The organism is Marinobacter sp., from assembly GCF_046484525.1.
In the GTDB taxonomy this organism is placed as follows: domain Bacteria; phylum Pseudomonadota; class Gammaproteobacteria; order Pseudomonadales; family Oleiphilaceae; genus Marinobacter.
Genome location: NZ_JAWOIS010000019.1, coordinates 1 through 57671, shown reverse-complemented (window position 1 = coordinate 57671; position 57671 = coordinate 1). Strand labels below are relative to the sequence as shown.

Here is a 57671-nt window from a genome sequence, read left to right as displayed (position 1 = left end):
CCGGCGGCTGGATTTCGGGGATTTGCGGGGGGATTTACGGGGAGTCTTTGATTTTGCCATGGCGCGATTATAGCGAAGGGATACCCCGGTGAGGCAGGCCCGCTGTGTGTTATTTCTGTAATCTGCCCGTTATGATAGGGCTTCAAAAATCAACGAGTTCAGGGAATGCGAGGAGAACACCGTGAGCGAGACGTCCGGCAATACGCTGATTCAGGCACTGCAGAATCCGGCGCTGTATGACCACCCTGTCCGGGATTTCCAGGTGATCGAAACTCACATTTCCCAGGTCATTCTCACCGGCGACTACGCCTACAAGATCAAGAAGCCCATGGACTTCGGCTTCCTCGATTTCTCCACCCTGGAGCGGCGCAAGCACTTCTGCGAGGAAGAACTCCGGCTCAACCGCCGGCTGGCCAGCAAGCTCTATCTGGAAGTACTTCCTATCACCGGCACCCCGGCACGGCCGGTTATCGGCGGAGACGGAGCACCTTTCGAGTACGCGATCCGGATGCGCCAGTTCGACCAGGACAAGCTGTTCGATCGCCTGCAGGAACGTGGTCAGCTGACACCGGAACTGCTCACCAGCGTGGCCCGGCAGGCGGCTGAATTCCACGAACAGTTACCTCCCATTGCGGAGGACAAACCATTGGGCACTCCGGAAGCGGTTTACTCTGCCATGCAGGAGAATTTCGACCAGATCCGCCCACTGATCGACGACAAAGCCCTGCTGGACCAGCTGGACAACCTCGAAGCCTGGACCCGGACCACCTTTGAACGGCACCGGGACCTGATCGCCCGGCGCCACGACAACGGCTACGTTCGTGAGTGCCATGGCGACCTTCACCTCGCCAACATCACCGTGTTCGAGGACGAGGTCACCGTGTTCGACTGCATCGAGTTCAACGAGCCGTTCCGCTGGATCGACGTTATCAACGACCTGGCTTTCCTGCTGATGGATCTGGAATCCCGCGATGAACCGGCGCTTGCCAACCGGGTACTGAACACCTACCTGGAATATCGGGGCGACTTCGAAGCTCTGCCGCTGCTGCCCCTGTACAAGGCCTATCGCGCCATGGTCCGGGCCAAGATTGCCCTGTTCACCCTGGGCAACCCGGATCTGGGCGAGGAAGAAAAGGCTGAGCTGATGCAGCGCTATCGGGGCTACGCGCAACTGGCCGAGGATTACAGCACCATTCCAAACCGGTACATGCTAGCCACCACCGGCCTGTCAGCCAGCGGTAAAAGCTGCGTCAGTGCAGCCATGGCGGGGGAACTGGGGCTGATCCGGCTGCGCTCCGACGTCGAGCGCAAGCGTCTGCATGGTCTCGGGCCGCTGGCCGACAGCAAGTCCGACACAGGAGAAGGCCTTTACACGCCGGAGGCCACAACCCGGACCTACCAGCGCCTGGCCGACCTCTCAGGCCAACTCCTGGCCGCCGGCATTCCGGTGGTGGTTGATGCCGCCTCCCTGAAGCAGAGTGAGCGGGACCTGTTTGCCGCTGTGGCCGAAGAGCAGGCCGTGCCATTTGCCCTGTTGCATTGCGAAGCCCCCGAGGACCTGCGCCGGCAGTGGATCCGGAGCCGTTCCGGGGATGCGTCCGAGGCCACCGAGGAACTGCTGGATGCCCAACAAAGCTGGTTCGAGCCGCTGACGACGATGGAGAAGGCCCACACTATTCACCTGCACACCGGTCAGGAGCACGTGGCCGAGGCGGTGGCGGACCGCATCCGCCAGCATTTCGGTCTGCAGAGTCACTGAAGGAGCAGCGAAGGTTTTCCATGTCAGAAAGTACCAATCCCTGGCAATCGGTCTGCCCCACCGCAGACCTGCAGCCGGGCAAGTTCATCGAGTTCCGGCTGACTGTCAAGGCGCAGGAGCCGGCAGGGATGCCCCTCACCGGCTTCCTGTTTCTCGATAACGGTCAGCCTCGGGCCTATCTGAACCAGTGCCCGCACCTTGGCATCGAGCTTAACTGGATGCCCGGCCGGTTCATGGATTCGGACAACCTCTTCCTCCAGTGTTCCACCCATGGCGCCCTGTTCAAGACCGGCACCGGCGAGTGCATCGCCGGTCCCTGCCAGGGCGATGCCCTGACCGCGCTCGAGCTGCGGGAAGAGGACGGCCAGTGGCAGATCAGGCTTCCAGACTGACCGGAATGGTACCGCTCAGTGCCAGACTGCACGAAGGATCACCTTCAGGATTCACCAGCGCGGCCCGATAGGCGACCACTTCGACGCCGGCGGCAACCGCCTCCCGGAGCAGCCGGCCGTAGGTCGGATCAATGTGGTCGGCAGGCCGCACTTCGTCGATGCCGGTGTGATTGACCACGAAGAACAGGACCCCGCGCTCGCCCCGCGCCACCTGCCCCATCAACTCGCGCAGATGTTTCTGGCCACGGGTAGTGATGGCATCGGGGAAATATCCGGCCCCGTCCTCGTCCAGGGTTACGTTCTTCACTTCCACCCAGGCATCTGGCCGGCTGGCATGACCGGACAGCAGCAGGTCGATACGGCTTTTCTCCCCGCCGTACTTCACTTCCGATCGACATTCGGCATACCCGGCCAGCTCCAACACCACGCCAGCTTCAATCGCATGCCTGGCCTGGGCATTGGGTCTGGCGGTATTCACGCAGGCCAACTCTCGGGGCCGGGTCTCCACCAGCTCCCAGGTATACTTCAGCTTGCGCTTGGGATTGTTACTCTCGCTGAGCCAGACCCTGGCGTTTTCCGGCTGGCAGCCGCGCATGGAACCGGTATTGGGGCAGTGGGCCGTGACTTCGGTGCCGTCGGGCAACCGTATGTCCGCAAGGAAGCGCTTGTAGCGGCGAATAAGCCGGCCTTCGACCAAAGGTTCAGAAAACTTCATGTCATCTCCGCAAAAGTCAGTGTCACAAGGCTGGCACCCCCGTAACTAATCTGCTATTTTCCGCAAATTCCCGATTCAGGACGAATGCTTCATCCAGGGTACAATCGCACAGCCTTCTGGCTGGCACGATGGGAAGCAAAGCGTTCTTGTGAAGTACAAACAAGAGGCCGGGTACCATGGCAAATACTGCAGAACAGTCACGCGAACGTTTTACCAACTTCACCCCCTATGAAATGAAGAAGGGTGAAGAGTACATGAGTGCCGAGATGTTGCAGCACTTCAAGGATCTGCTCCTGCAATGGAAACAGGAGCTGATGGAAGAAGTGGACCGCACCATGCACCACATGCAGGAAGACGCAGCAAATTACGCGGATCCCAGTGATCGCGCAACCCAGGAGGAAGAGTTCAGCCTGGAACTGCGTACCCGTGATCGTGAGCGCAAGCTGATCAAGAAGATCGACCAGACCATCGACCGGATCGACAAGGACGACTACGGTTTCTGCGATCAGTGTGGTGTCGAGATCGGTATCCGTCGCCTTGAGGCTCGCCCCACCGCCACCCTGTGCATCGACTGTAAGACGCTCGCCGAGATCCGTGAGCGCCAGACGGGCATCTGATCCCGACAATAGCTGTCTGCCGGTAACCGCAAGGTGACCGGCAGACTGACTTTCCCATGGCCAATCCACGCTACCGGGGCCGTTTCGCACCCTCCCCAACGGGCCCACTGCATTTCGGCTCCCTCGTTACCGCTGTCGCCAGCTATGTCGAAGCCCGGGTCCACCGCGGCCAGTGGCTGATTCGCATTGAAGACCTGGACCCGCTCCGGGAACCTCCGGAGGCGACCGGCCAGATTCTCCGAAGCCTGGAAGCCCACGGCCTGTTTCCGGACGAGCCAATCCGGTTCCAGTCCCGACGCCATGACGCCTACCAGGATGCCATCAACCGGCTGCTGGCAACCGGACACGCCTATCGCTGCCCTTGCTCCCGCAAGGAGCTTCAGGCCAATGGCGGCCGGCACCCGCATCACTGCAGGGAAGCCAGGCTCCAACCGGGCGTCCGTCCCTTTGCCGTCAGGTTTTCCCTGCACGACGAGCAGTGCCATTGGCAGGATGAGCTGCTTGGCCCGCGACACCAGGTAGTGCAGGCAGAACTCGACGACCCGGTCATCCTGCGCAAGGAGGGCTTCTACGCCTACCAGTTGGCCGTGGTGGTGGATGATATCGACCAGGCAATCACCGACGTAGTCCGGGGCTCGGACCTGCTCGACATGACCGCCCAGCAACAACAGATCTTTCGGGCCCTGGGTGCCGAGCCACCCCGGTGGCTGCACATACCGGTGATCCTCAACGAACAGGGCCAGAAGCTCAGCAAACAGTCCCACGCGCCCGCGCTTGACGACAATCGGGCATCCGAGAACCTGTTCCGCGCACTGGACGCCCTCGGCCAGGAACCACCGGCGTCACTGCAGGCATCAACTCCGGATGAGATCCTGGCCTGGGCCTTCCGGCACTGGCGCCGGCAGGCAATCCACCTGACAGCCCGCTAACAGGCATGGTATAAAGCCCTTCTTACACTTCAGTGCGGACCTTGAGCCTGATGTACATCTACCGTCTGGTCTTTCTGCTGGTTCTGGCCATATACATTTTTTCTCCCAACATCCTGGATTGGTGGACTGCGCCGGGCAACGTCTGGTACAGCCCCTACGTCATCTGGGCGGGACTGATCGCCATCGGGTTCTGGCTTGAATGGCGACGGGATCCCAATGAGTTTTAGTGCCACCGGCCTGGTGTTGGCCAGCCTGGTTTACCTGCTCCTGCTTTTCGGTGTGGCCTGGATTACCGAACAGGGCATGCTGCCCAAACAGTGGGTACGGCATCCCCTGGTCTACACCCTGAGCCTTGGCGTCTATGCCGGTATCTGGGCGGTCTATGCAGCCATCGGCATGGCCGCTGAAACCGGTTACGGCTTTCTGGCCTATTACCTCGGCATCAGTGGCGCCTTCCTGCTGGCACCGGTGTTGCTCAATCCGATCATGCGCATCGCCAGGGCCTACCAGCTGACCTCCCTGGCCGACCTATTTGCCTACCGTTACCGGAGCCAGTGGGCCGGAACCCTGGTGACCCTCTGTTCCGGCGCGGCCATTCTGGCCCTGCTGAGCATGCAGATCCAGGCAGTGGCAGTCTCAGCCAGCATCCTCGCCCCGGACAGTTCGCCCAAGGCAATGAGCCTGTTGTTTTGCCTGATCGTGCTGCTGTTTGCCATCCTGTTCGGCGCCCGCCGCAACCAGAATTCGGAAAACCACCAGGGGCTGGTGCTGGCCATCGCCTTCGACTCCCTGGTAAAAGTGGGCGCACTCCTGACCCTTGGCGGCGTGATCCTGTTTCAGGTTTTTGAAGGCATGGAGGGTCTCGATACCTGGCTGGCTGCCAACAAGGCCGCCACCGGAACCATGACCCTGGCCATAAACGACGGCAGCTGGCGCGCCCTGATGCTGATGTCGTTCGCGGGCGCCCTGGTACTTCCCCACATGTACCACATGACGTTCAGCGAGAGCCCGTCACCCAAATCCCTGGCCAAGGCCAGCTGGGGCCTGCCCCTTTACCTCCTGCTCCTGGCGCTGCCAGTTCCCGTGATTCTCTGGGGTGGCCAGGTTCTGGGGGTGGGTATCGAGCCGAATTTCTACGCCATTGGTGTCGCCCAGGCCCTGGACAGCCCGCTGCTGTCGTTGCTTATGTATATTGCCGGTCTGTCCGCCGCCAGCGGCCTGATGATTGTCAGTACCCTGGCGCTGGCGGGTATGGTCCTCAACCACGTGGTGCTGCCGGTCAAGACACCCCGGGACCAGGCGGACATCTACCGCTGGCTGCAATGGGTCAAGCGTCTGCTGATCGCGGTCATCATCTTCTTTGCCCTACTGTTTCATGAAACCGTGGGCCAGGAGCTGGACCTGGCCATCCTGGGCGCCATTTCGCTATCGGGGATGCTCCAACTGCTGCCCGGCGCTCTTGGCGTCATCTACTGGCCAGAGGGTAACCGGCGCGGTTTGATTGCCGGCCTTGTTACCGGACTGATCATCTGGCTGGCAACCCTGGTTCTGCCCTTCTCCCACACCATCAACCCTCTGGCCTGGTTCAACGTTCCGCTGGTTCCGGATTACAGCAACTGGCACATCTTCACGTTTATCAGCATCACCGCGAATGTCACCGTCTTTGGCCTGTTTTCCATTCTCAGCGCCAGCTCGGCCGAGGAAACCAGTGCCGCCCAGGCCTGCTCCATGGGCGCGCTGTCGCGGCCCCAGCGGCGTGAACTGCTGGCCGGTTCCTCCACCGAATTCATCCGCCAGCTCGCGGATCCTCTGGGCTATGGCGTGGCCAGACGGGAAGTGGAAAGGGCTCTGGCACAGCTGAAACTGCCCAATATTGAATATCGCCCCTACCAGCTCCGACGCTTGCGCGATCAGGTGGAGATCAACCTTTCCGGCCTGCTCGGCCCGTCTGTGGCCCGGGACATGGTGCACCGCCACCTGGGCTTCAAGCCCCTGGCCAGGGGCAATACCGGCCAGGACATCCGCTATGTGGAACGCGCACTCGGGGACTACCAGAACCGGCTGACCGGCCTGGCCGGCGAACTGGACAACCTGCGCCGGCATTACCGCCAGACTCTGCAGAATCTCCCGATCCCTGCCTGTTCCGTCGGTGAGGATGGCGAGATCCTGATGTGGAATCACGCAATGGAAGAGCTGACCGGCATCACCGCCGACGACGTGGTGGGAGCCCGACTGATGGCCCTGCCGGAGCATTGGCACCTGTTGCTGGAGGATTTCAACCGGGGTAAGGAACTGCACCGTTACAAGCATCGCCTGGACCTGCGCGGCAAGCCGCACTGGCTGAACCTGCACAAGGCGGCGCTGAGCGGGCCGGATCACCCTGAGGGCGGCAGCATCATCCTGGTGGAAGATCAGACCGAAACGCGGTTGCTGGAAGACGAACTGATGCACAGCGAGCGGCTTGCCTCGGTGGGCCGACTGGCCGCCGGGGTCGCCCACGAAATTGGCAATCCGGTCACCGGGATCTCCTCGCTGGCCCAAAACCTGAAACTGGAAACCGATAACCCGGACATCCTGGACACAGCTGAACAGATCCAGCAACAGACCAGACGAATTTCCGCCATCCTGCAGTCGCTAATGAACTTCGCCCGGACGGGCAACCATGCCCATGCCAATCGCTATGAACCGGTATCCATTCATCGCTGTGTGGAGGAGTCCGTCAATCTACTGTCGTTGAGCGACAAGGGTATGGGCATCCACTATCTGAACGAGGTGCCTGAGGATCTGCTGGTGCTCGGCGATGAACAGCGCCTGGTACAGGTGTTCGTCAACGTGCTCGCCAACGCGAGGGATGCCTCACCCGAGGGTGGTACCATCAGGGTCAGTGGAAACGGCGACAGCTACTCCGCTATTATCGAGGTCATTGATGAAGGCTCGGGTATCCCGGAAGACCAGCTCGACCATATTTTCGAGCCCTTTTACACCACCAAGGCCCCCAACAAGGGCACAGGCCTTGGCTTGTCCCTGGTGTACAGCATCGTCGAAGAACACTACGGCAACATCCAGGTCGAGAGTCCGGCGAATACCGGGACCGGCACCTGTGTGCGCCTGAGGCTCCCGGCGTACTGGGCCGAAGCCGACGATACCTCTTCCAGCCAGAACGAAAGGTCCTGAAACAGTTATGCCCCGCATTCTGATTGTAGAAGATGAAGACATCATTCGTTCCGCCGTGCGCAAACTGCTGCAGCATGCCGGCTATGAAGTGGCCGACGCCAGGTCGGTGGAGGAAGCCGAGCAAAACCATGAACCGGATCAGTTTGACCTGATCATCTCCGACCTGCGCCTGCCCGGTGCGGCCGGCACCGAGCTGATCAACCGTGCGCCCAACACGCCGGTGCTTATCATGACCAGCTATGCCAGCCTGCGCTCGGCAGTCGACTCCATGAAAATGGGTGCCGTCGAATACATCGCCAAGCCCTTTGACCATGATGAAATGCTCGCAGCGGTCGAGAATATCCTGGCGCGCCAGGGGCCTGCCGATGCCGACTCCGAAAACGGTAAGGGCGCAGGTGACAAACCCCAGGAAAGCGACCCGGCCAACATCATGTTTGGCCAGTGCGAGGCCATGCAAAAGGTGTTCACCCTGATCCGCAAGGTAGCACCGACGGAAACCACGGTACTGATCCAGGGGGAGTCAGGAACCGGTAAGGAGCTTGCCGCCCGCGCCTTGCACCTGCTCAGCCCCCGGGCATCAAAACCACTGATCTCGGTGAACTGCGCAGCCATTCCTGAGAGCCTGATCGAATCAGAACTGTTCGGCCACGAAAAAGGCGCCTTTACCGGTGCCGTATCTGCGCGTACCGGTCTGATTGAGGCAGCCGACGGCGGCAGCCTGTTTCTGGATGAGATCGGCGAGTTGCCGGCCGAGGCCCAGGCCCGGCTGCTACGGGTCCTGCAGGAAAACGAGATCCGCAAGGTCGGCTCCACCCAGAGCCGCAAGGTCAACGTGCGCATGATCGCGGCAACCCACCGTAACCTGAAGGCGATGACCCGTACCGGCGAGTTCCGGGAAGACCTCTACTACCGGCTGAACGTGATGCAGATCCGGATCCCGCCCCTGCGCGAGCGCCGGAGTGACATCCTTGGCCTGGCACGAAAGTTCCTCAAGCGTCAGGGCGAGAAAATGGGCAAGCCGAACCTCAATCTCAGCCCAGAAGCCATGCGAGTCCTGGAGCGGCACCGCTGGCCGGGCAACGTCCGGGAACTGGAGAACGCTATAGAGCGGGCCACCATCCTGTGTGACGAGGACGTGATTACACCATTCCTGCTCGACCTGGATAGCGAAGGGGGCGACGAGCACATCCCCGAGACCCTGGTGGAGGGCAACAACGAACAGCCCCCTTCGCGGGATGCGGACTCCGCCAGCGACCTGTCCCTGGAGGATTACTTCCAGCATTTCGTCCTGGAGAACCAGGACCGGATGAGCGAGACGGAGCTGGCCCAGAAGCTGGGTATCAGCCGGAAGTCACTGTGGGAAAGACGCCAGCGGCTGGGGATACCGCGCAAGAAAACCAGCAACTGATCGGGGCCATTGGCCCTTTTCCATGTCGGCCCGGACCAAAGGGTGAATTCGAACTCAGTTGTTACCCCATGTTCCCCACGGTAACACTCCGCTCGGAACAACTGTGATCCCAGTAACACTTATCGGGAGTACGGGGTAACACCTATTTCCTTCAAAACCGTAACATACTGTTAATACAAGATTTTCAAAAACTGGCACGCGCTCTGCTATCTATAAAGCGCACAACAACAAAAACAAGAAGTGGCAAACGCAGCGTCAAAACAAATACAAAAAGCTGCAGGAAGACGTTCGGTGACAAAAACAAAAACGGAACGTGAGCGAACTGAGTGTTTTGGGTACTTTGCTTTTTAGTGGTCCCACGGCACGTGTGAGTTGTAGATGTAGAGAAGAATCGCCTTCCAGACGACACCGCATCTGCTGACAGACTCGCCCGATGTCCCTGACCGCTCTGTGTATTCAAAGCTTTCCGTTTGCACTGCTGAGATCCTCCGTACTTGGAGGCACACAGTGGGGTACAAAAACGAAGAAAAATCCCGGCAACAATAAAAACAATGCAGATCGTCAACGCTTTCAGGGCGGATTCGTGCAAACGGATCCGCCTTTTGATTATCTGGCGTGTGCAAATCCTGCCCAAACCGTTAAACTCTCGGTTTTTGCTCACCGCAAATACGGATTTCAATGCCTAAACGACTTGTCGACAGAATAAAATCTTTCATCCCCGGCGGACGGAAAAAGCCTCGCACCTACCAGCGGCGGGAGATCCCGCGGGACCAGCACAATGTTTCGCGTTCCGTGATCAGCGAGCCGGCCAAGAAAGTCCTGCATCGTCTGAACAAATCCGGCTACGAGGCCTACCTGGTCGGCGGCGGCGTTCGCGACATCCTGCTCGACGGCAAGCCAAAAGATTTCGACATTGCCACCAATGCCACCCCGGAAGAAGTCCACGACCTGTTCCGCAACTCTCGCCTGATCGGTCGCCGTTTCCGCATTGTCCACGTGGTGTTCGGCCGGGAGATCATTGAAGTCACCACCTTCCGCGGCAATGCCAACGACGCGGATGAGGACAGCACGGACGATGATCGCAGGACCAGCGAGCACGGCCTGCTGCTGCGCGACAACGTATACGGAAGCCAGGAAGAAGACGCGCTGCGACGGGATTTCACGGTTAACGCCCTGTATTATTGCATCCGCGACTTCACCGTGATCGACTTTGCCAATGGCATCGAGGACCTGCGTAACCGGCAGATCCGCCTGATCGGCGACCCGGAAACCCGTTACCGGGAAGACCCTGTGCGCATGCTCCGGGCCATCCGCTTTGCCGCCAAGCTGGATTTCGAGATTGAACCGGAAACCGAGGCGCCGATCCGCGAACTCGCTCCTCTGCTCAGCCATATCCCGCCAGCGCGCCTGTTTGACGAGGTATTGAAGCTGTTTTCCGCGGGCCATGGCGAAAAAACCTACGACCTGCTCAACGAGTACAACCTGCTGGCACCGCTGTTCCCGGAAACAGTGAAGGCCATCGAGGCCGGCGAGCCGGATGACCTGATCCGCCAGGCCCTGAGCAACACCGACGCGCGGATCGCACAGGGCAAGTCCGTCACCCCCTATTTCATGTTTGCAGCCATGCTCTGGCCCGCCCTTCAGGTCGAATGGCTCCGCCGCCAGGATAACGGCGACCCGGTACAACCAGCTCTCCACGGCGCCATAGGCAAGGTCATCGGCCGCCAGGTGCAGGCCACCTCCATACCCAAGCGCTTCTCCGGTCCCATGAAGGAAATCTGGGAACTGCAGATGCGCCTGCCACGCCGCCAGGGCAAACGGGCCTTTGGCACCATGGCCCACCCCCGCTTCCGGGCAGCCTACGACTTCCTGCTGGTTCGGGAAGCGGCCGGCGAGATCGAACCGGGACTGGGGCAATGGTGGACGGAGTTCCAGCAGGCGGATGAACGGGGCCAGGAACGCATGCTGTCTCAACTGGGCAGCGACGCTCCAAAGAAACGCCGTCGCCGTCGCAAGCCGGTGAAGCGCCAGGCCGCGCAATGACCACTGAAGTGTTCATCGGACTGGGCAGCAATATGGAGAACCCCGCTGCCCAGCTGGCCAGGGCAGTCGCCGAACTCGCGGCACTGCCACAAACCACACTGGTCGCCCAATCCCCCTTCTATGCCAGCCGACCAGCAGGCCCTCAGGATCAGCCGGACTTCGTCAATGGCGCCGTGTGGCTCAGAACGGATCTGACACCCCATGCCCTCCTGGATCACCTGCAGGCCATTGAGCAGGACCACGGGCGGGAGCGCCTGCGCCACTGGGGGCCACGAACCCTGGACCTGGATATTCTGGTGTTCGGGCAGGAAACGCTGGACGACGAACGGCTTGTGGTACCCCACCGCGAGCTGGCCAACCGGGATTTTGCCCTCCAGCCACTACTGGATCTCAATCCCGACCTGACCCTGCCGGACGGCCGCACAGTGGCTGAGCTCAGACAAACCTGCCCGGACAACGGCCTTCGCAAACTGCCACCGATCCCGCGAGAGCCCTTCGCTCCGGAGTGAAAGCCGGGCACCCCCGATTCCCGACGCTCCGTGATACTATTGCCTCAGGCATACCCCCGGATTACCCTTAGCACCTGAATGCCGGAACCACGGCGCAGTCCACGCCCATCCACCCAAAAGGCTAGGATTCTATGGCTGTTACCATCAATACCCTGCGGGAATACAAGCAGAACGGCGAGGCTTTCTCTGCCCTGACCTCCTATGATGCGACCTTTGCCCAGATCGTCAGCGAAGCCGGCGTTGATGTCATCCTGATCGGCGACTCCCTGGGCATGGTGCTTCAGGGCAATGACAGCACCCTGCCGGTCACCATGGATCAGATGGTGTACCACACCAACTGCGTGGCCAAGGGAAACCGCGGCTCGCTGATCATGGCCGACATGCCATTCATGTCGTACGGCACGGTGGAGGCGGCCCTGGAGAATGCCGCGGAGCTGATGCGTGCCGGGGCGCACATGGTCAAGCTGGAAGGCACGGACTGGATGAAGGACACCATCAGCGCCCTGAGTGAACGAGGTGTCCCCGTCTGCGCCCATCTGGGTCTGACTCCCCAGTTCGTCAATAAGTTCGGTGGGTACAAGGTACAGGGCCGCGATGAAAAGGCCGCAGAAATGATGATCGAGCACGCCTGTGAACTGGAGGAGGCGGGTGCGGATATCATTCTGCTTGAATGCGTCCCCGCTCCGCTGGCAGCCCGCATCACCCAGGCCGTCAAGGCGCCGGTGATCGGCATTGGCGCCGGCTCTGAAACCGACGGCCAGGTGCTGGTGGTACACGATATGCTGGGGCTGACTCCCGGCCGCAAGCCGCGTTTTGTGAAAAACTTCCTGGCCGAGTCCGACTCCGTTCAGGAGGCTCTTGCTGATTACGTTCAGCAGGTTCGTGACCGTACTTTCCCGTCTGAGGAGCATACGTTCAAGGCATGAGAACAATCCATTCGCTCAAAGAACTTCGCACCATCCTGCGCGGGTACCGCCGGCAGGATAAAACCATCGGGCTGGTCCCCACCATGGGGAACCTCCATGAGGGTCATATATCCCTGGTGCGCAAAGCGGCCGAGTCTGCAGACGTGGTGGTGACCACCATCTTCGTCAACCCGATGCAGTTCGGAGCGAACGAGGACCTGGACAAGTATCCACGTACCCTCGCCGAAGACCAGGAAAAGCTCGAAGCAGCCGGCAACACCCTGGTATTCGCACCGCCGGTGGAAGAGATCTACCCCGAAGGCCTGGCCCAGCAGACCAAGGTGATCGTGCCGGAAGTCAGTGACGGCCATTGTGGTGCCAGCCGTTCCGGGCACTTCGAGGGCGTTGCCACCGTGGCAACCATACTGTTCAACATAGTGCAACCGGATCTTGCGGTCTTTGGCGAGAAGGATTTCCAGCAACTCGCCGTGATCCGCAAGATGACCCGCGACCTGTTCATGCCCGTGGAAATCATCGGCGCCCCCACCGTCCGGGAAGACGACGGAGTGGCTAAAAGCTCCCGCAACGGCTATCTCTCCGAAGAGGAGCGCAAGATTGCACCCGTCGTGTTCCGGACGCTGGAAGCCACTGCGGAAAAACTCGCCAATGGCCGTACTGACTTCCACACGCTGGAAGGCGAAGCCGGACAGTCACTGAGCGCTGCCGGCTTGCGACCGGATTATTTCAACATCGTGAACAGTCTCACGCTCAAGCCGGCCTCGCCGGACGACCATGAACTGACTATCCTGGTGGCCGCCTTCCTGGGCACCACCCGGTTGATCGACAACCTGTCGGTGACCCGCTGACTCTCATACAAGAAAAAGGATCCCCTGATGCCCGAACACCCGGCAGTACTGACCTCGAAACCCGAATGGCAGGCACTGAACGAGCGGCGGGACAAGCTGCGAAGCATAAGCATGCGGGAACTCTTCGCGCAGGATCTGGATCGGGCCAACCGGTACTTCATCGAAGGCGCCGGCCTGAGCCTGGACTTCTCCAAGAACCTGGTCACGGACGAGACCCTGACGGAACTGATGGCCCTGGCCCGCAGCTGTCGCCTGGAAGAGCGGCGCAATCAGCTTCTCAGCGGCGGCAAGCTCAACATCACGGAAAACCGGCCTGCCCTGCATACGGCGCTGCGCCATCCGGGGAATGAATCCATCCTGATCGATGGCGTGGATGTGGTTGCCGAGGTGCAACAGACCCTGGACCGCATGGAAGCCTTTGTCGACGGAGTTCTGGATGCATCGAGGACCGGTTTCACTGGCAAGGTCTTCACGGATGTGGTCAGTATCGGGATCGGCGGCTCCTACCTTGGCCCCAAGCTGGTGGGAGAATCGCTGAAGCCCTTCTGGCAAGGCAGCATGCGGTGCCATTACGTTGCCAATATCGACGGTACCGACATCTGCGAAACGCTCCGCCAGGTGAATCCGGAAACCGCCCTGTTCCTGATCCAGTCCAAGTCCTTCCGCACCCAGGAAACTCTGGAGAACAGCAAGGTGGCGCGGCAGTGGTTCCTGGACAATGGCGGTGACGAAGCTTCCATCGCCCGGCATTTCATGGCGGTAACCGCCAACGTTCCGGCGGCCGAGGACTTCGGGATTGATGCTGACAATGTTTTCCCCATGTGGGACTGGGTCGGTGGCCGCTATTCCCTCTGGTCAGCCATCGGCCTGCCCGTGGCCCTCACCGTCGGCATGGACAACTTCCGGGCCCTGCTGGCCGGGGCCCACGCCATGGACCGCCATTTCCGGGAAACACCGTTGGAGCGCAACCTGCCCGTGGTCATGGGCCTGCTCAGTGTCTGGTACAACAATTTCTGGGATGCCGAAACCCACGCCATACTGCCCTACGACCATTATCTGCGCAGCCTTCCGGACCACCTGCAGCAGCTTGACATGGAGAGTAATGGCAAGAGCGTGACCGAGGCGGGGCAGCCCGTGGATTACCAGACCGGCCCGGTGCTCTGGGGCGGAGTTGGCTCCAACGGTCAGCACGCCTATCACCAATTGATCCACCAGGGTACCCGACTGATTCCCGCGGACTTCATCATTCCCCTGAAGACCCACAATCCGGTGGCGACCCATCATGCGGACCTGTTTGCCAATTGCCTCAGTCAATCCCGGGCGATGATGGCCGGCAAGACCCTGGCCGAAGCCCGGGCAGAACTCGCTGGTGAGGGCCTGGACGAGGAAACCGTTGAAGCCCTCGCGCCTCACAAGGTGATTCCCGGTAATAAACCGAGCAACACACTGATCATGGAGACGGTCACGCCGGAAACGGTGGGGGCACTGATCGCACTCTATGAGCATCGAACCTTTGTTCAGGGCGTGATCTGGGATGTTGATTCGTTTGACCAGTGGGGCGTGGAGCTTGGCAAACAGCTAGGCAAGGGTATTCTGGCAAAGCTACTCAGCCAGGATGCCATCAGCACTGCCGGTGATAGCTCTACCGACCAGCTGATCCGCAAGTTCCGCTCAGCCAACGGTCTCTGAGATCTTCCGTCCCTGCCACACGAAATCCACCGGCCAGAGCTTCTGGCCGGTGTCATACGACCTCCAGAGCTCCCGGTAACTCTTGCCGCAGACAGGGTGCACCGCATCCGCCGCAATATCTGCCAGCGGGCGCAGCACGAAGGCATTCTTCATAATTTCGCCCCGGGGCAATTCAACGCCATCAACGATGCCGGTGCGGTCGCCGTAGGTCAGGATATCCAGGTCCAGGGTCCGGGCACTGAATTTCGGCACATCGCGCCGGCGACCGTTCTCGGCCTCCAACTGCTTGAAGCGCCGGGACAGCTCACCAACACCGAGGTCTGTATCCACCCCCACCACCAGGTTCAGAAAGGGGGAGCCGTCAAAACCGACCGATTCGCTCTCGTACACCGGGGAAATCTGCAGGTTACCGAACCAGTCCGCCAGTGCATCCAGTGCCGCAGTCACGTAACGTTCCCGATCGATATTGGTACCGATGCTGATGTAGACCCTGGCTGTTGCCGTCATTGTTTGCTTCCCCGTTCGATTCGCACACCCACTGACCGGGCCGCCGGTACCGCACCGGGCTTGCGCAGGGTCAGCGTCAGCTGCCCTACCCCGAACTCCTTTATCAAAAGATCCGCCAATACTTCTGCGGCGCGTTCCAGTAGCTGTGGTTTCAGCTCCTGCAGGCACCGGGTCACCCGCTCACTGACCGCCGCGTAATCCAGAGCATCGGCAACATCGTCGGACAGCCCTGGCCCGCGGTTATCCCAGGCCATGTCGAGATCGACCAGGATCTGCTGCGTCACATCCCGTTCCCAGTCATAAACGCCGATGACGGTTTCTACCGCCAGACCTTCGATCAGGACACTGTCTGCCAAGGGGATCTCCCGGAGTCTTCCACTCTTTGCTGATTGAAATGCACACAACCACCGGATACTGTGATCGGGCTGGCCAGTGGCAAACGGGCCGGCATTTTCGCACAGATTGCACCGACTCGTCTCCGCCTCCGGACTGACACCATGGATCTGACCAGCCCAGCCGTCGCCACCGTTGCACTTTGCACCTTTGCCTACCTGTTCGGCTCGGTTCTGTTTGCGCTGCCGGTGTGCCGGCTCTGGAAACTGCCCGATCCGAGGGCCCTTGGATCAGGCAATCCCGGCGCCACTAATGTGTATCGTAACGGCGGCTGGGCTCCGGCGCTGGTCACCCTTGCCCTCGATGCATTCAAGGGCTGGTTGCCTGTGTGGATTGCCCACGTTGCCGGGTTCTCAGCGATGGTGCAGGCGGTGGTTGCCCTGTGCGCGGTCACCGGCCACATGATCCCCCTGTTCTACCGGTTCAAGGGCGGCAAAGGAGTCGCCACCGCCCTGGGCGCGGGCCTGGCACTGGCACCGGTCACAACCCTGATCATGGCGGCGATTTGGGCTGGCGTGATGTGGCGCTGGCGTATCTCGGCTCTGGCCTCGCTGGTGGCGATCGCCTTCGGCCCGCTGATCAGCGCCCTGATCGAGCCGGAAACCCTGCCCCTGTTCGGGCTGCTGACCATCCTGATCGTGGTGCGGCACCGCAATAACCTGATCCGGCTCGCCCAGGGGCGCGAAGCCGGTTTCTGACCGCTTTCTCAGTCCACCAACCCGTTGGCGCGGGCTTCGTTGATTGGTGGCAGGGTATTCATGGGCCATCTGGGAACGGCCACGATGCGCTCGCCATCCCGCTGACCCGCCCGCATTCGCTGGGCCCCGGCATAGGCAATCATGGCGCCGTTATCGGTACAGAACTCCGGGCGGGCGTAGAACACATAGGCATGGAGTTTATGCGCCATTTTCTCGAGGCGGGCCCTCAGGCGCTTGTTGGCACTGACACCACCGGCAATCACCAGGCGCCTGCAACCAGTCTGCTCCAGCGCTCGCCGGCATTTGATGGTCAGGGTATCAACCACTGCAGTCTCGAATGCCAGGGCGATGTCGGCCTTCACCTGCTCGGAAAATTCACCAGCATCCATGGCTGCGTTCACCGTATTGAGGGTATAGGTCTTGAGCCCGCTGAAACTGAAATCCAGGCCCGGCCGATCCGTCATCGGGCGAGGGAATCGGTAACGGTCAGGTACCCCTTTCTCCGCCAGAGCGGCGACGCGGGGGCCACCCGGGTAATCCAGACCCAGCATCTTGGCGGTCTTGTCAAAGGCCTCGCCGGCGGCATCATCCACCGATTCACCCAGCATCTCGTACTCACCGATACCATCGACCCGGACCAATTGGGTGTGGCCACCGGACACCAGCAACGCCACAAACGGGAACGCCGGCGGGTTATCCTCCAGCATCGGTGCCAGCAGGTGCCCTTCCATGTGATGGACACCCAGTACCGGTACACCCAGGGCAAAACCCAGAGCATGGGCCACCGAGCCACCCACCATCAGCGCGCCCACCAGTCCTGGGCCGGCGGTATAGGCAATGCCATCGATATCCTTGCGGGTGCACCCGGCTTCCGCGATCAGCTGATCACACAGGGGCAGCAGCTTGCGCACATGGTCCCGGGATGCCAGTTCCGGCACGACACCACCGTAGTCAGCATGCATGTCGATCTGACTGAACAGAGCGTGGGCCAGCAAGCCCTTTTCAGTGTCAAACAGAGCCACGCCGGTTTCGTCACAGGAGGTTTCAATACCGAGGATTAGCATAGAATGGGGCCGCGTCAGGTTGCCGTGAATGAGAACGGAGCGCATTTTAGCAGAAACCCGAAACCGGAAGGCAGTTTCATCGAACAAACATTGACCTTGCCATCGTCCAGGCGCTATTATTGCCGCCCTAAATTATGCACTGGTCGAGTTTTAGCCAATCTGACCAGGTATCGAGCCGCACAGGCATGGCCGTGCGGAGCAAATGGAAACCGAATCTATCAGGTAGGTGATTTTCGAATGCCAGCTGTTAAAGTGAAAGAGAATGAACCGTTTGACGTAGCACTGCGTCGCTTCAAGCGCTCCTGCGAAAAGGCCGGTGTACTGTCTGAAGTGCGTCGTCGTGAGCACTACGAGAAGCCGACCGCTGTTCGCAAGCGCAAAGCAGCCGCTGCCGTTAAGCGTCATCTCAAGAAGCTTCAGCGGGAACAGCGCAAGTTCGAGCGTCTGTACTAAGCTACAACCAGACGCCGCTTGACTGCAAAGCACTGATTGCCTGTCAGCAACAGGCTGCACAGAGCGATTCAAAATGCCGCCGAGGCCTGGCTTCGGCGGCATTTTTGGCTATGGCCAACACCTGAAGTACCGGCACTGACGAGCCGGCAGACCTGGAGTCTCCATGAGTGGACTGATCCCTCAACGCTTCGTTGAAGACCTGCTGGACCGCATTGACCTTGCGGAACTGATCGGGTCCCGGATCACCCTCAAGAAAGCTGGCGCCAACTACAAGGCCTGCTGTCCCTTCCACGATGAAAAAACACCATCCTTCAACGTGCGACCGGACAAGGGTTTCTATCACTGCTTCGGCTGTGGCGCCCATGGCGATGCCATCAGTTTTGTGCGGGAATTCGAAGGCCTGGGCTTTACCGAGGCTGTGGAAGAACTCGCCAGGCGGGCCGGGCTGGAAGTGCCCTACGACCTGGCTGCGCGCCAGGAAATGCAGCAGGCCCGGACCCTGACCGACGCGCTCGACTTTACCAACCAGTTCTACCGTAACGCCCTGCGTAGTCCGGCCGGCAACTATGCCCTGGACTACCTCAAGCAGCGCGGTCTGGATGACGTGATCATGGAACGCTACCAACTGGGCTACGCCCCCGGTACCGGGACGGCACTTTACGACGCGGCGGCACAGGACCTGAAAGGCCCCTTGATCGAGACCGGCACGGTATCGGACCGTTACGGGCGGCCAAGAGACCTTTTCCGCAACCGGGTGATGTTCCCGATCCGCAATACCCGGGGCCGGACCGTAGCTTTTGGTGGGCGGACCCTGGGGGATGACAAGGCCAAGTACATCAACTCTCCGGAGTCGGATGTTTTTCACAAGAGCCGGGAAATCTACGGGCTGTTCGAGGCCCGCCAGGCCATCCGCCAGCTGGACAAGCTCCTGGTGGTGGAAGGCTACATGGACGTCATCGCCCTGGCCCAGTACGGCATCGATTACGCCGTTGCCACACTTGGCACCGCCACCAACCAGGACAGCCTGCAGGCACTGCTGAAACAGGTACGGCACGTGGTGTTCTGCTTCGACGGTGATAACGCCGGCTTCCGGGCCGCCGACCGAGCCATGGAGAATGCCCTGGAACTGATGGCGGATGGACTGCATCTGCAGTTCCTGATGCTTCCGGAGGGCGAGGATCCGGACACGTTGATTCGCAAGGAAGGCACGGAAGCGTTCCAGAAACGGATTGAAGGCGCCACGCCCCTGTCCCGCTACCTGTTCGACCGGCAGAGTGAGAGTCTGGACCTGCAGTTACCCGAACATCGGGGGGAGTTGCGCGCACGAGTGGAACCGCTGCTGAACAAAATGCCCCGCAGCACCCTCCGGGATGCCATGTGGCATGAAATGCTGCGCTTGTGCGGAGGCCGCAACCAATGGCAAAACCGCCAGCCCCAGCAGCGTGGCAAATGGCGAAACGGCGAGTACCGGGACCGGCCGACAGAAGAGCGGGTGAACGTTAAACTCAACAAGGACAGCACGCTCTGCCTGGCGCTGGTTGAAGCACCGGAACTGGCCACCGAGGTCAGCGAACTGGCCCGGCAATCTCGGCAGTTTCCCCAGGCGATGAGCCTGGCTGCCTGGATCATGGACAAGGGGATCCGGGACCGCAGCAAACTGATAGGTGCGCTGGCATTGGACCAACAGGCCCGGGACCGGTTTTACCATCTATTCGATGGTATCGAGCACATTCCCTCACGGGAAAGCACGCTGGCCTCGGCCCGCGAGCTGATCAGTCCGAGCGAGGAATCCTCGCGTCAGCAGCGGCTGGCAACGCTACTGAGGAACTTCGCGAACCTCTCCGCCGAGGAACGCAACGAACTTCGGGAGCTGAGCGGCGGCACACAGGGATAACCGCACTTGAAACTTAACCGATTGGCCACAATCTAAACAGTCGGTGGCAGAGCAACAACGTGACAGCTATAATGGCTGTTTAACTTTTTTCCTTTTAAAAGCGAGTTCACAGGGTGTCTATGTCAGGCAATTCGCAAAAATCACGTTTGAAAGACCTCATTGCACGAGGCAAAGAACAAGGTTACCTGACTTACGCCGAGGTAAACGACCACCTCCCGGAAGACATCGCCGACCCCGATCAGGTCGAAGACATCATCCGCATGATTAACGACATGGGTATCCAGGTGTGCGAGGAAACTCCCGACGCCGATACCCTGTTGATGACCGAAGGTGATTCCACCGCCGACGAAGCCGCCGCTGCCGAAGCTGCTGCCGCACTCGCCGCCGTGGAAACCGACGCCGGCCGCACCACTGACCCCGTCCGCATGTACATGCGTGAAATGGGCACCGTGGAACTGCTGACCCGCGAAGGCGAGATCGTTATTGCCAAGCGCATCGAGGAAGGTATCCGGGACGTCATGGCCGCCGTGGCCCACTTCCCCGGAACCGCCGGAACGGTTATTCAGGCCTACGGCCGCATTATCGAGAACGAAGGCCGCATCAGCGATATCGTCACCGGTTTTCTGGACCCGGATGATGCCGAACCGTTCATGGCCGAAGAGCCCGCAGCCCCGGAAGCAACCAGCACTGAAGACACGGATTCTGACGACTCGGATGACGACGACAGCTCCAGCGATGATGACAACGACAACGGTCCGGATCCGGAAGAGACCCGGCTGCGTTTCGAGCTTCTGAAAGAAAAACTGGACGCCGCCGACAAGGCACTGGAGAAATATGGCCGTTCCAACCAGAAAACCCAGGACGCCCTGAACGAGCTCGGCCAGGTTTTCGCGCCGTTCAAACTGGCAAACAAGGCCTTCGAGGAACTGGTGAATGTTGTTCGCTCCACCAACGACCTGGTGCGTGAGAACGAGCGGGCTATCATGCAGATCTGTGTGCGCGACTGTAAAATGCCGCGCAAGGATTTCATCAAGTCCTTCCCCGGTAACGAGGCCAACCTCGACTGGGCCGAGAAGATCGCCAAGAGCAAGAAGCCCTACGCTGCTGCGATCGGCGAACGTATCGATGAGATTGTGCGCCTGCAGAAGCGCATCCAGAATGTCCAGACCGAAGTGGATCTGGATGTGGCCGACATCAAGGAAATCAACCGTCGCGTGTCCATCGGTGAAGCCAAGGCCCGGCGCGCCAAGAAAGAGATGGTTGAGGCCAACCTGCGTCTGGTTATCTCCATCGCGAAGAAGTACACCAACCGTGGCCTGCAGTTCCTGGACCTGATCCAGGAAGGCAACATCGGCCTGATGAAGGCGGTGGACAAGTTCGAGTACCGTCGCGGCTACAAGTTTTCCACCTATGCCACCTGGTGGATCCGGCAGGCCATCACCCGCTCCATCGCGGACCAGGCCCGCACCATCCGGATCCCGGTGCACATGATCGAGACCATCAACAAGCTCAACCGCATCTCACGTCAGATGCTGCAGGAGATGGGCCGTGAGCCGACTCCGGAAGAGCTGGGCGAGCGCATGGACATGCCCGAGGACAAGATCCGCAAGGTACTGAAGATCGCCAAGGAACCGATCTCCATGGAAACCCCGATCGGAGATGACGAAGACAGCCATCTGGGGGATTTCATCGAGGACATCCAGGCACTCTCCCCGGTGGACTCCGCCACCGCCGAAGGCCTGCGGGAAGCCACCCGCTCGGTACTGGCCGGCCTTACCGCCCGGGAGTCCAAGGTACTGCGCATGCGCTTCGGTATCGAGATGAACACCGACCATACATTGGAAGAAGTCGGCAAGCAGTTCGACGTCACCCGCGAGCGGATTCGGCAGATCGAGGCGAAGGCCCTGCGCAAACTGCGCCACCCGTCACGCTCCGACCACCTGCGCGGCTTTATTGACGACCAGGGCAACGGATAAGCCCAACACTGCTAGCGGGCGCCAACCCTCATGGGTATAATGGCGCCCGCTTTGTTTCCTCCTTTGGAAAGCCTTCCTGACAGTATCTGCTGTATGGGCCTATAGCTCAGTTGGTTAGAGCAGGGGACTCATAATCCCTTGGTCGCTGGTTCGAGTCCAGCTGGGCCCACCACCTTACTCCCCCGCTACCTTAATCGAGAGTATTTCCAGCCCGCACTTCTTGGGTATTCCAAGCCATTTGGCACCGCTCTCTCACGACCATCCAGAATCCTACTCCTCACCTACGTCAGTGTTTTTTACATCTCCAACTTATACTCATTACCCCGTCCAGAAAAATCGTCGGATTATCAAAACCCTGAGAATATGGCGCGGGGTTTGCTTCTGGTAGTGAAGACCTCTCCGAAATGGAAAAGTCGAGAGTTTGGTGGCATGAAGCCACTTAAAATGGCAAGGGAGTTTCAGACATGAGAACGAAGAACCTATTGTTAAGCATTGGAGCAACAGCTGCACTGACGGTCAGTGGAACCGCCTTCGGCTACTATATCGACAGCGGCGCCACCAACGTCGGGGGCCTTGACACTTACCTCGACGAAACCGGCGTACTTTCCGGTGAGGCAGCGGAAACTGACTGGGTATCGGACTTCCTCGGTTTTGACGTAATTTTGACCGATAAAACCGAAGATACAAGCTTCACTGTCGTTGATGGTGAAACATCAATCATTGCATTCGAACTAAATAGCGGCCCAAGCTGGTATTTGGTCAAGGATGCTCAAACATCAATATTATTCCAGAATGTGGCCAGTCTGTTCTGGGGGGTTTTCGATCTGGCGGATCATTTCGGGACTCAAAAGCTTGAAGATTTGGAACTCAGCCACGTGACCGAATTTGACGGCGGCACGGTAACCGTGCCTGAACCCGGAACCATCGCCCTGCTCGGCCTCGGCCTTATTGGTCTTGGTCTCGCGCGCCGGAAAAACAAAGCCTCGTAAGCAAGAGTCAACTTTCTTTACACCCCTTCAAGGCTCCTCCATGAGGAGCCTTATTTGTTCCCGCAAAGAAACAACCGCTACCAAAACAAACACGCCAAAACCTGATAAGGCCATGTATTCCGACAACTTTTAGACCTGACGTCATATATACGTGGTTCTACGGACATTGATCTTTGTCAAAAAAGCCAAAGTCCCGAAAAGACAAGCCACATACACTGCAACCCTGAACCAACCTGGCGCCGCCCTCAGGAAGCACCGGCGCACGGACAAAAACAACGAGATAACGGAGTGTATCAATGGTAACTACCCCCCGGTTTTCAGTACGGGCCATGTCCCTTGCAATTGCTGCGGTCTCCGCAGGTGTTTCGCTTTCCGCCACTGCCAGCATGGGCAACCTCGGCACCACCTATGGTGTAATGCCGGTTGACGTTGCCACCGCCCAGTCCCTGTCCATGTTCAACGACCAGGTATCCGCCACCTATTACAACCCGGCGTACCTGACGAAGGATACCCGCGGTGAACTGACGGCAGGCATCCTTCACGCCGAACAGGAGCTGCGTTCTGCCAATCCCAACGCAGATGGCGACGTTCTCTCCAAGTCCCCTAGCCAACATGTCCTCATCGGCATGAAGACCAACGTTGGCTCCCTGACCCGCTTTGATCACCCGATCTACCTGGGTTTTATCGCCGGTGTTGAAAAGTACGGCAAGGAAATGCTCGCATTCAGTTCCCAAACCACTGAAACCGGTCAGTTCCTCCAATACGGCAAGGAACCGCTGTTTCTCAACATTGGCGGCGCCACGCAAATCTGGCGCGGGATTTCCGCAGGGGCCTCGGTGCGGGTAACACTGGATGCAACCGCAAATCTCTACGCCGTGTCCACACTGGGCGGCGAGACCACCCGAGAGCGTCTCTCCGTGAATGCAGAGCCCTCATTGAAAACCATCCTCGGTACAAATATTGATCTGGGAAGTACGTTCTGTCCGGACAGCGAATGCTTCCTGGATGGCTGGGAATCTGCCCTCATTTACCGGACGAAATCCTCTGCCTCTACCACGATCGACTCCAACATTATCGTCACCCAGACCATTCCTGAGCCTGGTTTGAGCCTTGCCGTGTCAACCATCGACTCTTTCCAGCCGGAAACTTTCGGTATTGGCACCCAGTACCAGGGCGAGAACTGGCGCATTGGCGGCAGCATCGAGCAACAGAACTGGTCCGAACTGGAAGATGAGTTCGCGGCCGACAGCATCAAGGATCAGGGTTCAGTGGCGGCCGCCAGCCGCATCGAATTCAACGACATCCTGATTCCACGTATCGGCGGTGAGTACCAGCTCAACAAGAATTTCACACTGCGCGGCGGCCTGGCCTATGAGGAATCCCCTCTCAAATCCACCCGCAATCCGGAAATCAACTACCTCGACACCGACAAGCTTGTCATCGGCCTTGGCATCAGCGCCACCTACGACCGCACCCGCCTGTTGGCCTACCCGGTCCGGCTTGACCTCGGCTACCAGTACCAGCAGCTACAGGAGCGTGACTTTACCCTGGTGGATTTCGACGGCAATGAAACCAACGTGAAAGCCGACGGCGATGTCCACGTGGTCGCCGGCTCCATCACCCTGAAGTTCTGAGGAGAGGTACAGCCATGAATTACAACAAGACCCTGGCACTCGTCCCCGCGATATTGCTCGCCGCCTGTGGGGGCGAGGAGCAAACCATGAAAGCCGACGTTCCGTCCGGCTCCGTAGTCTACTCATACCCGGCCGACGGCCAGACCGGAATCAGCCCCAAATCCGACATTGTGATTCGCTTCTCCCACGCCATAACCGAGGAAGAAGCAGATATTCGAAACAAGATCCGGGTCGAGGGCATCTCTGGCAACATCGACTTTACCGTCACCAAAGTCGATGGCGGGCGTAGCCTGAAACTGGAACCCACGGGTAAACTGGGCACCGGCACCGAGTACTCCATCTCCTTTGCAGAACCACTCACTGCGGCCAATGCCACTCCGGTTGGCACTCCGAATGCCGCAGGTCCGGAGGGGATTCAGTTCTCCACTCGCGCCGGCTTCACCGGCATTGCCGGGTTAGATAGCCTGTCAACGAGTTTCGAAGTGGCAGAAATGATTCCCTCCCCCGAGGGTGACCTGCAACCGATGGACTTCTCCAGTTTCCGTCTTCTGCTGACCCAGCCAATCCACCCGCAGTGGAAAGAAATGGGCGGCAGCATCGGCCTTGAGGACAATGATGGCAACGAGGTTCCGGCAAAAATTCTTGTCGACCAGCGTCGGATCACCGTTGATCCATGCCTGACCGACGAGCCTGCACAATGCGGTACCAAGGCCGATGAACTTATGGCCGGGGCCACCTACACACTCCGCATTTCCGGACTCCCGAACCTGACCAGCCCCGGGACCACTCTGGAATTTGACAAACGCTTTACCGTTCGGGAAACCGGGCCTACGGTTGTACTGTTCCAGGAGGTTGTTGACTCCGGCCTGCTAGCCGGCACCGAGCCGAGAACCTCGAAGCTCAACGGCCAGGTTATCAATGGCGTCACTCTGAACTCCGTACTTCAGGGGACGGCAGGGCCATCTCAGCAAACTGGCGGCCTCTTCGCCGAGCTTGCCTATGCGCCGGCCTTTGAGGCAGATCAGCCGTTGCCACTACGGGTTCCGCGCAGCAGTGTACTTAACAGCAGTAGCCTGGACGTGAAGATCAACGGCACTGTGCCGATCATCAATCCCGAGACGGGAGAGATTCAGCAGACCGGCAACATCAAGGTCACCATGATCTCCGATGCCAGCGGTTACCTGCTACCCAACCCCTATACCGATGACCTCAATGCGCCCCGTCACGTGAAGCTGTTCATGGACGTCGCCATGAATACCGAAGAGGCGCAGCCCAACGCGTCCCTGTCCCAGAACCTCTTGGGCGTGGAACTCAGCGGCATCGCCCTGGTTGAAGATGGTGTACTGACAATCGATGCTATCGGTGTTGTCGAGCCGAATCTGCTTGGCCAGGAATTTACCGACTCCACAATCGCTTTTCGTATCGAAGCGGCGACTGACACCGACTCTGTACTGGATGCGGAAGATCTTTGGGAGCCCGACACCACCAGCCCAACCCTGGTCAGTTGGATGCCAGGGCCGGATTCCGCCATTCCCGGTGATCGCGACCAGATGCAGCGCCCGGGTGATCCGATTGTGCTGAATTTTGATGAGCCGCTGGATGAAGAGTCACTAGCCTCAGGGTTAACGCTCTTCGCAAACAACACTTCTGTGCCGATGGATACACTTTTGGACGGAACGACCATAGCGATTAATCCGGCGGGTGGATTGAATCATGGTATCCCCTACAGCGTTCGGATCAGTCCCGAGTTAACTGACATGGCGGGGAACCCTGCTGCCGAGCGAACCCTTACGTTTGCACTCCCTGCGATTCGGGATGGGAGTGAAGCTCCCTTCGCTTCCCCAATCGCACTGACAACCTACCCCGGCTTTCCCTGCGTCACGGAAAACATGGATATTGCGAATGGAAAACATGGCACCTGTACCGATTCAGCACCAAACGGCACCGTTCGCGACGAAATTCCTGTAATGACCATGCCAAGTGATCGCCCAATTGTCGTCAAGTTTTCCCAATCCATGGATCTCGACACCATTAACGATCAATCGTTTGTAGTAGAGAGGCTGGCTGACCCTGCATCCCCGGGTTCAGTTGGCGCGGAAGAGAAGGTTTCCGGACGAATTGAGAAAAGTAACCAGCAAATCCGGTTCTATCCAGACCGGGCCTGGGAGATTGGCGCTACCTATCGATACACCATGAGGTCCGCGGTCACTGGAAACTGCGCCTCGGGTTCTATTATCTGCTCTGAGGCCGGCTTAGCCTTGCAAACCGACCTATTAGTGGATCCGAGCGATATCGGCGGACCAGACCTCTCCATATATTTCACTGGTTCATCCGCCGTTGGTAGTGTCTTCACACCACTTCGCAATCTACCGATCAGGGACACAAACTCTAACTACATAATTGATTGCGAAACCCCAGGGGGCACAGACTGCCTTGAACCCTTCGATCATGTCGCCCAAAACGAAAGTTTCCTGCCATCGGCCAACTCCAGCAAGTTAACGATCGTAGACGGACAAAGCTCTCAAGGCCCGGCAAGGGTCGGTTGCTCCCCTGACGGAGCGGACTGCCCAAAAAACAAATTCATCTACCAAACTTATGGCCTTGATACGGAAGTCATTGGACCAGCTATTGACGAGAATGGGGACACGATCGGTGTTCGTGTTCTGCTCTATCCAACACTATTGGCGACCACGTCGGCTCGAGTCATTGTTAGTGCGAACCTCATGCTGGGGAGTGACATAACGTCAGATACAGGCACTCAAATTCTGAGAATGACTTATGGCCAGCCAACCGAAGACAATCCCCTCGGACTGGTCGAAGGTGTCATCGTTGAGGGCGCCGACAGAGGTCCTGTGTTCCAGGCCCAAGCGGATCTTACCCTGGATGCACCGAACCTGAGTGGCGTAACAAGCCACGATGTATACAGTAAACCGCTGACACTGCAACTAGAGGGTCCGATCACATTCTTTGACGATGGCCGTATGCAAATTGAACAGCGTAATTTGGTTGCCGAGGATATTACGGTTAACGCTGTATCGTTCGGGCTCGTTCCAGTCGAAATTCCATTACGCATTCCTTCTGGAGGAACCTTACTGAACTTCATCTCCAACCCGATCAAGGAGATCCCGGCCAAGCAATAATCTGAGATGCCTCCGCTTAGACCAGTCTTCGGACTGGCCTTTTTTTATAGCTGTGTCCCCTCCTGACTTTTCCCCTCCCCCGCCAAACCTGATAATCTGGTTGCAGAACGAAACTTGCTGCCATAAAAACAATTCCCGGGGGATTCCATGGACAACGGCACTCACTACCGGACCTGCCACCTTTGCGAGGCCATGTGCGGCGTGGCCATCGAGCTGAAGGACGGCCGCATTGCCTCCATCAGGGGTGACGAGAACGATCCCCTGAGCAAGGGTCATATTTGCCCGAAAGCCGTTGCCTTGCAGGATCTCCATGAGGATCCGGAACGGCTGCGCCAGCCCATGCGCAAGACGGCGAGTGGCTGGCAGAAGATCGGCTGGGACGACGCCTTTGACCTGGTTGCCCGGCGCCTTCACCAGACCCGCAAGGAGCACGGCCGCAACAGTATCGGGGTCTACCTGGGCAATCCCAACGTCCATAATCATGGCTCGCTGGTCGTCACCATGCCGTTCCTGCGCGCCATTGGCACTCAGAACCGGTTTTCCGCCACGTCCAATGACCAGCTGCCCCACATGCTTGCCAGCCTGGAAATGTTCGGGCACCAGATCCTGTTTCCCATTCCGGATATCGACAATACCGACCTGTTCATCTGTATCGGCGCGAACCCCATGGCCTCGAATGGTAGCCTGATGACGGTGCCGGATGTGCGGGGCCGGTTGAAGGCACTGAAGCAGCGTGGTGGAAAATTGGTGGTAATCGACCCTCGGCGTACGGAAACCGCCAAGCTGGCCGATGAGTTTCACTTCATCAGGCCGGGCAACGATGCCCTGCTGCTGATGGCCATGGTGAATACCCTGTTCGAGGAGAATCTGGTGGATCCGGGTCCGGCGGAACGTCTCGTCAAGGATCTCGAGTTACTGCAGCTGGCTGCCGTCCCCTACACGCCGGAAGCGGTGAGCGGCCACACGGGCATCGAAGCCGAGACCATCCGTGACCTGGCCCGCCAACTCGCTTCCACCCGCAAGGCTGCCCTGTATTCAAGGATGGGCACCAGCACCCAGGCCTTCGGCGGCCTCGCGACATGGCTGGCCTACTGCCTGAACATCCTGACCGGAAAGCTCGACTCGGTGGGAGGGGTGCTGTTCACCCAGCCGGCCATTGATCTGGTGGCGCTGGCGGCCATGAGCGGCCAGAACGGGCATTTCGACAAGCGCCGAAGCCGGGTCCGGGATCTTCCCGAGTTTGCCGGTGAATACCCCGCCAGCACCATGGCGGACGAGATCCTTACGCCGGGTGATGGCCAGATCCGGGCCTTTGTGACGGTTGCCGGTAATCCGGTGCTCTCCAGTCCCAATGGCCGGCGCCTGGAGCAGGCGTTCGAGAAACTCGATTTCATGGTCTCGGTGGACTATTACCTGAACGAAACCACCCGCCACGCCGATGTCATCCTGCCGCCCACCGCCGCGCTGGAGCGCAGTCATTACGACCTGATCTTCAGCATGTTTGCGGTGCGCAATTACGCCAAATACAGCGACGCCCTGTTCGAACCCCGCGAAGACGCGAAGCACGACTGGCAGATTCTCCTGGAACTGGCCCACCGTCTGGAACAGCAGCGCAAGGGCGGCCGCTTGCCCTTGCGATCGGAACTGGGCTGGCGCGCCTTCAAGCAGATCGGCCCGGACCCGATCCTGGATCTGTTGCTGCGTTCCGGCCCCTACGGCGCCGATACCGGTCCGGCCCGGAAATTCCTCCAGCCTGCGGTTGATCTGGTGCTGGATATTCTGCCCGAGCGTCACCCGCTTCGGGGGCTGGCGCGGCTGAGTCCGGTTAACCGGCAGTGGAACGCCCTGCCCAAGGGCCTCTCCCTCTCGGCACTCAGGGACAACCCCCACGGAGTGGATCTCGGCCCGCTCCAGCCATCCCTGCCGGACCGGCTGTTCACCCGGGACGGGTTCATCCACCTTGCGCCCCGGCGCTACCTGCAGGATCTCGGCCGCCTTCACAAACACCTGGTGTCAGAACCGGATGATCAGCTATGCCTGATCGGCCGCCGGCACGTGCGCAGTAACAACTCCTGGATGCACAACAGTCGCCGACTGGTCAAAGGCAAGGATCGGTGCACACTGATGCTGCATCCGGATGATGCCGCGCGCCTTGGCCTTCAGGCCGGGGAATCTGCCGAGGTCCAGGGCGCCGGTGAGACTATCGTGCTGCCGGTCGAGATTACCCCGGACATCATGCCGGGGGTGGCGTCCATACCCCATGGCTGGGGCCATGACCGTCAGGGTACCGGCCTCTCGGTGGCAAGCGCCCATGCCGGCGCATCGATCAATGACGTGCTGGAGGACAACCGAAGAGACCAACTGTCCGGAACTTCCGTATTGAATGGCCAGTCCGTAACTGTCAGAGTCTGGCGTTCCGGAAAGCAACGCCGTTCCGCGTGATCGAGCAAGGAGATAGCATGCCTGTTTGGCTACAGTGGACCCTTATTATTGCCGGCCTGATTGCCATATTCTGCCTGATCTGGTTTATCCGGAAACAGATGAGTGTGCTCTCCGAGGGGCGCCGGCGCCGGGAAAAAGCCGAGGCGTTCCAGGCGAAGCGTCGTGAGGACATGATTGGCAGTATCCGCGTCATTGCCATGGCCGTGGAGGAGGATCAGATCGAGTACTCCGAAGCCTGCCTGCGAATCAAAGGACTGCTGGACCACGTGGCACCGCATCTGCTGGAGGCGGCCCCCTACCGGATCTTCCAGACGGTTCACGAAAAACTGGAACATATGCCCACCCACCGGGCCCGGCAGGCAACCGAGACTCGATTCGTAGAAAAGATGGACAAGGAACGCTTCGAAGTCGAAGAAACCCACGCCGACGAAATCCGCCGGGCGGCGACGGCGATTCGCCATCATCAATTCGACTAATCAGCGGAAACCTAACTGGTCAGACCTCATTTTTGTAAAGTTTTGTAACATTGAAAACCGGAAAACCTGAGCTTTAGTTATTTAAGTCAATAACTTATGGAAATTGATAAAACTGAGGATTGACTCACACCCTTCACACCCAAAACTGTTGACTTTTCTTTTTGTCTTCCTGATCTAAGTTTTAAACAGGGTGTCGCCAAAATCGGCGGCGATAACGCCCTACGTTGTTTTCTCCTGATAAGTCAGGACGACTCTGCAAATAGCAGGTAAGCTTGCCGGCCATTGGGCCGGCTTTTTTTCGTGGTCACAGGCCTGGCGGCGGTTTATCGGCGTCCCCGGTCACGACAAGAATGCTGTCTTCGCCCCTCAGCAACTCCCGGAACTGCCTGATAACACGCTCGGGGTCCAGGCCAAGTTCGTCGTAGAGGGCCTCCGGTACCTCCGCGGTCACCCTGCCGGTGACTCCCAATACCGCCAGGTGCTGCCGACATAGCCAGAGCAGCCTAGGGTAAACCTGGTGCGGCCCCTGATAGGAGGGATCATTCTGGTGCCGGATCGCCACGATGACCTCCTCGGGCATGCCCCAGCTCTCCATCAGTCGGGCCGCGACATCATTCCGGCTGATGCCCAGCAGGTAATACTCGATCACCGAGGGATCGAAGTGGGGATTCACTTCCTGGGCCCGGGAGACCAGTCGGTGATGGGGCGGGAAGATCTGGGCCAGCGCCAGTTCTCCGAAGTTGTGCAACAGCCCTGCCAGATAAGTCAGGCCAAAGGTCGGGCGCGTGCCCCTTGGCATCATACTGGCCAGGATCCCGGCTGACTGTGCCTGCCAGAGTGCCCTCCGCCAATACCCGGTATAGCTCTCACCACCATCGGTAGACTGCTTGAGGCCCCGACCCATGGACAACCCCATGGACAGGTTCATCACCAGGTCAAAGCCCAGCACCCGGGAGACTGCATCGTGAACTGATCGAACATGGCCGGCTGCACCATAGAACGAAGACGAGGCCCAACTGACCACCTGGGCCGCCAGGCTGGGGTCACTCTCAACAACATCCACCAGGTCGCTCATCACTGCATTGGGGTCCACCCGCAGGTGTACGATGCGCTGTGCTGTTTCCGGCATCGGGGGCAACTCCAGGGTATCTTCCAGACGTTGCTGGATTCTCAGGGCGGTGAACTTCTTGATGCTGGAGTGGAACTGGTCCGCGCCAACGGCGGACTTTTTTCCAGGCACAGAAATCAGGGCAGGATCGACGGCAAAGGAACAGTGCCAGGCCGCTTCCGTCAGGGAGCGGAAGTCACTGGCCACCATCACAATCGCCAGATTCTGCCCGGCCAGTTCCAGCGAAACGGTATCCAGGTCCCGGACCCGGAAATCCACCACCGTCGGGAGTTCGGTCAGAGACGGCAGCGCAGGCAGGTCGGAAAGGCCGGTCCGCTCCATAATACGCCGCTGCTCCGGACGCTCCATAAGCCGCAAGTCACGGCCAAGTTGCTGGTTAAGCTGCTCGAGGTCGATCAGGTCATGCTTGCGACAGATCACCTGCAGGCTTCCCTGTTCATCACTGAGCAACAGCATCCGCAATGCCGACCGCGAATCAGCCTGGCGGACAGTCGTCAATGACACGCGTTGGGCAGAATTTCCAAGAGCCTGCCGCACCGCGAGGGGTAGTTCCATAAAGATCTCCCTGGTTCAGACGTCGCCATAGCGTATTCGTTCGCCCAGCCAACGGCGAATCAGTGCATTGACAACATCAGGGTGCTTCATCAGCGAAGGGGCCATCTCCCTGACCGGCTCAATCCAGCCCTTATCCCTTTCAAAATCCGCAAGCCGGAATTGCATCATGCCCGTTTGACGGGTTCCAAGGACCTCGCCGGGACCGCGGATTTCCAGGTCTTTTTCGGCAATGACGAAACCGTCCTGACTGTCCCTGAGCGCCTGCAACCGTGCCTTGCCGTTGACCGACAGCGGCGGGTGGTAGAGCAACACACAGAAACTGGCCAGCTCACCACGGCCGACCCGCCCTCGCAACTGGTGTAACTGGGCCAGGCCAAGACGCTCCGGATTTTCGATGATGATGAGCGAGGCATTGGGCACATCCACCCCCACTTCAATCACCGTGGTCGCCACCAACAAATCCAGCTCACCGGCCTTGAAACGCTCCATCACCTCAGCTTTGTCCTGGGTTTTCAGTCGACCGTGGACAAGGCCAACCTGCAACCCCGTGAGCCGTTCCGAAAGTTCCCGGGCTGTCACCTCCGCCGCCTGACATTGCAGCGCTTCGGACTCTTCAATCAGCGTACAGACCCAATAGGACTGGCGGCCATCCCGGCAGGCGCTGCGCACCCGCTCAATCACATCATCGCGTCGACTGTCGGAAATCACAATAGTCTCAATGGGCTTACGCCCGGGCGGCAATTCATCGATGACCGACGTATCGAGATCGGCATAGGCACTCATTGCAAGGGTGCGGGGAATCGGCGTTGCGGTCATGATCAACTGGTGGGGCGCGAGGGAACCGCCCACGCCCTTTTCCCTCAGCGCCAAACGCTGGTGAACGCCGAACCGGTGCTGCTCGTCCACGATCACCAGCGCCAGCCGGTCGAACCGGACGTCCTCCTGAAACAGCGCATGGGTACCGATCACTACCGGGGCATCTCCGGAGCTCACGGCATCAAGAACTTCTTGCCGGGCTTTGCCCTTGACCTTCCCGGAGAGCCAGGCCAGTTGGATACCCAAAGGCTCCAGCCAGCCACGGAAATTCTGGTAATGCTGCTCCGCCAGTATCTCGGTGGGCGCCATCAGGACCACCTGGGCACCCGCACTGATCGCCTGCAGCGCCGCCAGTGCGGCCACCACAGTCTTACCCGAGCCGACGTCACCCTGGACCAGCCTGAGCATCGGGATGGGCTGACTCAGGTCCTGACGGATATCAGTCATGACATGTTTCTGGGCGCCAGTCAGGGCAAACGGGAGGCTGTCGAGAAAGCGGGCGGCAAGATCCCCGGTTGGCAGAAGTGGCAGTGCCTCCCGCGTTCGGACCTGTTCGCGCACCTGCAGAAGACTGAGCTGGTGCGCCAGCAATTCTTCCATCACCAGGCGTTGCTGCGCGGGATGCTTGCCCTCCATCAGCAGATGGACGGGCGCGTTCGCCGGTGGTGCATGGACCAGCCTGACCGCCTCGGTGATGCCAGGAAGCTGGTAATCCGCCAGCAGGCCTGCTGGCAGCCAGTCCCGAATGGGAAACCGGTCCAGGTAGGTCAGTGCCTGCTGACAGAGATTTCTCACTCTGGGCTGCTGGATGCCCTCGGTGAGCGGATATACTGGAGTCAGGGTTGCCAGGCCTTCCGGCGGCATGGGCGGCGGATTCACCTGGTACTCCGGGTGGTAGAACTCGTATCCGGCCCGACCTGGCCTGACTTCCCCGAAGCAGCGAACCCGGGCGCCCTCGGACAGCTGGTTCTTCTGGGCGGCGTTGAAGTGAAAAAAGCGCATGACCAGGAAACCACTGCTATCCCTGAGCGTCACCTGAAGGCTGCGGCGCCGGCCCATGACCAGGTCCGTCTTCATCACTTCGCCCTCCACCACGGCCACATCGCCGATGCGGAGGTTGCCCATGAGGACCACCCGGGTGCGATCCTCGTACCGGTGAGGCAGATGAAACAGAAGGTCCTGCAGGGATTCGATGCCCAGCTTGGCGAGCTTCTCCGCCAAGGCGTTTCCAACGCCCTTGAGTTGAGTGACGGGGATGTCGTCCAGTGCCGTCATAGGGAGCTCAGGCGGATTCGGCTACGGCCGGATTATCCGTTTTCGCTTTCTCTACGACCCTGCACTGACTGGCCGCGAGGGATAACACATCAATGGCCTTGGGTCGCGGGAAGGTTACCCGCCAGGCCAGAGCCACCGTCCGGAATGGTACCGGCGGGGCAAACGGCCTGACGGCGAGGATGTCTTCGTGATACTGCATGGCCGTGGCCGCGGAGAGGGGCAACACGGTAACTCCAAGCCCTGAAGCCACCATGTGGCGAATGGTTTCCAGGGAGCTGCCTTCGGTCACCAGCGAGGGAGAGCCGTTGTCCACCCGCTTGGTAATCGCCTCGACCATGGGCGGGCAGGATTCCAGTACCTGGTCCCGGAAGCAGTGCCCCGGGCCCAGCAGCAACAGTTGTTCCTTTGCCAGCTCCTCGGCGTTGAGCTGTTCCTTTTTGGCCAGCGGATGACCGGCTGGGAGCAGAACCACAAAGGGCTCGTCATAAAGTGGCAGCGTCAGCACTTCCGGCTCTTCGAATGGCAGGGCAATGATAATTGCGTCCAGCTCGGACTGCCGCAGCTTCTGGCGAAGATTGGCCGTGTAGTTCTCCTCAATATACAAGGGCATATCCGGTGCCGCCCGACGCAACTCAGGTAACAGGTGCGGGAACAGATAAGGACCGATGGTGTAGATGGCACCGACCTTCAGTGGTGAATTCAGCTGGTTTTTGCCGTCCTGGGCCATGTCCCTGATCACATTCACCTGATCCAGAACCCTCTGGGCCTGCTCTATGATGCGTTCACCGCTCTCCGTCACCCGGATGCTGCTTTTGCTCCGCTCAAACAGAGGAATACCCAGCTCATCCTCGAGCTTCTTGACGGCAACACTGAGCGTCGGCTGGCTGACATGACATCGCTCCGCTGCCCTGCCAAAATGCCTTTCGCGGGCGAGGGTAACGACGTATCGTAACTCGGTAAGAGTCATGGTGAGCTCCGGTCGGATAGGTACGGGTCGAAGTTTCACTTATTTATGAGGTAAAGCATAAGGATTGAAATTGTCTATGGCAATCACTGAGAACGGGCTTTTACCACGGATCCTGGTCGCCGGGTGCGGGAAACTTGGTGGCAGTATTGCCAGCGCCTTGCTCGACAATGCCGAGGTGTTCGGTCTGCGCCGGGATGCAAACAAGATACCCGGAGGAGTCGTCGGTATCAGTGCCGATCTGACCCGTCCGGAAACACTCGAGGGCAACCTTCCGGACCGTCTGGATATCGTCATTTACTGCCTGACACCCTCCAGCTATGACGAAGACGGCTACCGGAACGCCTATGTCACCGGGCTGGCCAACCTGCTCGAGGCAATCGGAAATCAGTCACTGAAGCGCCTGATCTTCATCAGCAGCACCAGCGTTTACGCCCAGGATGATGACGGATGGGTGGATGAGAACAGCGAGACGACGCCGGCAAAATTCAGTGGGCAGCAAATCATCGCTGGCGAACAGACCGCGCTCGACAGTCTCCACCCGGCCACCATCGTGCGCTTCAGCGGGATCTACGGGCCCAGCCGCCAACGCTTCCTGGAGGAGGTTCTGGAAGGGCGCATGAATCCCCAATCGCCCGCGCCTTTCAGTAACCGGATCCACGAAGTAGACGCTGCACGGGTGATCGTTCATCTGGTGGACCGGGCTCTGGCGGGCAAGACACTGGAACCTGTTTACATCGCCAGTGATTGTGAGCCCGTCAGGCTGGATGACGTGGTCAACTGGGTCCGTGAGCAGCTTGCCTGCAAAGCGCCTCAGGCGGGTGCGCGCAAGGGAGGCCGGGCTGGGAGTAAGCGATGCAGTAACAGGAGGTTATTGGACAGCGGATTTACGTTCCGGTACCCCGATTTCCGGGCGGGGTACCGGGAGATGATCGACAGCCTCAGCTGAGCACCATCACTGCTTCCATCTCGACGGGGACACCCTTCGGCAGTGCCGCTACGCCAACGGCGGCACGGGCCGGATACGGCTCCTGGAAGTAAGTCGCCATGATCTCATTGACGGTGGCGAAATTGGACAGATCCGTCATGTAGATATTGAGCTTGACGATATCCTTTAGCTCACCGCCGGCTGCTTCACAGACGGCCTTGAGGTTCTCGAATACCTGACGGGTCTTGGCGGAGAAATCCCCCGGAACCACTTCCATGGTTTCCGGATCCAGCGGAATCTGACCGGAAAGGTAGACAGTGTCCCCGGCCTTGACCGCCTGCGAGTATGTGCCAATCGCCTGGGGCGCATTTTCGGTCTGGATTACGGATTTGTTGGTCATGATGTCAGAATTCCTCTCTTCCAAAACGCCAATGCTCGCCGCTCACGGCCGCAACTGTCAACCGGTCTTTGGTCGACGTCAGTGGCGAACCCGGTTGATGTGTGTTACTGCGCGGATGTTGCGGATCCGGCGCATCACACGGGCAAGATGTTTACGGCCATTGACGTGAACCACCAGGCTGACGATCCCGAACTTGGCGTTCTGGTCCTCCACGCTGATGCGTTCGATGTTGCCGTCGGCCATGGCCACCGCGTTGGCCAGCTCCGCGATAACACCCCGCTGTCGTTCCAGCTCCACCCGAAGCTCAACCGAGAACTCATCGGCAATATCCTTGGCCCACTTGAGGTGAGTCAGGCGCGCCCTGCCTTCGTCGTCTTCAGGCAGACGGGAACAGGAGTCGGAATGAATCAGCATGCCATTGCCTGAGTCCATGACACCAACCACCGGATCCCCGGGAATCGGCTTACAGCAGCCGGCGAATTTCACCAGCAACCCTTCGGTACCGCGGATGGTGACTGGACTGCGATCCGCCGACCGCCCGGCTTCAACCGTTGCACTCTCTGCGCCCTCGGCACCATTGACCAGTTGCCGGGCCACCAGATAGGCCATGCGATTCCCGAGGCCAATGTCACTGATCAGGTCGTCAAAGCTGTTCACCTGGTTGTGATTGACCACCGCCTGCTTCTGGCCGTCGCTGATCTCGGCGAGCTTGGCGCCGAAGCCCTTGAGTGATTTCTTCAACAGTGTACGACCAAGCTCCAGGGATTCCGCCCGTTTCTGGGTTTTGAGGACATGGCGAATACTGCTGCGAGCCTTGCCGGTGATCACGAAGCTGAGCCAGGCGGGGTTGGGCCGCGCCCCCGGCGCAGTGATAATTTCCACCGTCTGGCCGCTTTGCAGTGGCTGGCTCAGGGAACCGAGATTGCGATTGATACGGCAGGCCACTGTCGCATTTCCGATATCGGTGTGGATGGCATAGGCAAAATCCACCGGTGTGGCGCCACTGGGCAGCTCCATGATCCGGCCTTTCGGAGTGAACACATAGATTTCGTCAGGGAACAGGTCCACCTTTACGTGCTCGATGAATTCCAGGGAATCATCCGCACGCTCGCGCATCTCCATCAGGCCCTTGACCCATCGGTCTACCCTTGCCTGGTTGACGCTGGTGACATTGGACGGCTCATTCTTGTACATCCAGTGGGCTGCAATACCGTTGTTGGCGATGTGCTCCATCTCCTCGGTTCGGATCTGGATCTCGATGTTCACATGCATACCGAAAAGGGTGGTGTGCAGGGACTGGTAACCATTGGCCTTGGGCATGGCAATGTAGTCCTTGAAACGGCCCGGCAGCGGCTTGTACAGGCTGTGCACGGCACCGAGGATGCGGTAGCAGTCGTCTTCGGTGTCGGTGATGATGCGGAAGGCGTACACATCCATGATCTCATGGAAGGATTTGTGCTTGAACTTCATCTTGTTGTAGATGCTGTTCAGGTGCTTCTCGCGACCGAGGATACGGCCCGGCAGTCCTCTTTCCTCCAGCTTTTCCTGCAGCTTGCCGCGGATTTCCTCAATGATTTCCCGGTGACTGCCCCGCAGCTTGTTCACCGCCTTGGAAATATATTTGGCCCGCATGGGATAGAGGGACGAGAACCCCAGGTCCTCAAGCTCGGTACAGATGGAGTGCATACCCAGACGATTGGCAATCGGGGCATAGATATCGAGGGTTTCGGTGGCGATACGCTGGCGCTTTTCGTAGGGCATGGGCCCGAGAGTGCGCATGTTGTGCAGCCGATCCGCCAGCTTCACCAGAATCACGCGAATATCCCGGGCCATCGCCAGGGTCATTTTCTGGAAGTTCTCCGCCTGGGCTTCCGCCCGGGAGCGAAATTCAATCTGGGTCAGCTTGCTGACGCCATCCACCAGTTCCGCGACATCCTCGCCGAACTGTTCGGCCAGGGCATCCTTGGGAATCCCGGTATCTTCAATGACGTCGTGGAGCATGGCCGCCATCAGGCTCTGATGATCAAGCTTCAGCTCGGCGAGGATATGGGCAACCGCCAGGGGATGGGTAATGTAACGGTCCCCGCTCTTGCGCATCTGCCCTTCGTGAGCCTGTTCGGCGAAATAGTACGCCCTTCGCACCTGATTGATGCGATTGGTATCCAGATAGGTACTGAGCTCTCCCGCCAGACCTTCAACCGTAGGCTCTGCCGACACCGCGCCTCCACACTTTTCGAATTTCAGGGACAAAAAAACCCGAATGCACGCATCCGGGTCCTTCCTGGTCCTTCCAGCAACGTTCTATAGATACACTATAAAACCGCGGGGACAGATTTCAATGGTTCTCACTTGCGCATAGGTGCATATCCTGCGCAGTGATCAATCCTCGTCTTCCTCTTTCAGAAGATCTCGGGTCACCTTGCCCTCGGCAATTTCGCGCAGCGCAATCACCGTCGGCTTATCGTTTTCTTCCGGAACCATCGGCTCAAAGCCCTTGGTTGCAATCTGGCGGGCACGCTTGGTAGCCAGCATCACCAGCTGGAAGCGGTTATCAACGTTTTCCAGACAATCTTCAACGGTAACTCGTGCCATAACTTCCCCGACAAATAAAATGACTGTTTCAGCAGACCGTGTAGTTTACTGCTACCGGCTCAATTTGTATACAGGAAAACCGCGCATCAGACCTTGCCAGACAGCCCGGCCAGCAGTCCCCGGTGCCGGACCTGCTGGGCCTGCATACGCAGGCGCTGGCTACGGACAATCGCAAGCAGATCCGCCAGCGCCACCTGAAAATCGTCATTCACCACCAGGTAATCAAACTCCAGGGCATGGGAGCATTCTTCGGTGGCTTCCCTGAGTCGGCGTTCGACGACGTCCGAATCGTCGGTACCGCGTCCGGTCAGACGCTCCCGCAGGACCTCGGCGGAGGGAGGAACAATGAAGATGCTGACGCATTCCGGAATGAGCCGGCGCACCTGTTCGGCCCCCTGCCAGTCGATTTCGAGAATGACGTCCTCGCCCCGAGCCAGGGTCTCTCGCACCCAGACCTGTGAAGTACCATAGTAATTGCCGAAAACATCGGCATGCTCCAGGAAATCTCCCCGGCCGATCATGGCCTCGAATTCATTGCGGCTGACGAAGTGGTAGTTCATCCCGTCCTGCTCCCCTTCCCGCATAGGCCGGGTGGTATGGGAAATCGACACACCGAGCTTGGAATCATTTTTCAGCATTTCTGCCACGAGGCTGGTCTTGCCCGCACCCGAGGGGGCAGAAATCACAAACAGGGTGCCCTGCTCACCGGCCTGACTCATGATTGAAAACTCCCGAACGTCGATGTGTTGCTCGCCCCTGGGGCTGGGAAAGCGGGTGATTATACGTGAAAGCCGCAGGGTCGGCGAATGCAGGAAAATATGCAAGACGGGGTCAGATGAAGGCGTTCATCAGACCCCATTGCAGTTCGCCACCCTGATGCCAGGCCGTTGCTCAGGGGTCGGATGAACACCTTCATCTGACCCCATTTTCAACTTACTCCCCGCTGTCATTCTGGCGCCACAGCCATTTCTCGAGCAGGATAATCAGGAACCCCGCAAACGCCACACCCGCGGACATCAACCAGTCAGCCGCCTCCAGGGGTCGGGTATGGAAAAGCTGGTTGAGCGGCTCAAAATAGACAAAGGCCAGTTGCAACACCAGGGTCACCCCAATACCAAGATACACCCAGAGATTACTGAACAGACCAATCCGCCAGAACGTCTGGGTGAGCGAGCGGCAGTTCAGCAGATACAGCATCTGAAACAGGATGATAGTCGTGACCGCCATGGTCTGCGCCTTGCCCCGGGCGAGCTCAAGCTCAGCCCCTTCGGAAAGATCGGCGGTGTACTCCAGCAGGAAAAGTCCGGCCGCCCCACCGGTCATCAAGGCGCCGACCAGGAAGGTACGAACGACCAGGAACCGGCTCAGTAGTGGCTCCTTCGGCGGCCTTGGCGGTCGCTTCATCAAGCCAGGCTCCCTGGCCTCCAGGGCCAGCGGCAGTGCCAGTGCAATGGCAACGACCAGGTTCACCCAAAGAATCTGTACCGGCTCGATCGGCATCAGAAGATGGCCGTCAGTAACGGGGAAGAAAAGTACCGCAATCAGGATGATCATGGCCTGCCCGAGACTGGTGGGCAGTACGAAAGCGAGGGACTTGGAGAGATTGTCGTAGACCCGTCGCCCCTCCTCTACGGCGGCGCTGATGGAGGCAAAATTATCATCCGCCAGCACAATGTCGCTGGCCTCCCTGGCAACCGCCGTGCCGTTGATCCCCATGGCGACCCCGATCTCTGCCCGCTTCAGTGCCGGCGCATCATTGACACCATCACCAGTCATGGCAACAACCTGCCCCCCGGCCTGAAGTGCCTTGACCAGCCGCAGTTTATGCTCCGGCGCCACACGCGCAAAAACATTGGTGGAGTGCACCAGTTCAAGCAGTTCGGCATCGGTTGCCGCCTCGATCCGCACTCCCGTCACCACCTGCGCACCCTCGCCGCCGGCCTCCAGCAAACCGATGCTCTGGCCGATTGCCCGGGCGGTCTCCGCGTGATCGCCGGTGACCATCTTGACCACAACGCCAGCCTGCTGACAGATCCTGACGGCGTGAATGGCTTCATCACGGGGAGGATCCGACATGCCGACCAGCCCAAGGAAACAAAGGTCGTCCCGCCAACCGGAGGACTCCAGATCCACCTTGCCCGCCGACGGCTTTGCCATGGCAACGGCCAGCACACGCATGCCTCGCGCAGCCAGCGCTTCCACGGCTTCATGCACAAGCTCCATGGCCATTGGCTGGCCTCCGGCGAATACCGGACACATCCCTGCGATCACCTCCGGTGCGCCCTTCACACACACCATGTCAGCCCCATCACCGGATTCGTTCAGCGTCGCCATGAACTGGCTCTCCGAACTGAACGGGATCTCGTCCTTGCGGGGGAAAGCCGCCCGCATCGAGTCTTCATCCAGCTCCGCCTTACCGGCGGCGACGATCAGAGCCCCCTCGGTGGGGTCGCCGACGATTTGCCATCGCCTGTCCTTGCACTCCAGCTCCGCGTCGTTACAAAGCAAACCCGCCAGCAGCAAGTCGTGAACCTGCTCCGGCACCGGGGACAATGACTGGCCTCCGGCCCGCAGCTCGCCTTCGGGCGCGTACCCGATACCGGTCACCTCGACCTCAAGATCCGGCGTCCACACCGCCTCGACGGTCATCTCATTGCGCGTCAGGGTTCCGGTCTTGTCCGTACAGATGACGGTGGTACTGCCCAAGGTTTCTACAGCGGGGAGGTGACGGACGATGGCACGGCGACGCGCCATGCGCTGTACACCGATGGCCGATGCGATGGTGATAACGGCAGGCAAGCCCTCGGGAATCGATGCAACGGCAAGCGTGATTGCGGCCAGCGCACTGTCGAGCAGCGAATTATCCCGCCACATCCCAACAAGAAAGATAAGCACCGCGACCACGAGGATCGCCAGGGAAATGACTCTGACCAGGCTTGCGAGCCGACGGGTCAGCGGGGTTTGCAGCTCCGAGGTTTCACTCAGCAACCGGGAAATCCGACCAAGCTCACTGTTGGCGCCAGTAGCAACCACCACGCCGTCCGCAGTACCGGCTGTGACCAGGGTCCCACCGAAAGCCATGGAATGGCGATCACCAATCACCGCGTCATTTTCCACTGGCTCATCCTGCTTGGTCACCGGAAGCGATTCCCCGGTCAGTGCCGCCTCATCAACCTGCAGTCCATTGACTTCAAGCAGCCGGACATCCGCTGCCACCTGGTCTCCAGCCTGCAGCAACAGCACATCCCCCGGCACTACCGTGTGGGCGGGAACCGACTTGGCGTCACCGTCGCGCAGCACCGTGGCATTCTGCGGCACCATCCGGCTCAACGCCTCGATGGCCTGGGTGGCGCGCACCTCCTGGACAAAGCCGATGGTGGTGTTAAGCACAACAACGGAGAGCACCACAAAACTGTCCGTCACCTTGCCAATCAGGATGGCAAGCACCGCTGCGGCCAGCAGCACGTAGACAATCGGATCGGCGAGCTGATGCAGAAGAATCCTGTACCAGGACCGACGACCGTTTCGCTCAATACGATTCGGCCCGCTCTTCTTCAGCCGACGCCTGGCCTCCGATGTCGAAAGCCCTTGCGACCTGGTCCCCAGCCGATCGAGGACTTCCTTGAGAGCGCGAGCATGCCAGTGAAAATCGTCCATGGGTCCAGGTATCCGCCTCGGCTCGTCCGTTACTCGATGTTCTGCACCTGTTCCCGCATCTGCTCGATCAGCACCTTGAGGTCCACAGCTGCCCGAGTGACATCGGCATCGATGCTCTTGCTGCTCAGGGTATTGGCCTCCCGATTCAGCTCCTGCATCAGGAAATCCAGGCGGCGGCCAATGGCGTCGTCCCGCTTCAGGGTATCGGAGACCTCGCCGATGTGGGCATTCAGGCGATCCAGCTCTTCGGCCACATCGCTTTTCTGGGCCAGCATCACCATTTCCTGGGCGATCCGATCAGGATCCAGCTCGACACTGGCTTTCTCGAACCGTTCCCGCAAATTGCGCTCCTGGGCCTCAAGCAATTCCGGCATCCGGGCGCGAACATCCGCCACCAGCTTGCCCATGGTCTCCAGTCGGTCCTCGAACAAGGGACGCAGCCGCTCCCCTTCCCGCTCACGAACGGTAACCAGCTCCGCCACAGTGTCCGCAAACAGTTCCGTCGCCGCGTCCCTCGCAACACTGTAGTCCTGCTCCGGCACCGACAGCACACCAGGCCAGCGGAGAATGTCGAGAGCACTGATGTGGGCCGGGTTATCCAGCATCCGGTTGATATGGTTGGCGGCATTGTTCACCGCCTTCGCCATTTCGTCACTGATCTCGAAGCTTTGCGCGGCGCTCTCGGCGGACTGAAGCCGCATGGAGATATCCACCTTGCCTCGCTTCAGGCCCTTGCGCAACTCCTCCCTGAGCTTGTTCTCCAGCTCCCGAAACGCCTCCGGCAACCGGAATGACGGCTCCAGGTAACGATGGTTCACGGTGCGAATCTCGCAGGTAAGGGTGCCCCAGTCTCCACGGGCATCCTTCCGGGCAAAGGCAGTCATACTCCGGATCATATCGGCTCCAATCATCATGTTTGGCAGATCACCGAAGTTTAACAGGCTCTTAACAGCTGCGGCGAACCCGACCAAAGGGGCAGGGACGATCGACCCGTGTTCTCCGGTGAGCGTGTTATACTCGCTGTCCTTTTATTACTCCCCCGCCCGGACCCCAGTCCGGACATTCAGATTCAGATACAGGACACACTATGCGACCAAGCGGCAGAACGCCCGAGCAACCCAGAGACGTCCGAATCACCCGGAACTACACCCGCCATGCCGAAGGTTCCGTGCTGGTGGAATTCGGGGACACCAAAGTGATCTGCACCGCCTCCGTCGAAAACAAGGTACCGCCCTTCCTGCGCGGCGAAGGCAAAGGCTGGATCACCGCCGAATACGGCATGCTGCCGCGCTCCACCGGCAGCCGCATGGGCCGGGAAGCCGCCCGCGGCAAACAGGGCGGACGCACCGTCGAAATCCAGCGCCTGATCGGCCGCTCCCTGCGTGCCGCAGTCGACCTCTCCGCCCTGGGCGAACACACCATCACCGTCGACTGCGACGTCATCCAGGCCGACGGCGGCACCCGCACCGCGGCAATCACCGGCGGCTGCGTAGCCCTGGTGGATGCCCTGAACTACCTGGTGGCCGAAAAGCGCGTAAAAACCTCCCCGCTCAAGCAGATGGTGGCAGCACTTTCCGTAGGTGTTTACAAGGGAACACCGGTCGTCGACCTGGACTACCCGGAAGACTCCGAAGCCGAAACCGACATGAACGTCATCATGACCGACAGGGGTGGTTTTATCGAAATCCAGGGAACGGCTGAAGGCGCACCGTTTGAACAGTCAGAACTGGACAGCATGCTGACCCTGGCGAAACAGGGCATTGAGCAGTTATTTGAAATCCAGAAAACAGCGTTGGAAGGCTAATACGGAAGTCTGGGCGCTGGCAGGGATGCCGCTCCCCAGACTGTTGAAGGCCAGGGATGGCCTGAAACAAGCGTACAGGGATGTACTTGCAGCGTGTCTGGGGAGCGGCATCCCTGCCGGCGCTTCCCCGAAGTCGAGATAAAGTTTAAAAACCGATCTCGATGTCGTAATCCATGATCACCGGCGCGTGATCCGAGAACCGGGTTGAATTATCAATCCAGCCATCCTGAATCGTCCTGCGAATCCCCGGCGTCAGCAACTGGTAGTCCACCCGGATACCGGCATTCCGACGGGCACCCTCCGCCTGCTCCGGCCACCAGGTAAACTGATTGCTCTGCTTGTTCACCTCGCGGAAGGCATCAATACAGCCCATCTCGTCAAACAGCCGATCCAGCCAGGCCCGCTCATGGGGCAGGAAACCAGAGAAGTCAAACTTGTGATAGAGTGGACTGGCGTCCGTCACATGATGAGCGGTTTGCAGATTGGAACAGAAGATGAATTGACGACGCTTGCGAAGGGTTTTCTGCATATGCAGACCGAAAGCATCCATGAACTCATCCTTGTGATCCAGAACGGTCAGGTCATCCTCACCAATCAACTCTTCTTCCCTTCCGAGCGCGCAAGGAGCCAGTACACAGGCTACAGAGACCTTGTCGAAGTCTGCCTGAAGGAAGCGCCCCTCACGGTCCGCCTGCTCATTGGCAAACCCGTACATGATGGCCTTGGGAAAATGACGGGTATAGATACCGACACCCCCATGCTCATTCTTCTCACCGTCAATAAAGTAGGCTTCGTAGCCCTCGGGGATGAGGTTGTAGTCTTCAATCTCGTAGGCGCGCATGCGGTGATCCTGAACGCAAACCACGTCAGCGTCCTGGTCGGCCAGCCAGTCAAAAAAACCCTTATCAACAGCCTGGGCGAGACCATTGACGCTGATTGATACTACCCGCATACGTGTTCCCTGATTCGGTTTGTGTGTATGATACCGTTTTTACGCACTAATTAAAGATCCACTCCCGCCAGAAGCCTTGTCATGCACGACTATCAGCAAGATTTCATCAAATTCGCCATCCAGCGGAACGTGTTGCGTTTTGGAGAATTCACGCTCAAGTCCGGCCGCACCAGCCCGTACTTTTTCAACGCCGGACTGTTCAACACCGGAAACGACCTGTTGCAATTAAGCAAGGCCTATGCCGCTGCTATCAGCCGCAGTGGGCTGGATTATGACATCATTTTCGGCCCTGCCTATAAGGGCATTCCCTTGGCCACCGTCACCGCCATGGCCCTGGCTACAGAAGGTAACAGCAAACCATTTGCCTTTAACCGCAAAGAAAAGAAAGATCATGGTGAGGGCGGCAACATCGTCGGCGCACCACTGGAGGGCAAAGTGCTGATCGTGGATGACGTCATCACCGCCGGTACTGCCATCCGTGAGTCCATTGACCTTATCCGGGCTGCAGGTGCCGAACCGGCAGGCGTACTGATCGCCCTCGATCGACAAGAAAAAGGTAACGGCGAACTCTCGGCCATCCAGGAAGTGGAAAAGGAATTTGGTATTCCGGTGGTCAGTATCATTCGCCTCGAACAGGTACTCGACTACCTCAAGGCCAACCCGGAGTTTGCCGGTCACGCGGACAAGGTAGCCGAATACCGTGATCAATACGGAGTCTGACTGATGGGCAATCGTCTGTCTGTGTATTTCTCGGCATTGCTGCTGATAGCCACCATGGGCGCCTCGCTACCGGCCAATGCCCAGATGTATCGTTACACCGACGCACAGGGCCAGGTAGTAATCAGCAACACCATTCCCCAGGAAGCCACAAAACGGGGCTACGACATCCTGGGCAGCAACGGCCGGGTGGTCGAAACCGTCCCGCCTGCGCCGACCAAAGAAGAGATTGCAGCCCGCAAGGCCGAGAAAAAACGCCAAAAGGAACGGGAACGCCAGCGCGAGCAGGACGAATTGTTGCTCAAACGCTACAGCCACCCGGATCAGGCGATTGAAGCCATGCACCGGAAGGTACGGGAAATGAATGGCCTTATCCAGCTCAAGCGCGGCAACATTCAGGTGATTTCATCCCAGCTCAATAACGAGCAGAGCCGCGCTGCGGATATGGAGCGCGCAGGCCGGGAAATCCCGCAAGCCACCCTGGACAAGATCCGGCGGCTTGAATCCCAGATCGAGGAAATCGAACAGGATATCGCCAGCCAGCGCAAGGACATCGTGCAGCTCAAACAGAGCTACCGGGAAGATATCCAGCGATTGGAAGTGATTACGGACAAGGAACGGACGCTGCCTCTGGAAGTGGCCGAAGAGCAGTAAGGCCAGATATAAAGATGGGGTCAGAAGAAAGCTTTCTTCTGACCCCATCTTCAATTCAGATCTGGCAGAGACTGTAAACAAAAGGGGTCAGATGAAAACCTTCATCTGACCCCATCCTCTTCGAGTCAATTCAGCTCAAGCAGAGGCTGTGCTCTTCTTGGCAGCTGCAGAACCGCTGCTCTTTCGGGCGGTGGTCTTGCGAGCGGCCGGCTTCTTCGGCTCAACACTCTTCTTGGCTTCCTGGGCCGCCTCGGACACGTCCTCGGCCGCTTCGGAGACAGTTTCCGCACCTTCAGCAGCTTCCTTCTCCAGCTTGGCCACCAGCTCGGCAGCGAAGTTGCCGAAACGGGAGTTCAGGCTACGCAGCTGCTCGAACAGGCTCTCGCTGTAACCATCGTAGCGCTTGCGGAGGTTCTTGACGCTGTACTCGCGAGCTTCGGATTCCAGCTTCTCGGCGTATTGGAACGGTTTGGCAGCGATTTTCTTCTGCTGTTCTTCCGCGGCATTGATGCCCTTCTCGACGATTTCCTGAATCTGTTCCTGGTAGGACTTGAGTTTACCCATGATGGACTCTCCTTGGTTTCGTGAACATTCGTCAGGCCCGCCAAGTGCTTAAATCACGGACCTTCTTTGGATCTCACTAACCAAGATACGGGTAAAAATTAGAATGTTCATACTAAAAACCGGTTACCACCGGAACAGTACCCAACTGGGCACCAGCAGGTCCGATTCGGTTTCCCGAATCCAGCCACCGCCATCGGCAGGCACCAGGTAATACTCGGGCCCGACTTCGGGCACCACTTTGATTTCCATAAGCTGGCCATTCACCCGGTACTCGTAAAACACCTCGTTCTCGCCGGGGCGGATAACAATCTGCGGGCCTTCAGCCTCCGGCTGATAATCGGTCACGACGACCGGCTCTTTCGGAGTCTCCACCGGGGTCTGGTCCAGGGCGCCCTTTTCCTGGGCCAATGCTGCCAGTGGCAGGCCAAGTAGCAGTATGGCGGGGTAAGCGATTCGCTTCATTTTCGTGATACTCTTTCGTCAATCCAGTTCAGTACAGAGTTGCACAAGCCAACCAACGCTTCAATCAGAATCCGGATCCGTATTTCTATGAATGAAAACAAGACCCCGCCCGTGGTGCTCGTCGACGGCTCATCCTATCTTTTCCGCGCCTATCACGCGCTGCCGCCTCTGACCAACAGCAAGAATCACCCGACCGGGGCCATCAAGGGCGTTATCAGCATGATCCGGCGCCTGGAGCAGGATTTTCCGGGCTCGAGAATGGTGGTGGTCTTTGACGCCAAGGGTAAAACCTTCCGACACGAGATGTACGAGGAATACAAGGCCAACCGCCCGCCCATGCCGGATGACCTGGCGATGCAGATCAGACCGATCCACGAGATCGTCCGGGCCATGGGCCTGCCCCTGCTGATCGTGCCGGAAGTGGAAGCCGACGACGTCATTGGCACCCTGGCCAACGAAGCCACCAGCAAGGGGATCGAGGTGGTGGTATCCACCGGTGACAAGGACATGGCACAACTGGTGAGCGACCACGTCACCCTGATCAACACCATGACCGAGACCCGAATGGATCGCGAAGGTGTCGTGGAAAAGTTCGGCGTCACCCCGGAGCAGATCATCGACTACCTTGCCCTGGTCGGCGACAAGGTCGACAACATTCCAGGTGTGAACAAATGCGGCCCGAAGACCGCCGTCAAATGGCTGCAGACCTACAAGGACCTGGACAATCTCATCGAGCATGCGGACGAGATCAAGGGCAAGATCGGCGAGTACCTGCGGGAAGCCATCGAAACCCTTCCCTTGAGCCGGGAACTGGCCACCATCCGGACCGACGTGGATCTCGAGTTCGGGCTGGAGGATCTCAAGCTGCGGGAGCAGGACGACGACCAACTGCTGGACCTGTTCAAGGAATACGAATTCCGCGGCTGGGTGAACGAACTGGAGAGTGACAGCCGTACCGATTCAAAAACCGCCAACAGCGACTCGCCCGCCCCGAAGGAAAAGCGTTATAGCGTCATCACCGATCAGGGCGAACTTGATGACTGGATCAAGCACCTGAATGCTTCCGATCTGTTCGCCTTTGACACGGAAACCACCAGCCTGCGGTACATCGACGCTGAAATTGTCGGGGTTTCCTTTGCTGTTGAAGCAGGGGAAGCGGTTTACGTGCCTCTGGCCCACGACTACATGGGCGCACCGGAACAACTGGATCGCAACAAGGTCCTCGAGCAACTCAAGCCGCTGCTGGAGGACCCCAAACCGAAAAAGGTGGGCCAAAACCTCAAGTACGACAAGAACGTGTTGGCCAACCACGGCATCGATCTGGAAGGCATTGCCGAGGACACCATGCTGGAGTCCTATGTCTATAACTCCGTGGCCACCCGCCACGACATGGACAGCCTGGCCCGGGAATATCTGGGCGAGCAGACCATCACCTACGAGTCCATTGCCGGAAAGGGCGCCAAGCAGCTGACCTTCAACCAGATCGATCTGGAAAAGGCCGGCCCCTATGCCGCCGAAGACGCAGATATCACGCTGCGCCTGCACCAGACCCTGGCCCCCCGCCTCAGGGAAACCGGCAAGCTGGATTCCGTCTACCGGGAGATCGACCTGCCACTGGTGCCGGTTCTGTCCCGCATGGAGCAACGCGGTACGCTGATCAGCGCGAGCGTGCTCAGGAACCACAGCCAGGAGCTGGCCGAGCGCATGGCCGAACTGGAAAAGGAAGCCCACGAGGTGGCGGGGGAAACCTTCAACCTGGGCTCCACCAAACAGCTGCAGGCCATCTTCTATGGCAAGCTGGGCTTGCCAGTGATCAAGAAAACACCGAAGGGCGCGCCATCGACCGCCGAGCCGGTGTTGCAGGAACTGGCCCACGAGCACGAGTTACCACGACTGATTCTCGAGCACCGTAGCCTGAGCAAGCTCAAGTCCACCTATACCGACACCCTGCCGGAGTTGATCCATCACCGCACCGGCCGGGTCCACACCTCCTATCACCAGGCGGTCACCGCAACCGGACGGCTGTCCTCCTCGGAGCCGAACCTGCAAAACATTCCCGTCCGTACCGAGCAGGGCCGCCGCATCCGTCAAGCGTTCATCGCGCCGGAGGGATACAAGCTGGTGGCCGCGGACTATTCCCAGATCGAGCTGCGGATCATGGCCCACCTGTCTGGCGATAAGGGCCTGATCAACGCGTTCGAGCACGGCGAGGACATCCACAAGGCCACGGCGGCCGAGGTCTTCGGGGTCGAACTCAAGGAGGTCAGCTCCGACCAGCGCCGCAGCGCAAAGGCCATCAACTTCGGCCTGATCTACGGCATGTCCGCCTTCGGGCTATCACGCCAGTTGGGCGTGGAACGGAAACTGGCCCAGGAATACATCGACCGGTATTTCGAGCGTTACCCCGGCGTGCTGAAATACATGGACAACATCCGCAAACAGGCCCACGACGATGGCTTCGTGGAAACCCTGTTCGGCCGTCGCCTGTACCTGCCGGAAATCAATGCGCGCAACAAACAGATGCAGCAGGCCGCAGAGCGGACCGCCATCAATGCTCCGATGCAGGGAACCGCAGCGGATATCATCAAGCGCGCGATGTTCGAGGTCGACAACTGGCTGCGTAACGAACACGCGGAAGAGGCCCGCATGACCATGCAGGTTCACGACGAACTGATCGTGGAAGTAAAGGATTCTGCCCTGGATAAGGTCCGGGACGGGCTGGTGAAACGGATGTCAGCTGCGGCAAAACTGGCCATTCCCCTGGTGGTGGATGCCGGGGTCGGTGACAACTGGGACGAAGCCCACTGATTCGACTTGCCCGACAAGCCGGCTCGGGCCTGACCCGCCGGCCGGCTCCTGGACCCCTATCTGCTGAAACTGGTGCACCAGTGCCGCCAGCCTCACACAAAGTGCAGATTGAAAGCGGGAATCAGAAGGCTTTGCTGATCTGGACTGACGCGCTCCAGGCGCTCAGGTCGTATTCGCCTTCGTAATTACTCTGGTCAGTCACGCCTGGCTGCAATTCGGCAACCTGGGACGGGTTGTCATGCTGATAATTGAATTCATCGACCTCAGCATCACCATCAAAGATCAGGGTTCCGACTGCGGCGTCGACTGTCCAGCCACTCCGGACATCTTTCCACTGCGTACCCAAGGTCAGCCAGTGACGGTCCTCTGACGGGATCCGCGTAGTGACATAATTGTCGACCGGAGATTCGTCCCAGGCATATCCTGCCTTCAAAGCCCATTCAGGCGTGGCTTGCCATATGCCGCCCACATTGAACTGCCAGGTATTCTTCCACTGCTCCGTCACGTGACTCAGAATCACGCCCTCCTCAGACGCCTGAGTAATTTCCCCGCCGGCCTCACGACTTACAATGTCCAGTTCTTCAAAACGACTCCACTTGGCATAAGTTGCGCCAGCAAGCAAAGTGAAAATGTCGCTCAGATGATGACGCAGGCCGAAGGTAATACTTTCCGGAATCGCCAGAGGCACCTCAACTTTTTCAGAAGCTTCGATAGGGGCGAAAACGCCTTTGGAGGGATTTACGTAATTGGTGATATCTGCGTCACCTTTGAGCTTCAGTTCGGTGCCGGTCTCTGCGACCAGTCCAAACTGGGTCTGTTCTGACATCTCATAGAGAAAACCGACGCGGGCAGTGACCCCAATATCATCGCCTTCAATGTCAGCGTAGCCGTCCTCAAATGCAGCAGGGTCATTCGCAACAGCGAACCCCGCTGCGGAGTTATCCTGGAACTTTGTCAGCTTGCCTTCAGCGTAGAGAATATTGAGACCAACCCCCATGGACAGGCCCTTACCATTGTTGACCGAAACCGACGGCGTGAACGCAATTGCCGTGAGTTCGGTCTCATCCGCAAAGTATCCGCCCTCAAAATCATTTTCATAATCGGCAGCCAATCCGTAGGGCGCATGGACACCAAATCCGACATCAATGGAGTCGCTGATCTCGTGGGTATAGTAGAAATTGGGCAGGACTGCAGGGTCCGCAATATCTCCACCGGTACCTTGTTTGGTCACCGGCATACCAAGCTGGTTAGTCGCTGAGGTCGTACCCTCTTTCGCCTCAGCATCAATATCCAGAACCGCAGCACCAAAGGAAACGTTCATCCCGGAAAGCTGGCTCATCCCGGCAGGGTTAAACAGCACGGTGGTCGCATTCTCGGGATTGGCGGCGGTGCCGGCATTGGCCACACCCATGGCACTGGCGCTCTGTTCGTTGAGCGAGAAACCACCCGCCATGACGCTGGCTGGCGCGGCAACGGCGACCAGGGCTGCCAGGCGGATCGCCTTTACGAGTACGTCGGTATTCTTGTGCATGATATCTCCTTGATTGATTCGGCGGGGAGTATACGCAGCACCGGCCAAGGGCCTCAAATGTCAAAACTACTGGTTCGAGGCCCTAACCAATTACAACTTTAGTCTGAAGACGTGGATTATAGTTCAGTCATCCTGGATGGACAGTTTGTCCACCGATGTGGAGAGCTGTTCGGCACCGGCGGCATCGGCGCCAAGCTTGATCATCAGACGCAGATCGTTCGCCGAATCGGCGTGAGCCAGGGCGTCCTCGTAAGTCATTGAACCCTCAGAGTACAAGCGGTACAAGGCCTGGTCGAAGGTCTGCATGCCCACTTCACCGGATTTCGCCATCAACTCCTTGAGCTTGTGGACCTCACCTTTACGGATGATGTCCGATGCCAGTGGCGTATTGATCAGTACTTCGATGACCGCCTTACGCCCCTTGCCATCGGGTGTCGGCACCAGCTGCTGCGCCACGATGGCCTTGAGGTTCAGGGACAGGTCCATCCAGATCTGGTTGTGCTGTTCAGGCGGGAAGAACTGGATAATACGGTCCAGGGCCTGGTTGGCGTTGTTGGCGTGCAGGGTTGCCAGGCACAGGTGGCCGGTCTCGGCAAACTGCACAGAGTATTCCATGGTCTGCTGGGTCCGAACCTCACCGATCAGGATGACGTCCGGGGCCTGACGCAGGGTGTTTTTCAGGGCCACCTCGAAGCTCTCGGTATCGATCCCCACCTCGCGCTGGGTCACGATACAACCCTGGTGCTGGTGCACGAATTCGATCGGATCCTCGATGGAAATGATATGCCCGCGGCTATTCCGGTTGCGGTGCCCCAGCATGGCGGCCAGAGAGGTGGACTTACCGGTACCGGTGGCGCCCACGAAGATGATCAGGCCACGCTTGGTCATGGCCAGATCCTTGATGATATCCGGCAGGGCCAGGTCATCGATCTGGGGAATCTTCACCTCGATCCGGCGCAGCACCATGCCGCACAGGTTACGCTGGAAGAAGGCACTGACACGGAATCGGCCGATGCCCCGGGCACTGATGGCAAAGTTGCACTCATGGCTGGCGTCAAACTCCGCGCGCTGCTTGTCGTTCATGGCGCCGTAGACGAGCTCACGGGTCTGCTCCGGGGTCAGGGCATTCTTGGTGACCGGCAGAACCTTGCCGTTGACCTTCATGCTGGGCGGCACACCTGCCGTGATAAACAGGTCCGAACCACCCTTTTCTACCATTAACCGCAACAGTTTTTCGAATTCCATCTTGTTACCTACTTACCTCAGAAGTTATCCGGCATCTTCGCCTTGGCGCGCGCCGCCTCACGGGAAACGAGGCCTTTCTGCAGCAGTCGCTCGAGGCACTGATCCAGGGTCTGCATGCCGAGCGAACCGCCGGTCTGGATCGCGGAGTACATCTGGGCGATCTTGTCTTCCCGGATCAGGTTCCGGATGGCGGGGGTACCGATCATGATCTCGTGCGCGGCAACCCGTCCGCCGCCCATCTTTTTCATCAGGGTCTGGGAGATAACCGCCTGCAGGGATTCGGAGAGCATGGACCGCACCATGGACTTTTCCTCGGCCGGGAACACGTCCACCACCCGGTCGATGGTCTTGGCTGCCGAGGTGGTGTGCAGGGTGCCGAATACCAGGTGACCAGTTTCCGCGGCGGTCAGGGCCAGGCGGATGGTTTCCAGGTCCCGGAGCTCGCCCACCAGGATGATGTCCGGGTCTTCCCGCAGTGCCGAACGCAGGGCCTCGTTGAAGCCCAGGGTGTCCCGGTGCACTTCCCGCTGGTTGACCAGACATTTCTTGGATTCGTGCACGAATTCGATCGGATCCTCGATGGTGAGGATGTGCTCATAGCGGGTGTCGTTGATGTAGTCCATCATGGCCGCCAACGTGGTGGACTTACCGGAGCCTGTGGGCCCGGTCACCAGCACCAGCCCCCGGGGAACGGACGAGATATCCTTGAAAACCTGGCCCATGCCCAGATCTTCCATGGTGAGCACTTTGGAGGGGATGGTCCGGAACACGGCACCGGCACCACGATTCTGATTAAAGGCGTTGACACGGAAACGAGCGACACCGGGAACCTCGAAGGAAAAGTCGGTTTCCAGGAATTCTTCGTAATCCTTACGCTGCTTGTCGTTCATGATGTCGTAAATCAGGCCATGCACTTCTTTGTGCTCCATCGGCGGCAGGTTGATCCGGCGTACATCGCCGTCGACACGAATCATGGGGGGCAAACCAGAGGAAAGGTGCAAATCGGACGCACCCTGTTTAGCCGAAAAGGCAAGCAGTTCAGTAATATCCATAGGGTTCCTCGGAGGGCTTTTTCTTTTAATCCAGAAGCGGCAAACTCACAGTATGAGCAGCATAGCAGACAACATCGGGAGCGTAACCCGACGCATACAAAAAGCAACATTGCAGGCGGGGCGGGACCCCGGCAGTGTGCGCCTGCTGGCAGTCAGCAAGACCCGACCGCCGGAAGACCTGCGTGAAGCCTTCGCTGCGGGGCAAGTCGCATTTGGCGAAAATTACCTGCAGGAAGCCCTCGAGAAGATTGAGGCCCTGGACGATCTGGACGGCATCGAATGGCATTTTATCGGGCCGGTCCAGTCCAACAAGACCCGCCAGATCGCCACATCGTTCGACTGGGTGCACAGTGTCGATCGCTTGAAGATCGCCCGCCGCCTCGGTGAGCAGCGTGCACCGTCATTACCAGCCCTCAACATCTGCCTGCAGGTCAATATTGACGAGGAGGACACCAAGTCCGGCTGTACTCTGGAGGAGCTGCCAGAGCTGGTTTCGGCAATCGGCGAACTACCCAACCTCAGCCTGCGGGGCCTGATGGCCATTCCCGATCCCGACCAGCCGGAATCGGAGCTCAGGTCCAGTTTCCGCAAACTGGCCAACGCCCTCCAATCCCTGAAACAGACATGCCCGGGCGCCGGCCCGCTGGACACCCTGTCCATGGGCATGTCCGATGATCTGGAAATGGCGATTGCCGAAGGCGCGACCTGGGTGCGGGTTGGCACTGCGGTGTTCGGAGCCCGCCCACCGAAGGAACCCCAGAGCTGAATCTTTCAGTTCCTGCTATCATCCGGTTCAAACAGTTAACCGATCAACCGTTGGAGTGAACCTTGAGCACATCGCCCACTATCTCATTTATCGGGGCCGGCAATATGGCCAGCGCCATCATTGGCGGCATGCTTGACAACGGCTACAAGGCCGGTGATATCTGGGTCAGCGCCCCGGTTGACGGTCATCTTCAGGCCATCCGCAGGCGTTTCGGCGTCAGCGTCACCACCGACAACCGCTACTGCGCCCAGCAGGCCGATATGGTCATCCTGGCGGTCAAGCCCCAGGTCATGGCTGATGTCTGTCGTGACATCGCCCCGGTGGTGCAGAACACCCGTCCACTGATGGTCTCCATCGCCGCAGGTCTGACCGCCGACACCCTGGACGAATGGCTCGGCGGCGGGCTACCCATGGTGCGGGTCATGCCCAACACACCGTCACTGGTTGGCAAAGGGGCTGCCGGCCTGTTCGCCAATAGCCAGGTGAAAGACGACCAGAAAAAGATGGTCCAGGCTGTATTTGAGAGCATCGGCTCCGCTCTGTGGGTGGAGGACGAAAACCTGCTGCACGGGGTTACCGCTCTGTCCGGCAGTGGCCCGGCGTACTTCTTCCTGATGCTTGAAGCGCTCGAGGCGGCTGCCACGGAAGCCGGCATTGAACCGGCCACCGCCCGGGAACTGGCGATCCAGACCATGGCCGGGGCCGCAGAAATGGCAGCCCGAAGCGAACACGACCCCGCCCGGCTCAAACGCAATGTCATGTCCCCCGGTGGCACCACCGAGCAGGCTATCAATACCTTCGAGGAAGGCGGGCTGCGAGAACTGGTCAAGAAAGCCTACGGCGCAGCATTCAAGCGTTCGGAAGAAATGGCCGAAGAACTGGCCGGCAAACAGTAACCGATAACGGAGACACAGCTACATGCTGGCAGACATCCTGATCACCATCCTGCTGATCGCGTCCACCTTTTATCTGACGATTGTGCTGCTGCGCTTCCTGCTGCAGCTGGCCCGGGCCGATTTCTACAACCCGATTTCCCAGTTCGTGGTCAAGGCGACCAACCCGCTGCTGCGCCCCCTTCGCCGCTTTATTCCCGGTTGGGGTGGCATCGACGGCGCCTCCCTCGTCCTGGCGGTCATCATCCAGGCCATTACATTCTTCTTCATCCTGATCGCGCTCAACGGTGGCCTTCCGGCGATCAACCCCGTTACCCTGATGGTCTGGGCAGTGTTGAACGTGCTCAGCCTGATTGTGAAAATCTACTTCTGGTCGGTCATCGCGGTGGTGGTGGTGAGCTGGATCGCTCCGCATAGTGGCCACCCGGCCATTCAGCTGGTTGCCCAGATCACCGAGCCGGTCATGCGTCCGGTGCGCAACATCATGCCATCCATGGGCGGACTGGACCTGTCTCCGATCATCGTGTTCCTGATCCTGAACGTGATTTCAGTTGTGATCGATCACATGAAACTGGCTGCCGGTCTCGGATCCATCGGCCTCGGCATGTAAATCCGCCTTCCGGACATACATTCGGTAACACCCGGAAACGAAAATCAATAAATCCAGGCCGCAAAATCATCTACTTGATTTTGCGGCTTTTTATTGGAATAAATTGTGACCTGTTCACCGGAATGCACAGGGAAGGTACACATGGATTCAGAAGACGGGATAGTATTACTAGTCATTCATGAATTGCTGTAGTCCGCGCGCCCGGCAGGCAGCGGGCGCCGGTATACCGGGAAGTCGCGCAGAAGGAAACTCCAATGAACCCGCAGGGAACTCTGTCGCAGCAGGTAGAGGCTTACCATAACTGGAAAAAGGAACTGATCCGGCAGATCGGGCGCTACCGCCTCTGGCTGCAAGATAATGACCTGTTTTCCGACGACATCAGCACCCGCATTCGAAACGGGCTCGAACTGCTCATTGAGGATGAGCTGACCATCGCCTTTGTCGGCGAGTACTCCCGGGGCAAGACCGAACTCATCAATGCGCTGTTCTTCTCGGAGTATGGACAGCGCATGCTGCCCTCCCAAGCCGGGCGAACCACCATGTGCCCGACCGAGCTGTTCTTTGACCGGCCGGCCAATCAGAATTACCTCCTGCTGCTCCCGATTGAGACCCGCACCGGAGAGCT

At 59.0% G+C, this 57671-nt stretch carries 49 protein-coding genes, 1 tRNA gene and 2 pseudogenes (1 of these 52 running past the window's edge); 32 read left to right on the top strand and 20 right to left on the bottom strand.

Annotated elements, in window-relative coordinates; translation table 11 throughout:
- On the bottom strand, positions 1-60 hold the beginning of the coding sequence (gene mrcB / locus R6W86_RS04605) for a penicillin-binding protein 1B (protein WP_410328206.1). Its footprint begins 2259 nt before the window's first position; only the first 60 of its 2319 coding nucleotides appear in the window; the start codon lies at positions 58-60; its stop codon lies beyond the left edge, outside the window.
- Between the two features lie 121 nt (positions 61-181).
- Here mrcB and R6W86_RS04600 point away from each other — a divergent pair, with 121 nt between their 5' ends.
- Entirely contained in the window at positions 182-1759 is a 1578-nt protein-coding gene (locus R6W86_RS04600) for an AAA family ATPase (protein ID WP_410328205.1), read from the top strand.
- 20 nt (positions 1760-1779) lie between these two features.
- Positions 1780-2151, top strand: coding sequence for a Rieske (2Fe-2S) protein (locus R6W86_RS04595; RefSeq protein ID WP_410328204.1), 372 nt, complete (start codon positions 1780-1782; stop codon positions 2149-2151).
- Here R6W86_RS04595 and sfsA read toward each other — a convergent pair.
- Positions 2135-2866: a DNA/RNA nuclease SfsA gene (sfsA, locus tag R6W86_RS04590; RefSeq protein ID WP_410328203.1), complete on the bottom strand. Its 732-nt coding sequence runs from the start codon at positions 2864-2866 to the stop codon at positions 2135-2137. The two genes, R6W86_RS04595 and sfsA, sit on opposite strands and share 17 nt — an antisense overlap.
- Before the next feature lie 176 nt (positions 2867-3042).
- Between sfsA and dksA the strand changes: the two genes are divergently transcribed.
- From dksA to pgi, 11 genes are all read left to right on the top strand, one after another.
- On the top strand, positions 3043-3483 hold the full coding sequence (gene dksA, locus R6W86_RS04585) for an RNA polymerase-binding protein DksA (RefSeq protein ID WP_091997293.1): 441 nt from the start codon (positions 3043-3045) through the stop codon (positions 3481-3483).
- 56 nt (positions 3484-3539) lie between these two features.
- Positions 3540-4412 carry a tRNA glutamyl-Q(34) synthetase GluQRS gene (gluQRS, locus tag R6W86_RS04580; protein ID WP_410328202.1) on the top strand — a complete coding sequence of 291 codons (873 nt, stop codon included), beginning with the start codon at positions 3540-3542 and terminating at the stop codon, positions 4410-4412.
- A 50-nt stretch (positions 4413-4462) separates the two neighbouring features.
- Complete coding sequence (locus R6W86_RS04575; RefSeq protein WP_008940627.1) at positions 4463-4639, top strand: hypothetical protein; 177 nt, start codon at positions 4463-4465, stop codon at positions 4637-4639.
- Positions 4629-7586 carry an ATP-binding protein gene (locus R6W86_RS04570; RefSeq protein ID WP_410328201.1) on the top strand — a complete coding sequence of 986 codons (2958 nt, stop codon included), beginning with the start codon at positions 4629-4631 and terminating at the stop codon, positions 7584-7586. Before R6W86_RS04575 ends, R6W86_RS04570 begins: the two co-directional genes overlap by 11 nt.
- Before the next feature lie 7 nt (positions 7587-7593).
- Positions 7594-8994 carry a sigma-54-dependent transcriptional regulator gene (locus R6W86_RS04565; protein WP_410328200.1) on the top strand — a complete coding sequence of 467 codons (1401 nt, stop codon included), beginning with the start codon at positions 7594-7596 and terminating at the stop codon, positions 8992-8994.
- 433 nt (positions 8995-9427) lie between these two features.
- Complete coding sequence (locus R6W86_RS04560; protein WP_410328199.1) at positions 9428-9700, top strand: hypothetical protein; 273 nt, start codon at positions 9428-9430, stop codon at positions 9698-9700.
- Entirely contained in the window at positions 9673-11037 is a 1365-nt protein-coding gene (gene pcnB, locus R6W86_RS04555; protein WP_410328198.1) for a polynucleotide adenylyltransferase PcnB, read from the top strand. Before R6W86_RS04560 ends, pcnB begins: the two co-directional genes overlap by 28 nt.
- Complete coding sequence (gene folK, locus R6W86_RS04550) at positions 11034-11546, top strand: 2-amino-4-hydroxy-6-hydroxymethyldihydropteridine diphosphokinase (RefSeq protein WP_410328197.1); 513 nt, start codon at positions 11034-11036, stop codon at positions 11544-11546. The genes pcnB and folK (R6W86_RS04550) overlap by 4 nt, the downstream gene beginning before the upstream one ends.
- A gap of 131 nt (positions 11547-11677) precedes the next feature.
- Positions 11678-12472 (top strand): 3-methyl-2-oxobutanoate hydroxymethyltransferase, encoded by a 795-nt coding sequence (panB, locus tag R6W86_RS04545; RefSeq protein ID WP_410328196.1) that lies wholly within the window; start codon positions 11678-11680, stop codon positions 12470-12472.
- The gene (gene panC, locus R6W86_RS04540; protein ID WP_410328195.1) at positions 12469-13317 is read left to right on the top strand and encodes a pantoate--beta-alanine ligase; all 849 of its coding nucleotides are present in this window, start codon (positions 12469-12471) and stop codon (positions 13315-13317) included. The genes panB and panC overlap by 4 nt, the downstream gene beginning before the upstream one ends.
- A 27-nt stretch (positions 13318-13344) precedes the next feature.
- Positions 13345-15006 carry a glucose-6-phosphate isomerase gene (pgi, locus tag R6W86_RS04535; RefSeq protein WP_410328194.1) on the top strand — a complete coding sequence of 554 codons (1662 nt, stop codon included), beginning with the start codon at positions 13345-13347 and terminating at the stop codon, positions 15004-15006.
- Here pgi and folK (R6W86_RS04530) read toward each other — a convergent pair.
- Positions 14989-15513 (bottom strand): 2-amino-4-hydroxy-6-hydroxymethyldihydropteridine diphosphokinase, encoded by a 525-nt coding sequence (gene folK / locus R6W86_RS04530; protein ID WP_410328193.1) that lies wholly within the window; start codon positions 15511-15513, stop codon positions 14989-14991. The genes pgi and folK (R6W86_RS04530) overlap by 18 nt on opposite strands.
- On the bottom strand, positions 15510-15869 hold the full coding sequence (gene folB, locus R6W86_RS04525; protein WP_410328192.1) for a dihydroneopterin aldolase: 360 nt from the start codon (positions 15867-15869) through the stop codon (positions 15510-15512). The genes folK (R6W86_RS04530) and folB overlap by 4 nt, the downstream gene beginning before the upstream one ends.
- 141 nt (positions 15870-16010) lie before the next feature.
- On the opposite strand from folB, the gene plsY reads away from it, so the two are divergent.
- A complete protein-coding gene (gene plsY / locus R6W86_RS04520) occupies positions 16011-16604 on the top strand; it encodes a glycerol-3-phosphate 1-O-acyltransferase PlsY (RefSeq protein ID WP_410328191.1) in 594 nt (197 codons plus the stop codon).
- A gap of 8 nt (positions 16605-16612) precedes the next feature.
- Here the strand turns inward: plsY and tsaD are convergent, their stop codons facing one another.
- Positions 16613-17668: a tRNA (adenosine(37)-N6)-threonylcarbamoyltransferase complex transferase subunit TsaD gene (gene tsaD / locus R6W86_RS04515; RefSeq protein WP_410328190.1), complete on the bottom strand. Its 1056-nt coding sequence runs from the start codon at positions 17666-17668 to the stop codon at positions 16613-16615.
- 237 nt (positions 17669-17905) lie between these two features.
- Here tsaD and rpsU point away from each other — a divergent pair, with 237 nt between their 5' ends.
- The 9 genes and pseudogenes from rpsU (at position 17906) to R6W86_RS04470 (ending at position 30672) form a co-directional block, all read left to right on the top strand.
- The gene (gene rpsU / locus R6W86_RS04510; RefSeq protein ID WP_007153483.1) at positions 17906-18121 is read left to right on the top strand and encodes a 30S ribosomal protein S21; all 216 of its coding nucleotides are present in this window, start codon (positions 17906-17908) and stop codon (positions 18119-18121) included.
- Positions 18122-18284: 163 nt separating this feature from the next.
- Positions 18285-20015 carry a DNA primase gene (gene dnaG, locus R6W86_RS04505; protein WP_410328189.1) on the top strand — a complete coding sequence of 577 codons (1731 nt, stop codon included), beginning with the start codon at positions 18285-18287 and terminating at the stop codon, positions 20013-20015.
- Between the two features lie 119 nt (positions 20016-20134).
- Positions 20135-21991, top strand: coding sequence for an RNA polymerase sigma factor RpoD (gene rpoD / locus R6W86_RS04500; RefSeq protein ID WP_410328188.1), 1857 nt, complete (start codon positions 20135-20137; stop codon positions 21989-21991).
- Between the two features lie 95 nt (positions 21992-22086).
- Positions 22087-22163, top strand: a tRNA-Ile gene (locus R6W86_RS04495).
- A 724-nt stretch (positions 22164-22887) separates the two neighbouring features.
- Positions 22888-22980 (top strand): annotated as a pseudogene (locus R6W86_RS04490) (PEP-CTERM sorting domain-containing protein); the annotation flags it as partial.
- A gap of 296 nt (positions 22981-23276) precedes the next feature.
- Positions 23277-24614: an alkane uptake protein AupA gene (aupA, locus tag R6W86_RS04485; RefSeq protein WP_410328187.1), complete on the top strand. Its 1338-nt coding sequence runs from the start codon at positions 23277-23279 to the stop codon at positions 24612-24614.
- Between the two features lie 14 nt (positions 24615-24628).
- Entirely contained in the window at positions 24629-27754 is a 3126-nt protein-coding gene (locus R6W86_RS04480; RefSeq protein ID WP_410328186.1) for an Ig-like domain-containing protein, read from the top strand.
- Between the two features lie 147 nt (positions 27755-27901).
- Entirely contained in the window at positions 27902-30196 is a 2295-nt protein-coding gene (locus R6W86_RS04475; protein WP_410328185.1) for a molybdopterin-dependent oxidoreductase, read from the top strand.
- A 17-nt stretch (positions 30197-30213) separates the two neighbouring features.
- Positions 30214-30672 (top strand): DUF2489 domain-containing protein, encoded by a 459-nt coding sequence (locus tag R6W86_RS04470; protein WP_410328184.1) that lies wholly within the window; start codon positions 30214-30216, stop codon positions 30670-30672.
- A gap of 304 nt (positions 30673-30976) precedes the next feature.
- Here the strand turns inward: R6W86_RS04470 and R6W86_RS04465 are convergent, their stop codons facing one another.
- The 3 genes from R6W86_RS04465 to R6W86_RS04455 are packed head-to-tail and all read right to left on the bottom strand — an operon-like array spanning position 30977 to position 35414.
- On the bottom strand, positions 30977-32356 hold the full coding sequence (locus R6W86_RS04465; protein WP_410328183.1) for an HDOD domain-containing protein: 1380 nt from the start codon (positions 32354-32356) through the stop codon (positions 30977-30979).
- A gap of 15 nt (positions 32357-32371) precedes the next feature.
- Positions 32372-34447 carry an ATP-dependent DNA helicase RecG gene (gene recG / locus R6W86_RS04460; protein ID WP_410328182.1) on the bottom strand — a complete coding sequence of 692 codons (2076 nt, stop codon included), beginning with the start codon at positions 34445-34447 and terminating at the stop codon, positions 32372-32374.
- Positions 34448-34454: 7 nt separating this feature from the next.
- The gene (locus R6W86_RS04455) at positions 34455-35414 is read right to left on the bottom strand and encodes a hydrogen peroxide-inducible genes activator (protein ID WP_410328181.1); all 960 of its coding nucleotides are present in this window, start codon (positions 35412-35414) and stop codon (positions 34455-34457) included.
- Positions 35415-35490: 76 nt separating this feature from the next.
- Here R6W86_RS04455 and R6W86_RS04450 point away from each other — a divergent pair, with 76 nt between their 5' ends.
- Positions 35491-36360: an NAD-dependent epimerase/dehydratase family protein gene (locus R6W86_RS04450; protein WP_410328180.1), complete on the top strand. Its 870-nt coding sequence runs from the start codon at positions 35491-35493 to the stop codon at positions 36358-36360.
- On the opposite strand, the gene R6W86_RS04445 is transcribed toward R6W86_RS04450, so the two are convergent.
- The 6 genes from R6W86_RS04445 to R6W86_RS04420 form a co-directional block, all read right to left on the bottom strand.
- Entirely contained in the window at positions 36353-36739 is a 387-nt protein-coding gene (locus R6W86_RS04445; RefSeq protein WP_410328179.1) for a RidA family protein, read from the bottom strand. The genes R6W86_RS04450 and R6W86_RS04445 overlap by 8 nt on opposite strands.
- A 78-nt stretch (positions 36740-36817) precedes the next feature.
- Positions 36818-38956, bottom strand: a complete 2139-nt coding sequence (locus tag R6W86_RS04440) for a RelA/SpoT family protein (RefSeq protein WP_410328178.1) — start codon at positions 38954-38956, stop codon at positions 36818-36820.
- A 162-nt stretch (positions 38957-39118) separates the two neighbouring features.
- Positions 39119-39331 carry a DNA-directed RNA polymerase subunit omega gene (rpoZ, locus tag R6W86_RS04435; protein ID WP_091997338.1) on the bottom strand — a complete coding sequence of 71 codons (213 nt, stop codon included), beginning with the start codon at positions 39329-39331 and terminating at the stop codon, positions 39119-39121.
- Between the two features lie 86 nt (positions 39332-39417).
- Entirely contained in the window at positions 39418-40050 is a 633-nt protein-coding gene (gmk, locus tag R6W86_RS04430; RefSeq protein WP_410328177.1) for a guanylate kinase, read from the bottom strand.
- Between the two features lie 214 nt (positions 40051-40264).
- Positions 40265-42988, bottom strand: a complete 2724-nt coding sequence (locus R6W86_RS04425) for a cation-translocating P-type ATPase (protein WP_410328176.1) — start codon at positions 42986-42988, stop codon at positions 40265-40267.
- Positions 42989-43017: 29 nt separating this feature from the next.
- On the bottom strand, positions 43018-43884 hold the full coding sequence (locus tag R6W86_RS04420) for a YicC/YloC family endoribonuclease (protein WP_410328175.1): 867 nt from the start codon (positions 43882-43884) through the stop codon (positions 43018-43020).
- Between the two features lie 191 nt (positions 43885-44075).
- Here R6W86_RS04420 and rph point away from each other — a divergent pair, with 191 nt between their 5' ends.
- The gene (gene rph, locus R6W86_RS04415; RefSeq protein ID WP_410328174.1) at positions 44076-44792 is read left to right on the top strand and encodes a ribonuclease PH; all 717 of its coding nucleotides are present in this window, start codon (positions 44076-44078) and stop codon (positions 44790-44792) included.
- A 145-nt stretch (positions 44793-44937) separates the two neighbouring features.
- Here the strand turns inward: rph and R6W86_RS04410 are convergent, their stop codons facing one another.
- The gene (locus tag R6W86_RS04410; RefSeq protein ID WP_410328173.1) at positions 44938-45744 is read right to left on the bottom strand and encodes an exodeoxyribonuclease III; all 807 of its coding nucleotides are present in this window, start codon (positions 45742-45744) and stop codon (positions 44938-44940) included.
- Between the two features lie 81 nt (positions 45745-45825).
- Between R6W86_RS04410 and pyrE the strand changes: the two genes are divergently transcribed.
- Both pyrE and R6W86_RS04400 read left to right on the top strand, forming a co-directional pair.
- The gene (gene pyrE, locus R6W86_RS04405; RefSeq protein ID WP_410328172.1) at positions 45826-46464 is read left to right on the top strand and encodes an orotate phosphoribosyltransferase; all 639 of its coding nucleotides are present in this window, start codon (positions 45826-45828) and stop codon (positions 46462-46464) included.
- A 3-nt stretch (positions 46465-46467) separates the two neighbouring features.
- On the top strand, positions 46468-47115 hold the full coding sequence (locus R6W86_RS04400; RefSeq protein ID WP_410328171.1) for a DUF4124 domain-containing protein: 648 nt from the start codon (positions 46468-46470) through the stop codon (positions 47113-47115).
- Between the two features lie 135 nt (positions 47116-47250).
- Here R6W86_RS04400 and R6W86_RS04395 read toward each other — a convergent pair whose 3' ends face one another.
- On the bottom strand, positions 47251-47679 hold the full coding sequence (locus R6W86_RS04395) for a hypothetical protein (RefSeq protein WP_410328170.1): 429 nt from the start codon (positions 47677-47679) through the stop codon (positions 47251-47253).
- A 123-nt stretch (positions 47680-47802) separates the two neighbouring features.
- Entirely contained in the window at positions 47803-48141 is a 339-nt protein-coding gene (locus R6W86_RS04390) for a DUF2782 domain-containing protein (RefSeq protein WP_410328169.1), read from the bottom strand.
- 87 nt (positions 48142-48228) lie between these two features.
- Here R6W86_RS04390 and polA point away from each other — a divergent pair, with 87 nt between their 5' ends.
- Complete coding sequence (gene polA, locus R6W86_RS04385) at positions 48229-50949, top strand: DNA polymerase I (protein WP_410328168.1); 2721 nt, start codon at positions 48229-48231, stop codon at positions 50947-50949.
- A gap of 121 nt (positions 50950-51070) precedes the next feature.
- Here the strand turns inward: polA and R6W86_RS04380 are convergent, their stop codons facing one another.
- The 3 genes from R6W86_RS04380 to R6W86_RS04370 all read right to left on the bottom strand — a co-directional run bounded on the left by R6W86_RS04380 (position 51071) and on the right by R6W86_RS04370 (position 54777).
- Positions 51071-52480, bottom strand: coding sequence for an OmpP1/FadL family transporter (locus R6W86_RS04380; RefSeq protein WP_410328167.1), 1410 nt, complete (start codon positions 52478-52480; stop codon positions 51071-51073).
- Positions 52481-52603: 123 nt separating this feature from the next.
- Complete coding sequence (locus R6W86_RS04375) at positions 52604-53725, bottom strand: PilT/PilU family type 4a pilus ATPase (RefSeq protein ID WP_410328166.1); 1122 nt, start codon at positions 53723-53725, stop codon at positions 52604-52606.
- A 17-nt stretch (positions 53726-53742) separates the two neighbouring features.
- Positions 53743-54777 (bottom strand): type IV pilus twitching motility protein PilT, encoded by a 1035-nt coding sequence (locus tag R6W86_RS04370; protein ID WP_091997362.1) that lies wholly within the window; start codon positions 54775-54777, stop codon positions 53743-53745.
- 52 nt (positions 54778-54829) lie between these two features.
- Here R6W86_RS04370 and R6W86_RS04365 point away from each other — a divergent pair, with 52 nt between their 5' ends.
- The 4 genes and pseudogenes from R6W86_RS04365 to R6W86_RS04350 all read left to right on the top strand — a co-directional run.
- On the top strand, positions 54830-55543 hold the full coding sequence (locus R6W86_RS04365; RefSeq protein WP_410328165.1) for a YggS family pyridoxal phosphate-dependent enzyme: 714 nt from the start codon (positions 54830-54832) through the stop codon (positions 55541-55543).
- A 62-nt stretch (positions 55544-55605) separates the two neighbouring features.
- Positions 55606-56439 carry a pyrroline-5-carboxylate reductase gene (proC, locus tag R6W86_RS04360; protein WP_410328164.1) on the top strand — a complete coding sequence of 278 codons (834 nt, stop codon included), beginning with the start codon at positions 55606-55608 and terminating at the stop codon, positions 56437-56439.
- A 22-nt stretch (positions 56440-56461) separates the two neighbouring features.
- Positions 56462-57046, top strand: a complete 585-nt coding sequence (locus tag R6W86_RS04355) for a YggT family protein (RefSeq protein WP_410328163.1) — start codon at positions 56462-56464, stop codon at positions 57044-57046.
- Positions 57047-57300: 254 nt separating this feature from the next.
- Positions 57301-57671: pseudogene (locus R6W86_RS04350) on the top strand (GTPase); the annotation flags it as partial.

Coding starts and splice junctions, on each gene's coding strand:
- R6W86_RS04595 (WP_410328204.1), top strand. CDS start 1,780: ATGTCAGAAAGTACCAATCCCTGGCAATCGGTCTGCCCCACCGCAGAC.
- sfsA (WP_410328203.1), bottom strand. CDS start 2,866: ATGAAGTTTTCTGAACCTTTGGTCGAAGGCCGGCTTATTCGCCGCTAC.
- dksA (WP_091997293.1), top strand. CDS start 3,043: ATGGCAAATACTGCAGAACAGTCACGCGAACGTTTTACCAACTTCACC.
- gluQRS (WP_410328202.1), top strand. CDS start 3,540: ATGGCCAATCCACGCTACCGGGGCCGTTTCGCACCCTCCCCAACGGGC.
- R6W86_RS04575 (WP_008940627.1), top strand. CDS start 4,463: ATGTACATCTACCGTCTGGTCTTTCTGCTGGTTCTGGCCATATACATT.
- R6W86_RS04570 (WP_410328201.1), top strand. CDS start 4,629: ATGAGTTTTAGTGCCACCGGCCTGGTGTTGGCCAGCCTGGTTTACCTG.
- R6W86_RS04565 (WP_410328200.1), top strand. CDS start 7,594: ATGCCCCGCATTCTGATTGTAGAAGATGAAGACATCATTCGTTCCGCC.
- R6W86_RS04560 (WP_410328199.1), top strand. CDS start 9,428: ATGTCCCTGACCGCTCTGTGTATTCAAAGCTTTCCGTTTGCACTGCTG.
- pcnB (WP_410328198.1), top strand. CDS start 9,673: ATGCCTAAACGACTTGTCGACAGAATAAAATCTTTCATCCCCGGCGGA.
- folK (WP_410328197.1), top strand. CDS start 11,034: ATGACCACTGAAGTGTTCATCGGACTGGGCAGCAATATGGAGAACCCC.
- panB (WP_410328196.1), top strand. CDS start 11,678: ATGGCTGTTACCATCAATACCCTGCGGGAATACAAGCAGAACGGCGAG.
- panC (WP_410328195.1), top strand. CDS start 12,469: ATGAGAACAATCCATTCGCTCAAAGAACTTCGCACCATCCTGCGCGGG.
- pgi (WP_410328194.1), top strand. CDS start 13,345: ATGCCCGAACACCCGGCAGTACTGACCTCGAAACCCGAATGGCAGGCA.
- folK (WP_410328193.1), bottom strand. CDS start 15,513: ATGACGGCAACAGCCAGGGTCTACATCAGCATCGGTACCAATATCGAT.
- plsY (WP_410328191.1), top strand. CDS start 16,011: ATGGATCTGACCAGCCCAGCCGTCGCCACCGTTGCACTTTGCACCTTT.
- tsaD (WP_410328190.1), bottom strand. CDS start 17,668: ATGCTAATCCTCGGTATTGAAACCTCCTGTGACGAAACCGGCGTGGCT.
- rpsU (WP_007153483.1), top strand. CDS start 17,906: ATGCCAGCTGTTAAAGTGAAAGAGAATGAACCGTTTGACGTAGCACTG.
- dnaG (WP_410328189.1), top strand. CDS start 18,285: ATGAGTGGACTGATCCCTCAACGCTTCGTTGAAGACCTGCTGGACCGC.
- rpoD (WP_410328188.1), top strand. CDS start 20,135: ATGTCAGGCAATTCGCAAAAATCACGTTTGAAAGACCTCATTGCACGA.
- aupA (WP_410328187.1), top strand. CDS start 23,277: ATGGTAACTACCCCCCGGTTTTCAGTACGGGCCATGTCCCTTGCAATT.
- R6W86_RS04480 (WP_410328186.1), top strand. CDS start 24,629: ATGAATTACAACAAGACCCTGGCACTCGTCCCCGCGATATTGCTCGCC.
- R6W86_RS04475 (WP_410328185.1), top strand. CDS start 27,902: ATGGACAACGGCACTCACTACCGGACCTGCCACCTTTGCGAGGCCATG.
- R6W86_RS04470 (WP_410328184.1), top strand. CDS start 30,214: ATGCCTGTTTGGCTACAGTGGACCCTTATTATTGCCGGCCTGATTGCC.
- R6W86_RS04465 (WP_410328183.1), bottom strand. CDS start 32,356: ATGGAACTACCCCTCGCGGTGCGGCAGGCTCTTGGAAATTCTGCCCAA.
- recG (WP_410328182.1), bottom strand. CDS start 34,447: ATGACGGCACTGGACGACATCCCCGTCACTCAACTCAAGGGCGTTGGA.
- R6W86_RS04455 (WP_410328181.1), bottom strand. CDS start 35,414: ATGACTCTTACCGAGTTACGATACGTCGTTACCCTCGCCCGCGAAAGG.
- R6W86_RS04450 (WP_410328180.1), top strand. CDS start 35,491: ATGGCAATCACTGAGAACGGGCTTTTACCACGGATCCTGGTCGCCGGG.
- R6W86_RS04445 (WP_410328179.1), bottom strand. CDS start 36,739: ATGACCAACAAATCCGTAATCCAGACCGAAAATGCGCCCCAGGCGATT.
- rpoZ (WP_091997338.1), bottom strand. CDS start 39,331: ATGGCACGAGTTACCGTTGAAGATTGTCTGGAAAACGTTGATAACCGC.
- gmk (WP_410328177.1), bottom strand. CDS start 40,050: ATGAGTCAGGCCGGTGAGCAGGGCACCCTGTTTGTGATTTCTGCCCCC.
- R6W86_RS04425 (WP_410328176.1), bottom strand. CDS start 42,988: ATGGACGATTTTCACTGGCATGCTCGCGCTCTCAAGGAAGTCCTCGAT.
- R6W86_RS04420 (WP_410328175.1), bottom strand. CDS start 43,884: ATGATCCGGAGTATGACTGCCTTTGCCCGGAAGGATGCCCGTGGAGAC.
- rph (WP_410328174.1), top strand. CDS start 44,076: ATGCGACCAAGCGGCAGAACGCCCGAGCAACCCAGAGACGTCCGAATC.
- R6W86_RS04410 (WP_410328173.1), bottom strand. CDS start 45,744: ATGCGGGTAGTATCAATCAGCGTCAATGGTCTCGCCCAGGCTGTTGAT.
- pyrE (WP_410328172.1), top strand. CDS start 45,826: ATGCACGACTATCAGCAAGATTTCATCAAATTCGCCATCCAGCGGAAC.
- R6W86_RS04400 (WP_410328171.1), top strand. CDS start 46,468: ATGGGCAATCGTCTGTCTGTGTATTTCTCGGCATTGCTGCTGATAGCC.
- R6W86_RS04395 (WP_410328170.1), bottom strand. CDS start 47,679: ATGGGTAAACTCAAGTCCTACCAGGAACAGATTCAGGAAATCGTCGAG.
- R6W86_RS04390 (WP_410328169.1), bottom strand. CDS start 48,141: ATGAAGCGAATCGCTTACCCCGCCATACTGCTACTTGGCCTGCCACTG.
- polA (WP_410328168.1), top strand. CDS start 48,229: ATGAATGAAAACAAGACCCCGCCCGTGGTGCTCGTCGACGGCTCATCC.
- R6W86_RS04380 (WP_410328167.1), bottom strand. CDS start 52,480: ATGCACAAGAATACCGACGTACTCGTAAAGGCGATCCGCCTGGCAGCC.
- R6W86_RS04375 (WP_410328166.1), bottom strand. CDS start 53,725: ATGGAATTCGAAAAACTGTTGCGGTTAATGGTAGAAAAGGGTGGTTCG.
- R6W86_RS04370 (WP_091997362.1), bottom strand. CDS start 54,777: ATGGATATTACTGAACTGCTTGCCTTTTCGGCTAAACAGGGTGCGTCC.
- R6W86_RS04365 (WP_410328165.1), top strand. CDS start 54,830: ATGAGCAGCATAGCAGACAACATCGGGAGCGTAACCCGACGCATACAA.
- R6W86_RS04355 (WP_410328163.1), top strand. CDS start 56,462: ATGCTGGCAGACATCCTGATCACCATCCTGCTGATCGCGTCCACCTTT.